This is a genomic window from Pseudomonas sp. PA-1-6B, from assembly GCF_021609545.1.
Taxonomy (GTDB): domain Bacteria; phylum Pseudomonadota; class Gammaproteobacteria; order Pseudomonadales; family Pseudomonadaceae; genus Aquipseudomonas; species Aquipseudomonas fluorescens_BV.
This window is the reverse complement of record NZ_WJZM01000019.1, coordinates 1-57671: the sequence shown is the minus strand read 5'-3', so window position 1 is coordinate 57671 and position 57671 is coordinate 1. Positions and strand designations below refer to the sequence as shown.

Here is a 57671-nt window from a genome sequence, read left to right as displayed (position 1 = left end):
AAAGTCGCCCAGTGTACCGCACCCATTGGTCAAGACGTGCCCCGAACGGCATTTTGCACGCCCTCCCACTGGCCATATGCCTTTTTTTCACGGTTTAGAGCGATAAAGCTGACCAAATGGGTATGTTGAGGCGGATATTTCCCCGTCTCTGTGCTAGTTTTGCCCCGTCTTACGCCAAGTCTCGGCGTTAAGCGTGCATTCAGCATTTGTCAGGTCGAACCAATCCCCGTTTCAAGCATCTATAACCCCGATCTCCGTGGTTATGGCCGGGGATGCCAGGCCATGACGGTCGGGCTCGACGGCTGACACTGCACTCTGCAATCCATATGAATTTGATAGGGAAGGAACACCACAATGGCTATTACTAAAGACCAACTGATCGCTGACCTGGCTGAAGCAGTAGACGCACCGAAAACTACCGTGCGCGCTCTGCTGGACCAACTGAGCCAAGTTGTTGCTGATCAGCTGGAAAATGGCGGCGAAATCACTCTGCCAGGCGTTGGCAAACTGAAAGTGACCGAGCGTCCTGCCCGTACTGGCCGTAACCCTTCGACTGGCGCTGCCATCGAAATCGCTGCCAAGAAAGTTATCAAGCTGGTTGTGGCTAAAGGCCTGACCGACGCTGTTAACAAGTAAGACGCAGCAAAAAAAAACCGTGCTTCGGAGTGATCCGGGCACGGTTTTTTATTGCCTGCGATTTGAGTGTAGAGCGCGGTTATTGTGGCGAGGGAGCTTGCTCCCGCTGGAGTGCGCAGCGCTCCCAGGATTTTAGGGCCGCTGCGCTGCCCAGTGGGAGCAAGCTCCCTCGCCACAATGATTCTTATCGAACCCAGCGCTGGCGCCAGATCTGCTGCTCGTTCTTGGTCTGGAATGTCCAGGCCACAAAGCGGCTCTGCTTCTGCCCCTGGGACATCTCCACCACCTGGCTTTCCAGCACGCCGGCTTTTTTCAGCGCGGTTTCGATCGCCGGCAGGTTGGACGCTTTGGACACCAGGGTGCTGAACCACAGCACTTTATGGGCAAAATGCGCGCTCTCGGCGATCAGTTGCGTCACAAATCGCGCTTCGCCACCTTCACACCACAGTTCGGCCGATTGACCACCGAAGTTAAGCACCGGCAACTTGCGTTTCGGGTCGGCCTTGCCCAAGGCGCGCCATTTACGCTCGCTGCCTTTGGTGGCTTCGTCCATGGATGCATGGAACGGCGGGTTGCACATCGTAAGGTCAAAGCGCTCACCCGGCTCCAGCAGGCCCAACAGGATCTGCTTGGGGTTGGGTTGCTGGCGCAGCTGGATGACCTTGCTCAGGTCGTTGGACTGCACGATGGCCTTGGCGGCGGACACGGCGATCGGGTCGACCTCCGAGCCCAGGAAGTTCCAGCGATACTCCATATAGCCAATCAGCGGGTACACGCAGTTGGCGCCCATACCGATGTCCAGCACCTTGACGATCGAGCCCCGCGGGATCTTGCCGTCGTTGACGCTGGCCAGCAGGTCGGCGAGGAAGTGCACGTAGTCGGCACGCCCCGGCACCGGTGGGCACAGGTAGTCGGCAGGGATGTCCCAATGCTGGATGCCGTAGAAAGACTTCAACAGTGCCCGGTTGAACACCCGCACCGCATCCGGGCTGGCGAAGTCGATGCTCTCTTTGCCGTAGGGGTTGATGATCACGAACTGCGCCAGTTCCGGCGTGGTCTTGATCAGCGCCGGGAAGTCGTAACGGCCCGTGTGGCGGTTGCGCGGGTGCAGTGTGGCCTCTTTGCGCGGCGCGACGGGTTTGGCCGTGGCGGCGGTTTTAGGCTTCTTGCGCGGTGGTTTGGGCGTAGTGGGGGCGGTCATGATGATTCTGGTGTTGGCTCAATGTGGTGGGCATTGTCACACATTCCTGAACACAACTCGGTCAAATGTGGGAGCTGGCTTGCCTGCGATAGCATCACCTCGGTCTGCCTGATACACCGAGTCGTCAGTCTCGCAGGCAAGCCAGCTCCTACAGGGATAGGGTTTTAATTGGGAAATGGTGTGGTTTTCCTGGACAAAAAAAAGAGGCCCGAAGGCCTCTTTCTCTACACGGTTTCCCCTTACAGGCTGGAAATTCGCGCATGTTGCTCCGCCAGCTTGCCCAAGGCCTGTTCAGCCTCGGCCAACTTGGCGCGTTCTTTCTCGATCACTTCAGCTGGCGCCTTGTCAACGAACGCCGCGTTGGACAGCTTGCCGCCCACTCGCTGCACTTCGCCTTGCAGGCGCGCAATTTCCTTGTCGAGGCGGGCCAGTTCCGCGCCCTTGTCGATCAGGCCGGCCATCGGCACCAGCACTTCCATATCACCCACCAACGCGGTGGCAGACAACGGTGCTTCGGCATCGGCAGCCAATACGGTGATCGACTCCAGCTTGGCCAGTTTCTTGAGCAGCGCATCGTTCTCGCTGAGGCGACGCTGGTCTTCGGCACTGGCGTTCTTCACGAACACGGCCAGCGGCTTGCCCGGCCCGATGTTCATCTCGGCGCGGATGTTGCGTGTGCCGAGCATCAGGGTCTTGAGCCATTCGATGTCGCTTTCGGCGGCCTCATCGATGCGCGCTTCGTTGGCCACCGGCCAAGGTTGCAGCATGATGGTCTTGCCTTCGATACCGGCCAGCGGCGCCAGGCGCTGCCAGATTTCTTCGGTGATGAACGGCATGAACGGGTGCGCCAGGCGCAACGCCACTTCCAGCACGCGCACCAGGGTGCGACGGGTGCCGCGCTGGCGTTCGACCGGCGCGTTTTCGTCCCACAGTACCGGCTTGGACAGTTCCAGGTACCAGTCGCAATACTGGTTCCAGATGAACTCGTACAGGGCCTGTGCGGCCAGGTCGAAACGGAACTGGTCGAGCTGGCGGGTCACTTCGGCTTCGGTGCGCTGCAACTGCGAGATGATCCAGCGATCCGCCAGGCTCAGCTCATAGGCTTCGCCGTTCTGGCCGCAGTCTTCGCCTTTGTCCAGCACGTAGCGCGCCGCGTTCCAGATCTTGTTGCAGAAGTTGCGATAGCCTTCGACGCGGCCCATGTCGAACTTGATGTCGCGACCGGTGGAGGCCAGCGAGCAGAAGGTGAAGCGCAGGGCGTCGGTGCCGTAGCTGGCGATGCCGTCGGCGAATTCGTCGCGGGTCTGCTTCTCGATCTTTTTCGCCAGTTTCGGCTGCATCAGGCCCGAGGTGCGTTTCTGCACCAGGGTTTCCAGGTCGATGCCGTCGATGATGTCCAGCGGATCCAGGACGTTGCCCTTGGACTTGGACATCTTCTGGCCCTGGCCGTCGCGTACCAGGCCGTGTACGTACACGGTCTTGAACGGTACCTGCGGGGTGCCGTCTTCGTTCTTCACCAGGTGCATGGTGAGCATGATCATCCGGGCAACCCAGAAGAAAATGATGTCGAAGCCGGTGACCAGCACGTCGGTGGAGTGGAATTTCTTCAGGAACTCGGTCTGCTGCGGCCAGCCCAGGGTCGAGAAGGTCCACAGGCCCGAACTGAACCAGGTGTCCAGTACGTCGTTGTCCTGTTGCAGCGCGATGTCCGCGCCGAGGTTGTGCTTGGCACGCACTTCGGCCTCGTCGCGGCCTACATAGACCTTGCCCGATTCGTCGTACCACGCCGGAATACGATGGCCCCACCACAGCTGACGGCTGATGCACCAGTCCTGGATGTCGCGCATCCACGAGAAGTACATGTTCTCGTACTGTTTGGGCACGAACTGGATGCGGCCATCTTCCACGGCGGCAATCGCAGGTTCTGCCAGCGGCTTGGTGGACACGTACCACTGGTCGGTCAGCCACGGCTCGATCACGGTGCCGGAGCGGTCGCCCTTCGGCACTTTCAGGCCGTGGTCGTCAACGCTGACCAGCAAACCGGCAGCGTCGAAGGCAGCTACGATCTGCTTGCGCGCTTCAAAACGGTCGAGGCCTGCGTATTCGGCCGGGATCTTGCCGTCGATGCTGTCGTTGAGCGTGCCGTCCAGGTTGAACACCTGGCAGGCTGGCAATACGGCGGCATTTTTGTCGAAGATGTTCAGCAGCGGCAGGTTATGGCGCTTGCCGACTTCGTAGTCGTTGAAATCGTGGGCCGGGGTGATTTTCACGCAGCCGGTGCCGAACTCAGGGTCGCAATAGTCATCCGCGATGATCGGGATACGGCGGCCAACCAGTGGAAGTTCGACGAATTTGCCGATCAGCGCCTGGTAGCGCTCGTCGTTCGGGTTAACGGCGACGGCGGCATCGCCGAGCATGGTTTCCGGACGCGTGGTGGCGACGATCAGGTAATCATTGCCTTCAGCGGTCTTGGCGCCGTCGGCCAGCGGGTACTTGAGGTTCCACAGGAAGCCTTTTTCGTCGTGGTTTTCCACTTCAAGGTCGGAAATGGCCGTGTGCAACTTGGTGTCCCAGTTGACCAGGCGCTTGCCGCGGTAGATCAGGCCGTCTTCATGCAAGCGCACGAAGGCTTCCTTAACGGCTTCGGACAGGCCGTCGTCCATGGTGAAGCGCTCGCGGCTCCAGTCTACGGACGAACCCAGGCGACGGATCTGACGGCTGATATTGCCGCCGGACTGGTCTTTCCATTCCCAGACTTTCTCCAGGAATTTCTCGCGACCCAGGTCGTGACGGTTCTGGCCGGTGGCTTCCAGTTGGCGTTCCACCAGCATCTGGGTGGCGATACCGGCGTGGTCGGTGCCCGGTTGCCACAGGGTGTCGCGACCCTGCATGCGGCGGAAGCGGATCAACGCATCCATGATCGCATTGTTGAAGCCATGGCCCATGTGCAGGCTGCCAGTGACGTTCGGTGGCGGAATCATGATGGTGTACGAGTCGCCCGCACCTTGTGGGGCGAAATAGTTCTCGGACTCCCAGGTGTTGTACCAGGAAGTTTCGATAGCGTGGGGCTGGTAGGTCTTATCCATGCGCGGCGGGACCCTAGTTGGCATTTATTCAGGAAAGCCGGCAAGTATAACGGGGGATAGGGGCGAGGGCGAGGCGAAGACGGTTAAGACCGATGCAGAATTAATGTGGGAGCTGGCTTGCCTGCGATGGCGGTGTCTCAGTCAGCATCTTCGGCGACTGATGCGCCGCCATCGCAGGCAAGCCAGCTCCCACAAGGATGGGGGGCACTTTCAGTTCTGGTATTGGCTGAGCAACCGCTCCATCCGCGCATCCATCCGACGCTTGATCTCGGCCTCGATATGCGGCGCAAAGTCATCGATCACATCCTGCATGATCAATTGCGCAGCGGCGCGCAGTTCGTTGTCCAGGTGCAGCAGCAGGGCGTCGGGGGCTTTTTCGGCGGCTGGAGCGGGTTCTGCAATCGCAGGTGCCGGCGCGGCAGGCTTGCCGCCGACCATGTCGAACAACAGCGGAATCTGAACCTCACCCTCGACCGTCTCGGTCAGCAGCGGCGGTTGCAGGTTGTCATCACCCAGCAACTGACGGATCGACTCCAGGTCATCCAGCAGGTGGTCGTCTTTTTTCAGCGGGTTGGGAGTGTCCATCATGTACTCAAAGTCGTTGTAGCCGGTGATCTTGCAGAGGATAGCCCTGTTCACGGTAGAAACGGAAACTCTCCCGCGCAGCCTGACGAATAGCCGGGTCTTCCACCACCACTTCCGCCACACGGGCGAATGCCTTGGCAAAGGCCGGTACTTTCAGGTCAAGGTTGACCAGCAGGTCATGGTGATCGCCGCAATTGTTTCCCAAACCCAGGACTACCAGGCTTTCGGGTTCGGATTCGGCGGGGCCGTGGGGCACGAAACTTTCACCCTTGAAGCGCCACAGGCGTGCATCCAGCTCATCGCGTTGGGCGGCATCGCTGCAATGCAGGTAGATGCGGTGGCCCATGCGCCAGGCTTTTTCGGTGAGTTTGCAGGCAAAATCCAGGCGCGCGAGAGGATCGGCGCTGGGCAATATATAGAAGTCGACTTGGGTCATTGCGGTTCCTGAGACCGGGGCGGCGGGATGGCCGCCCCGGCATCTTCAGTTTCAGGCCTTGGCGCGATCCAGCAGGTATTGGGTCAGCAGGGGTACCGGACGGCCAGTGGCGCCCTTGTCCTTGCCGCCGCTGGTCCAGGCCGTGCCGGCGATGTCCAGGTGAGCCCAGTTGAAGTTCTTGGCAAAGCGTGACAGGAAGCAGGCCGCTGTGATAGTGCCGGCTTTCGGGCCGCCAATGTTGGCGATGTCGGCGAACGGGCTGTCCAGTTGTTCCTGGTATTCATCGAACAGCGGCAGTTGCCAGGCGCGGTCGTCGGCGGCCTTGCCGGCGCTGAGCAGTTGCTCGATCAGTTCGTCGTTATTGCCCAGCAGGCCCGAGGTGTGGGAGCCCAGGGCAACGATGCACGCGCCGGTCAGGGTAGCGATGTCGATCACCGCCTGGGGCTTGAAGCGCTCGGCGTAGGTCAGCGCGTCGCACAGCACCAGGCGACCTTCGGCGTCGGTGTTGAGGATCTCCACAGTCTGGCCGCTCATGGTGGTGACGATATCGCCTGGGCGAGCCGCGCCGCCGCTCGGCATGTTCTCGGCACAGGCCAAAATACACACCAGGTTGATCGGCAGCTTGAGTTCCAGCACGGCACGCAGGGTGCCGAACACGCTGGCGGCGCCGCCCATGTCGTACTTCATCTCGTCCATGCCCGCACCGGGCTTGAGGCTGATGCCGCCGGTATCGAAGGTAATGCCTTTACCTACCAGGGCGTAAGGCTTCTCGGACTTCTTGCCGCCGTTGTATTGCATCACGATCAGGCGTGGCGGCTGGTCGCTGCCCTGGCCCACGGCATAGAACGAGCCCATGCCGAGGTCCTTGATCTTCTTCTCGTCCAGCACTTCAACCTTCAGGCCCTTGAACTCTTTGCCCAATGCCTTGGCCTGTTCGCCCAGGAATGTCGGGTGGCAGATGTTCGGCGGCAGGTTGCCCAGGTCGCGAGTGAACGACATACCGTTGGCGATGGCCTGGGCGTGGGTGACGGCGCGCTGGACTTCAGCCTGGGCAGCCTTGATGGTCAGTAGGGTGATTTTCTTCAGGGCGCGAGGTTCGGCTTTCTGGCTCTTGAACTGGTCGAAAATATAGCCGCCGTCCACCAGCGACTCGGCCAGCAGGCGGGTCTTGCCGTAGCTGTCGCGGCCCTTGACCACGATTTCATCGAGCGCCAGCACCGCATCGCTGCCGCCCAGGCCCTTGAGGGTGGTGAGGATACCGCTGACGATCTTGCGAAACGGACGGTCGCCCAGTTCGGCATCCTTGCCCACGCCCACCAGCAAAACGCGCTCGGCTTTAAGGTTTGGCAGGCTCTGCAGCAACAGGCTCTGACCGACCTTGCCGGCCAGGTCGCCGCGCTTGAGCACTGCGCTGATAGCGCCGCCGCTCAGTTCGTCCAGTTGCTTGGCGGCGACGCCGAGTGTGCGGCCTTCGCCGACAGCGACCACGAGGGTGGCGGTTTTCAACGTTTCGGGGCTAACGCTTTTTACAACCAATTCCATTTTCGGGTCCCTTATCAAGGTCTGTGAGCCGGGAGCTTGTACTCCGGCTTTAAAGCTCGGCAGCGTTGTAAACCGCCAGCGACAAAGGCCGCAGTTTGAACCTCGCCAGCGGAGCCTGACAACCCTTGGCGCATGCTTTGTGCGTGCGCATGAGTAAGCTCCGTGACAGGCGCGGTCAATCACAGGATAATGCGCCATCTTTTTAGCCGGCCCGTGGTAAACGGGTCGACTCGGTATGCTTGCTTGTTTGGCCGCCTTAGCCTGACAACCCTGGAGTGTCTGGTTTGATTGTCTTCCGTTATCTGTCCCGCGAAGTCCTGTTGACCCTGAGTGCCGTGAGTGCGGTGTTGCTGGTCATCATCATGAGTGGTCGTTTCGTCAAGTTCCTGGCCCAAGCCGCCGCTGGCGCCCTGGACCCGGGCTCACTGTTCCTGATCATGGGCTACCGGATGCCCGGCATGCTCCAGTTGATCCTGCCGCTTGGCCTGTTTCTCGGCATATTGCTGGCCTATGGCCGGCTGTACCTGGAAAGCGAGATGACCGTGCTGTCGGCCACCGGCATGAGCCAGCAGCGCCTGCTGGCCATGACCATGGTGCCTGCCGCCGGTGTTGCCCTGGTGGTGGCCTGGTTGAGCATGAGCCTGGCGCCCCAGGGGGCCATGCAGTTCCAGCTGCTGCTGAACAAGCAGGATGCGATGACTGAGTTCGACACCCTCGAGCCCGGTCGCTTCCAGTCGCTCAGCGACGGTTCGCGGGTGACCTACACCGAAACCATGACCGACGACCGCTCCAACCTTGGCGGCGTGTTCATCTCCCAGAAGAACCTCGGTCAGAACCAGAAGGATCGGGGTATTTCGATCCTGGTGGCCGACAGCGGTCGCCAGGAAATCCGTCCCGATGGCAATCGCTACCTGATCCTGGAAAACGGCTACCGCTACGACGGCAGCCCTGGCCTGGCGGATTATCGGGCGATCAAGTACGACACCTATGGCGTCATGCTGCCCAAGGCCGAGATCAGTGACGAGGTCACCGACCGCGACGCACTGCCCACCTCATCGCTGTTCGGCAGCCCGGAGTTGCGCTCCATCGCCGAGTTGCAATGGCGCCTGTCCCTGCCGCTGCTGGTGTTTATCGTGACCCTGATGGCCGTGCCGCTGTCGCGCGTCAACCCGCGCCAAGGGCGTTTCCTCAAGTTGCTGCCAGCGATCCTGCTGTACATGGCCTACCTGACCATCCTGATTTCTGCCCGTGGTTCCCTGGAGAAGGGCAAGTTGCCACCGGCCTTGGGCCTGTGGTGGGTGCACGGGGTTTTCCTGATGATCGGCCTGGGGCTGCTCTACTGGGAACCTATCCGTTTGAAAATGAAGAGCCGTCGTGGCCTGAAGGAGTTGGCCCGTGGCTAAGCTTGATCGCTACATCGGCATTAGCGTACTGATCGCCATCCTGGCCGTACTGGGCATCATTCTCGGCCTGGCCTTGCTGTTCGCCTTCATTGATGAAGTGGGCAATGTTACTGACACTTACACAGTCACGGACGTGCTGAGCTACGTCGCACTGACCGCGCCGCGCCGCCTCTACGACATGATGCCAATGGCCGCGCTGATTGGCTGTCTGATCGGCCTGGGTACCCTGGCCAGCAACAGCGAGCTGACCATCATGCGCGCCGCCGGGGTTTCCATCGGCCGTATCGTCTGGGCGGTGATGAAGCCGATGCTGCTGCTGATGGCCTGCAGCGTGCTGATCGGTGAATACGTTGCGCCACCGTCCGAAGCTACCGCCCAGGCCAATCGCGCCCTGGCCCAGGGTTCGGGCGATGCGCAAAGCGCCAAGCACGGCCTGTGGCACCGCCAGGGTGACGAGTTCATCCACATCAACGCCGTGCAGCCGGGTGGCCTGTTGATCGGGGTGACCCGCTACACCTTCGACAAAGAACGGCACATGTTGTCGTCCAGCTTCGCCAAGCGCGCGCAGTACAGTGGCGAGCAATGGCAACTGAGCGACGTCACCACCACGCACTTCCGTAACGTGGGCCAGGGCACCCAGTCCAGCACCGAAGTGGTCAATGTGCCGACCGAGCAGTGGGATATCGCCCTCAAGCCGGAATTGCTCAACACCGTGGTCATGGTGCCGGAAGCCCTGCCGATCTCCGGTTTGTGGAGCTATATCCACTACCTCAAGGAGCAGGGTTTGAACAATGGCCGCTACTGGCTGGCGTTCTGGGTGAAAGTCTTGCAACCGGTGGTTACCGCGGCCTTGGTGTTGATGGCGATCTCCTTCATTTTCGGGCCGTTGCGCTCCGTGACCCTGGGCCAGCGGGTATTCACCGGTGTGCTGGTGGGCTTCACCTTCCGCATCGCCCAGGACTTGCTTGGGCCGTCGAGCCTGGTATTCGGCTTCTCGCCACTGTTTGCGGTGCTGGTGCCAACAGCTATTTGTGCCGTGGCCGGGTTCTGGCTGCTGCGCCGGGCGGGTTGAAGTCGCGCTTATGCACAAAAAATGCCCCGCTCCCGTGAGTGGGGCATTTTTGTTCTGGTCAGCAAAGATGACGTCTGGCCTGAGCATCAGGTACAATTCCCGGCTATTTTTCAGCGGGCAATCTGCCTGCAGCCTTTTTGAGTGTTGATCCGTGAGTGATTTGAGTCATATCCGCAATTTCTCCATCATCGCCCACATTGACCATGGCAAGTCGACGCTGGCCGATCGATTTATCCAGATGTGCGGCGGCCTTGCCGAGCGTGAAATGGAAGCCCAGGTACTGGATTCCATGGACCTCGAACGCGAGCGCGGGATCACCATCAAGGCCCACAGCGTCACGCTGTACTACAAGGCCAAAGACGGCATTACTTACCAACTGAACTTCATTGACACCCCAGGCCACGTTGACTTCACCTACGAAGTCAGCCGTTCGCTGGCGGCCTGTGAAGGTGCGTTGCTGGTGGTCGATGCCGGCCAGGGCGTCGAGGCGCAGTCGGTTGCCAACTGCTACACCGCGATCGAGCAGGGCCTGGAAGTCATGCCCGTGCTCAACAAGATCGACCTGCCCCAGGCCGAGCCTGAGCGCGTCAAGGAAGAGATCGAGAAGATCATCGGCATCGACGCCACCGACGCCGTCACCTGCAGCGCCAAGACCGGCCTGGGTGTCGACGAAGTGCTCGAACGCCTGGTGCACACCATTCCCGCGCCGACCGGCAACTACGAAGATCCGCTGCAAGCGTTGATCATCGACTCCTGGTTCGACAACTACCTGGGCGTTGTTTCCCTGGTACGCGTGCGCCATGGCCGTGTGAAGAAGGGCGACAAGATCCTGGTCAAGTCCACCGGCAAGATCCACCTGGTGGACAGCGTCGGTGTATTCAACCCGAAACACACCGCGACCACTGATCTGAAAGCCGGTGAAGTAGGCTTCATCATCGCTGGCATCAAGGATATTCACGGTGCACCAGTGGGTGACACCCTGACCCTGAGCTCCACGCCAGACGTCGACGTGCTGCCCGGCTTCAAGCGCATCCAGCCACAGGTCTACGCCGGCCTGTTCCCGGTCAGCTCCGATGACTTCGAAGATTTCCGCGAAGCCCTGCAAAAACTGACCCTCAACGACTCGTCGTTGCAGTACACCCCGGAAAGCTCCGACGCCCTGGGCTTCGGCTTCCGTTGCGGGTTCCTGGGCATGCTGCACATGGAGATCATCCAGGAGCGCCTCGAGCGCGAATACGACCTGGACCTGATCACCACCGCGCCAACCGTTATTTTCGAGTTGCTGCTCAAAACTGGTGAAACGATTTACGTCGACAACCCCTCCAAGCTTCCGGACCTGTCGGCCATCGAAGACATGCGCGAGCCGATCGTGCGGGCCAATATCCTGGTACCGCAGGAACACTTGGGCAACGTCATTACCCTGTGCATCGAAAAACGTGGCGTGCAGCGCGACATGCTGTTCCTCGGTACCCAGGTACAAGTGACCTACGATATGCCGATGAACGAAGTGGTCCTGGACTTCTTCGACCGTCTCAAGTCCACCAGTCGCGGCTATGCTTCGCTGGACTACCATTTCGATCGTTACCAATCGGCTAATCTGGTGAAACTGGATGTGCTGATCAACGGCGACAAGGTAGATGCCTTGGCACTGATCGTGCACAAGGACAACGCGCACTACAAAGGTCGCCAACTGACCGAGAAGATGAAAGAACTGATTCCGCGCCAGATGTTCGACGTCGCGATCCAGGCCGCCATCGGCGGGCAGATCATTGCACGGACTTCCGTCAAGGCTCTCAGAAAGAACGTACTGGCCAAATGCTACGGCGGTGACGTAAGCCGTAAGCGCAAGCTGCTTGAGAAGCAAAAGGCTGGTAAAAAACGCATGAAGCAAGTAGGCAACGTGGAAGTTCCACAAGAAGCCTTCCTTGCGGTGCTCAGGTTGGATAGTTAGGTCCTATGTCACTAAATTTCCCGCTGTTGCTGGTCATTGCCGTTGCCGTCTGTGGTCTCCTGGCGTTGCTCGATCTGGTGTTCTTCGCCCCGCGTCGTCGGGCGGCCATCGCTTCCTATCAGGGCAGCGTCAGCCAGCCCGATGCGGTGGTGGTCGAGAAGCTGAACAAAGAGCCCTTGCTGGTTGAGTACGGCAAGTCGTTCTTCCCGGTGTTGTTCATCGTGCTGGTGTTGCGCTCGTTTTTGGTAGAGCCGTTCCAGATCCCTTCGGGGTCGATGAAACCCACCCTGGACGTGGGCGACTTCATCCTGGTGAACAAGTTTTCCTACGGCATTCGCCTGCCGGTGATCGACAAGAAAGTCATCCCGGTGGGTGACCCGCAGCGCGGCGATGTGATGGTGTTCCGCTACCCAAGCGACCCGAACGTCAACTACATCAAGCGAGTCGTCGGCCTGCCGGGCGACGTGGTGCGCTACACCAGCGACAAGCGCCTGTTCATCAATGGTGAGTCGGTGGCCGAGAAGCTGTTGGGCGCCGAGCCGAATACCTTGGGTAGCGCCGAGTTGTACCAGGAAAAACTCGGTGCGGTGGAGCACCAAATCCGCAAGGAAATGAGCCGCTACCGTGCGATGCCGGATGGCCAGTGGAAAGTGCCTGCCGGGCACTACTTCATGATGGGCGACAACCGCGACAACTCCAACGACAGCCGCTACTGGGATGACCCCAACATTCCCAAGGACCTGCTGGGCATGGTGCCCGACGAGAACATTGTCGGCAAAGCCTTCGCGGTCTGGATGAGTTGGCCGGAGCCCAAGCTCAGCCACCTGCCGAACTTCTCGCGGGTCGGGCTGATCAAGTAATACAAGCGGCGCTGTGAACACAGCGCCGAATGCTTTTCTGGGGCTTGGACATTTTCCGATGCCCGGTACCCATCAGGATTTGAATTTGAACACTGCGTCAATCGTCGATGGCCGCCGGTGCCATCAACTAGATATGGATAAACCGTGACCGTTTCTCTAAGTCGTCTCGAGCGTCAGCTCGGCTACACCTTCAAGGACCAGGAATTGATGGTCCTTGCCCTCACACACCGCAGCTTTGCAGGGCGCAATAACGAGCGCCTGGAATTCCTCGGTGACGCTATCCTCAATTTCGCCGCCGGCGAGGCGCTGTTCGAGCGCTTCCCCCAAGCGCGAGAAGGCCAGCTGTCGCGCCTGCGCGCACGCCTTGTGAAAGGCGAGACCCTGGCCGTGCTGGCCCGAGGCTTTGGCCTGGGCGAGTACCTGCGGCTGGGTTCCGGTGAGTTGAAAAGCGGCGGTTTCCGTCGCGAGTCAATCCTGGCTGATGCGCTGGAAGCCTTGATCGGTGCGATCTACCTCGATGCAGGCATGGAGACGGCCAAGGAGCGCGTTGTCGCCTGGCTGGCCTCGGAAATCGAAAGCCTGACGCTGGTAGATACCAACAAGGATCCCAAGACTCGCCTGCAAGAGTACCTGCAGTCCCGCGGTTGCGAACTGCCACGCTACGAAGTGGTGGATATCCAGGGCGAACCCCATTGCCGGGTGTTCTTCGTGGAATGTGAAATCACCTTATTGAACGAAAAAAGCCGAGGTCAGGGTGTGAGCCGTCGTATTGCCGAACAGGTAGCGGCCGCTGCAGCACTGATTGCCCTGGGCGTGGAGAATGGCCATGACTGATTCAACCGCAACACGCTGTGGCTATGTTGCCATCGTCGGCCGCCCGAACGTGGGCAAGTCCACGTTGCTCAACCACATCCTCGGCCAGAAGCTCGCGATCACCTCGCGCAAGCCCCAGACCACCCGCCACAACATGCTGGGCATCAAGACCGAAGGCAACGTGCAAGCGGTGTATGTCGATACCCCTGGCATGCACAAAGGTGGCGAGAAAGCCCTGAACCGCTACATGAACAAGACCGCCTCGGCCGCGTTGAAAGACGTCGACGTGGTGATCTTCGTGGTCGACCGCACCAAGTGGACCGACGAAGACCAGATGGTGCTAGAGCGTGTGCAATACGTGACCGGCCCGTTGATCGTCGCGCTGAACAAGACCGACCGTATCGAAGACAAAGCCGAGCTGATGCCGCACCTGACCTGGTTGCAGGAACAACTGCCGAACGCCCAGATCATGCCGATCTCGGCCCAGCACGGCCACAACCTCGAAGCCCTGGAGCGCGTGATCGCCGGTTATCTGCCGGAAAACGAGCACTTCTTCCCGGAAGACCAGATCACCGACCGCAGCAGCCGCTTCCTTGCCGCCGAACTGGTCCGCGAGAAAATCATGCGCCAGATGGGCGCCGAGCTGCCGTACCAGATCACCGTCGAAATCGAAGAGTTCAAGCAGCAGGGCAAGACCTTGCACATTCATGCGCTGATCCTCGTCGAACGCGACGGCCAGAAGAAAATCATCATTGGCGACAAGGGCGAGCGTATCAAGCGCATCGGCACCGAAGCGCGCAAGGACATGGAGCTGCTGTTCGACTCCAAGATCATGCTCAACCTGTGGGTGAAGGTTAAGGGTGGCTGGTCCGATGATGAGCGTGCGTTGCGCTCTCTGGGCTATGGCGACCTGTAACGGGTTGCACAGTGACTGGCGGGCTTGCTGTGGCGAGGGAGCTTGCTCCCGCTGGGCCGCGGAGCGGCCCCAACAAGGTCGACGAGGTTTTTCAGGTATAACTCGGTGGCTGCTAGAGGGGCTGCTTCGCAGCCCAGCGGGAGCAAGCTCCCTCGCCACACAAGCGCTCTCCTTCTTTAGAGATTCCCCGTCTCATGTCGCAATCCCCACCCCCCAGCCAACCCGCCTACGTCCTGCACAGCCGCGCCTACCGCGAAACCAGTGCGTTGGTGGACTTCCTCACGCCCCAAGGCCGACTGCGTGCAGTCTTGCGCAGCGCACGGGGCAAGGCGGGCACCTTGGCGCGGCCGTTCGTGGCGCTGGACGTGGAGTTTCGCGGCAAGGGCGAGCTGAAAAACGTCGGCCGCCTGGAAAGCGTTGGCACCTCGGCCTGGCTGAATGGCGATGCGCTGTTCAGCGGCCTTTACCTCAACGAACTGCTGATTCGCCTGTTGCCCGCCGAAGACCCGCACCCGGCGGTCTTCGATCACTACGCTGCCACCTTGCTGGCCCTCGCTGAAGGCCGTCCGCTGGAACCGCTGCTGCGCGCTTTCGAATGGCGTTTGCTCGACGACCTTGGCTACGGCTTCGAACTGGCCAACGACTTGCACGGCGAGCCCATCGCCGCCGATGGCATGTATCGCCTGCAAGTCGACGCGGGGCTTGAGCGCGTGTACCTGCTGCAGCCCGGCCTGTTTCAGGGCACCGAACTGCTGGCCATGAGCGAAGCCGACTGGCACGCTCCCGGTGCGCTGTCCGCCGCCAAGCGCCTGATGCGCCAGGCCCTGGCCGTGCACCTGGGCGGGCGGCCGCTGGTCAGTCGCGAGTTGTTTCGAAAGCCCTGACATCCCCGTGTATGCTGTGCACCGATTCTTTCCCTTTTCAGGAGCGCTTCCGTGACCACCAGCAATCGCATTCTTCTTGGCGTCAACATCGACCACGTCGCCACCCTGCGCCAGGCCCGGGGCACCCGTTACCCTGACCCGGTCAAGGCCGCGCTGGACGCCGAAGAAGCGGGCGCCGACGGCATCACCGTGCACCTGCGCGAAGACCGCCGCCACATCCAGGAGCGCGATGTACTGCTGCTCAAGGACGTGCTGCAAACCCGCATGAACTTCGAAATGGGCGTGACCGAAGAAATGATGACGTTCGCCGAGCGCATCCGCCCGGCGCATATCTGCCTGGTACCGGAAACCCGCCAGGAGTTGACCACCGAAGGCGGTCTCGACGTCGCCGGCCAGGAAGCGCGGATCAAGGCCGCGGTGGAGCGCCTGTCGCGGATCGGCAGCGAAGTCTCGCTGTTTATCGATGCCGACGAACGCCAGATCGAAGCCTCACGCCGTGTCGGCGCCCCGGCGATCGAGTTGCACACTGGTCGTTATGCCGATGCCACCACGCCGACCGAAGTGGCCGACGAGCTGCAACGCATCATCGACGGCGTGAACTGCGGGCTCAACGAAGGCTTGATCGTCAATGCCGGCCATGGCTTGCATTACCACAACGTCGAAGCCGTGGCTGCGATCAAGGGCATCAACGAACTGAACATCGGCCACGCCCTGGTGGCGCACGCGTTGTTCGTCGGTTTCAAAGGCGCAGTGGCCGAGATGAAAGCCCTGATTCTGGCCGCTGCCAAGCACTGATAAACAATGAAGATCAATGTGGGAGCTGGCTTGCCTGCGATAGCGGAGCGTCAGTTTACGTATTCGTAGCTGGCCCACTGCAATCGCAGGCAAGCCAGCTCCCACACGATGAGTCTTCGGTGTTTTCAATGTGCGGCAATGCGAAGCCTTACTGTTTAGCCGACGCAGGTGTATCGTATCAGCCCTTTGCGGGCCCTTGGCCTGCGGCAGATACGCGAGGTTGTTGTGTCCCGATCCTTTTCCCGTCGACAAATCCTGGGTGGTCTTGCTGGCCTGGCCGTAGTAGGCGTCGGTGCCGGCGGTGGCTACCGCTACTGGCTGGGGAAAGTCGCTGAGTCCGAGGCGGGGCACGATTACGAGCTGATCGCCGCGCCCCTGGACGTAGAGTTGGTGCCAGGGCACAAGACCCAGGCCTGGGCGTTCGGCCCATCGGCGCCGGGCACCGAGTTGCGGGTGCGCCAAGGCGAATGGCTGAGGGTGCGCTTTATCAACCATCTGCCAGTCGCCACTACCATCCACTGGCACGGCATCCGCCTGCCGCTGGAGATGGACGGCGTGCCCTACGTCTCGCAATTGCCGGTGCTGCCTGGCGAATACTTCGACTACAAATTCCGCGTGCCCGATGCTGGCAGCTACTGGTATCACCCTCACGTGAGCAGCAGCGAAGAACTCGGCCGTGGCCTCGTCGGCCCGTTGATCGTGGAAGAGCGCGAACCCACCGGTTTCCAGTACGAACGCACCTTGAGCCTGAAGAACTGGCACATCGACGAAGAGGGCGCATTTGTCGAGTTCAGCATCCCCCGTGAAGCGGCGCGTGGCGGCACGGCCGGGCGGCTCTCGACTATCAATGGCGTGCCCCAGGCAGTCATCGAGCTACCTGCCGGGCAAATCACTCGCGTGCGCCTGCTCAACCTCGACAACACCCTGACTTATCGCCTCAATATTCCTGGCGTCGAAGCGCAGATCTATGCCCTGGACGGTAACCCCATCGAGCCGCGCCCGTTGGGCAAGGAATATTGGCTGGGCCCGGGCATGCGCATTTGCCTGGCGATCAAGGCGCCACCGGCGGGCGAAGAACTGTCGCTGCGCAACGGCCCGGTGCGCCTTGGCACCTTCCGCTCTGTCGCCAATACCGACGCGCCTACCGCATGGCCACCGGCACTGCCGGCCAACCCGGTTGCCGAGCCAGACCTGGCCAATGCCGAGAAACTCAACTTCAATTTCGAATGGGTCGGCTCGGTGTCGGTCAATGTCGAAAACGGCAAGCCGCCCAGCCTGTGGCAGATCAACGGCCAGGCCTGGGATATCACCGACAAGACCTGCGCCGACCGCCCGATTGCCAAGCTGGAGAAGGGCAAGAGCTACATTTTCGAATTGAAGAACATGACCCAGTACCAGCACCCGATCCATCTGCACGGCATGAGCTTCAAGGTGCTTGCGTCCAACCGCCACAAGGTGATCCCGTATTTCACCGACACCTACCTGCTGGGCAAGAACGAACGCGCCCGCGTGGCTTTGGTGGCGGATAACCCAGGGGTGTGGATGTTCCATTGCCATGTGATCGACCACATGGAAACCGGCCTGATGGCCGCCATCGAGGTGGCGTGATGCGCCAGATTCGCCCCGCCGCGATTATCGACCGCAGCCGCGACCAGGACTTTATGCGCGAAGCCCTGGCGCTCGCCGCCCAAGGCGCTGCATTGGGCGAAGTGCCGGTGGGTGCGGTGCTGGTGCAGGACGGTGAAATCATCGGCCGCGGCTTCAACTGCCCCATCAGTGGCAACGACCCCAGCGCCCATGCCGAAATGGTCGCGATCCGCGCCGCTGCACAAGCGATCAGCAACTATCGGCTGGTGGGCAGCACGCTGTATGTGACGCTGGAACCGTGCAGCATGTGCGCGGGTTTGATCGTGCATTCGCGGGTTGCGCGGGTGGTGTATGGCGCGCTGGAGCCGAAGGCGGGCATCGTGCAAAGCCAGGGGCAGTTTTTTACCCAGGGTTTTCTTAACCATCGGGTGTTGTTTGAAGGCGGGGTATTGGCCGAGGAGTGTGGGGCTGTCCTGAGCGAGTTCTTCAAAGCCCGACGAGCCAAGCCACCACTCTAAAGAACACTGAAATATCAATGTGGGAGCTGGCTTGCCTGCGATAGCAATCTGTCAGTCAGCCCAATATTGACTGACCCGCCGCTATCGCAGGCAAGCCAGCTCCCACCTTTGATCTCCATTTTTTCAGGACGAGAGTGGGGTCATTTACGAGCGATGATCACCGCCCGCATCGGCGCCGGCAGCCCTTCAATGGTCTTGCTGTGATCCTCAGGGTCCAGGAAATCACTCAGCGACTGATACTTCATCCACTGCGTCCCACGCTGCTCCTCAACCGTGGTCACGCTCACATCCACGCACCGCACATCACTGAACCCGGCACGGCGCAGCCATAGCATCAACGCCGGCACCGACGGCAGGAACCACACGTTGCGCATCTGGGCGTAACGGTCTTCCGGCACCAGCACTTGTTGTTCGTCGCCTTCCACCACCAATGTTTCCAACACCAACTCGCCGCCCTTGACCAGGGTGTCCTTCAACGCCAGCAAATGCTCGATGGGCGAGCGGCGGTGGTAGAACACACCCATGGAAAATACCGTGTCAAAGCCTTCCAGGTTCGCCGGCAAGTCTTCGAACGGGAACGGCAAATGCCAGGCCTTGGGCTCGGACAAGTAGCGCTGCACGGCCTGGAACTGGCAGAAGAACAGCCAGTTGGGGTCCACGCCAATCACGCTGTCGGCTCCGGCGCCGAGCATGCGCCACATGTAGTAGCCGTTGCCGCAGCCCACATCGAGGATGCGCTTGCCTTTGAGGTCCAGGTGCGGCGCGACCCGCGACCACTTCCAGTCCGAACGCCATTCGGTGTCCACATGCACACCGAACAGGTGGAACGGGCCTTTGCGCCAGGGGCTTAGCCCCATCAGCGCCGTGTACATCTGTGCGCGTGTGGCGTCGTCGCAATCGGTGTCCAGCGCCAGGCCGTTGAGCAAATCTACGCTGTTGGGCTGGATCTTCGGCAGTGCATCCAAGGCGCTCTGCCAGCGCTCCAGGTCGCCATGGCCTTTTTCCATCTTGCTATCGAGCTGCGCTTGCAGGCCCTGGGCCCACACGGCCAGGGGAGTGCCGACCAGGTGGCGGGCGAGGGGGGACAAATCAATCATGGCAAGGCAATCAACGAGGCAAAGTTAAGACACTGGAACCACGGCACGACTTTCGAGAACCCGGCCGCCAGCAGGCGTTCGCGGTGTTCTTCGAGGCTGTCGGGCTTCATGACGTTTTCGATGGCGCTGCGCTTCTGGGCGATTTCCAGCTCGCTGTAGCCGTTGGCGCGCTTGAAGGCGATATGCAGGTCGGTCAGCAGCGCGTGTTCTTCAACATCGTTGAAGCGCAGCTTTTCCGAGAGGATCAATGCCCCGCCCGGCAGCAGCGCCTGGCGAATGCGGCCAAGCAACGCCAGGCGCTCCTGGGGGGCGATAAATTGCAGGGTGAAGTTCAGGGCCACCACCGAGGCGGGTTTGAATTGCAGGGCGAGAATATCGCCCTCGATCACCTCCACGGGCAGCAACTCCTGGAACATCGAGTCCTGGCCATTGAGGTATTCGCGACAGCGCTCGACCATCGCGGCGGAGTTATCCACGGCGATCACCCGGCAACCCTCGGTGCGTACATGGCGGCGCAGGGCTTGGGTCACGGCACCCAGGGAAGAGCCCAGGTCATACAGCACGCTACCCGGTTGGGCAAATTGCGCGGCCAGCACGCCGAGGTTCTCGACGATGGTGGGGTAACCCGGCACCGAGCGCTTGATCATGTCCGGGAACACCCGCACCACATCCTCGTTAAAGGCGAAGTCCGGCACCTGGGGCAGGGGCTGGGCGAATAGGCGATCGGGTTCTTTGCTCACGGCTGTTCCGGCGACGGTGGGGGAAAGGCCGGCATTTTAGCCAAGTTGGCCCTCGGATGCGCGGGTTGTCTGATGGAAAGCCGAGGCGGTGATGCCCCACTGCCCGAGCCAGTAGGTGGCGATCAGCAAATACGGCGCTGCCTCGAACGCCAGCACAAACCGGTTGATGCCGATCAGTGCGTCGGAAACCACAAACGACACCGCACCCGCCGCCGCCAGCCACGCTGAACGCTTGGGCCCCTCGCTGCCCAGTCGCGCCAGCGCGCGCCAGAGCATGGCACTGATCACCAGTGCGTAAACCACCACCGGTATCAGCAATTCACCGAGGCCGTGGGAGATCAGGATGCTCAGCAAGATTGCGCCTACGCCGAGGGCCAGCACCAGCGGCAGCAGCGCCAAGCGCCGACAGTCACTGAAATAAGCTTTGAGATAGGCCAGGTGCGCGAACAGAAACGCGCCCAGGCCAAAGATAAACAAGTCGCCTGGCCAGGCGAGCAACACGTCGCCCACCAGGGAAAAAATCAACCCCAGGCTGATCCAGCGTCGATACTCGGTGGGCGGCGCGTCATGCAGCCAACCCAGCAGTGCCAGCACCGGCAGTGGCTTGACCAGCAGGCACAGCAGCGTCGCATGGGTCGCCAGGCCATAGACAAAGGTGCCGGCGCCCATCAAGGCAAGGATCAGCCATGGCATATCAGTTCACCGTAATGGCGCAGTCAAAGGTTTCGGCAGGTTCGGCCTCCGGCTCCCAAGGTTGCTGGGATGTCAGGCGCAAACGCCCTTGCCCTGCGGCAAACGCCTGGAAGCGCCAGGTGGACTGGCCGCCACCGCCGATCACGCCGGACTCGGTGCTGCTGTAGACCTCGGGGCTCAAGGCGCGCAACACGCCGCCCGCGGAGTCCTGGATGGCCCAGCGGTAACCGGTGGTGGGGTTGCTGGGCAGGGTGAGGATCAGGTTTTGCCCGTTTTTAAGCTGGAGCGGGCAGGCGCTCTGGTTGTCCACGCTGACGTTTTGCTTGGGGGCACTGGCGCATGCGGCCAGCAAGACAAGGCTCAAGGGAAGAAGCAGGCGGGCAGCGGTCATGAAGGCTCCGTTAATACACGACGAAGGGGGAGCATAACCGAAGATGAGACAAGGTGTGACAAGAGGCGGGCGGTATGGCGGCTGGCGCCATCGCGGGCAAGCCCGCTCCCACACTTGACCGCGTTGTCATTAACAACACTGATCCCTGTGGGAGCCGGGCTTGCCCGCGATAGGGCCAGTCCAGGCGCTGGAGATCTATCAGAAGAGCACCTTCGCCACATCCGCAAACCGCTTGGCAAAGTGCACCGTCATCCCTTCCTTCAAATAGTCCGGCAACTCTTCAAAGCTGCCACGGTTGGGCTCCGGCAAAATCAACTCGTGAATCTTCTGGCGCCGCGCCGCAATCACCTTCTCGCGCACCCCGCCAATCGGCAGTACATGCCCGGTCAAGGTCAGTTCGCCGGTCATCGCCACGCCTTTTTTCGGCGGTTGGTTGCGGGCCAGGGACAGCAACGCACTGGCCATGGTCACGCCGGCACTCGGGCCGTCTTTGGGGGTGGCGCCTTCTGGCACGTGCAAGTGCACGAAGGCTTCGTCGAAGAACTTCGCATCGCCGCCAAACGACTTCAGGTTGGAACTGATGTAGCTGTAGGCGATTTCGGCGGACTCTTTCATCACTTCACCCAACTGCCCGGTGAGCTTGAAGCCGCGGTTGAGCGTGTGGATGCGCGTCGCTTCGATCGGCAAGGTGGCGCCGCCCATGCTGGTCCACGCCAGGCCGGTAATCACGCCGGTGCCGGACAGCACTTGCTCATTACGGAATACCGGCATGCCCAGGGAACTTTCCAGGTCCTTGTTGCCGATCTTGATCACTGAGTCCGGCTCATCCAGCAGTTTTACCACCGCCTTGCGCACCAGCTTGCCCAGCTGTTTCTCCAACTGACGCACGCCGGCCTCTCGCGCATAACCGTCGATCAAGGCGCGCAAGGCACCGTCGGTGATGGTCAGGCTGTTTTTGGCCACGCCGGCTTTTTCCAACTGCTTGGGCCACAAGTGACGCTTGGCGATGGCGACTTTTTCTTCGGTGATATAGCCCGACAGGCGAATCACTTCCATGCGGTCCAACAACGGGCCCGGGATCGAGTCCAGGGTGTTGGCGGTGCACACGAACAGCACTTTGGACAGGTCCAGGCGCAGGTCCAGGTAATGGTCGAGGAATTCGACGTTCTGTTCCGGGTCCAGGGTTTCCAGCAGCGCCGACGCCGGGTCGCCCTGGAAGCTCTGACCCATCTTGTCGATCTCGTCGAGCATGATCACCGGGTTCATCACTTCCACGTCTTTCAACGCCTGCACCAGCTTGCCGGGCAGGGCGCCGATGTAGGTGCGCCGGTGGCCCTTGATCTCGGCCTCGTCGCGCATGCCGCCAACACTGAAGCGATAGAACGGCCGCCCCAGGGATTCGGCGATGGACTTGCCCACACTCGTCTTGCCCACGCCCGGCGGGCCTACCAGCAATACGATGGAACCGGCGACTTCGCCCTTGTAGGCGCCCACGGCGAGGAATTCGAGGATGCGGCTCTTGATGTCATCCAGGCCCGCATGGTGCTTGTCGAGCACTTTGCGCGCGTGCTTGAGGTCGAGTTTGTCTTCCCCGTACACGCCCCACGGCACGGAAGTGGCCCAGTCCAGGTAGTTGCGCGTGACGGCGTATTCCGGCGAACCGGTTTCCAGGATCGACAGTTTGTTCAGTTCTTCATCAATGCGTTTTTTCGCTTGCGCCGGCAACACCTTGCCTTGCAGGCGCTGTTCGAACTGTTCGACGTCGGCGCTGCGATCGTCCTTGGTCAGACCCAGCTCCTGCTGGATGACCTTGAGTTGTTCCTTGAGGAAGAACTCCCGCTGGTGCTCGCCGATCTTGCGGTTCACTTCGGCGGAGAGTTCTTTTTGCAGACGCGCGACTTCTACCTCTTTGCGCAGCATCGGCAGCACTTTTTCCATGCGCTTGAGCATGGGCACGCAGTCCAGCACTTCCTGCAGCTCATTACCTGTCGCCGAGGTGAGAGCGGCGGCAAAGTCGGTGAGCGGCGACGGGTCGTTGGGGCTGAAGCGGTTGAGGTAGTTCTTCAACTCTTCGCTGTACAGCGGGTTGAGGGGCAGCAGTTCCTTGATCGCATTGATCAGCGCCATGCCGTAGGCCTTGACCTCATCGGTCGGCTCGCTGGGCTGGTGCGGGTATTCGACTTCCACCAGGTAAGGTGGGCGGTGGTGCTTGAGCCAGGTCTTGATGCGCACGCGGGTCAGGCCCTGGGCGACGAACTGCAGCTTGCCGTTCTCGCGGCTGGCGTGGTGCACCTTCACCAGGGTGCCGTACAGCGGCAGGGCGGAGGTGTCGAAGTGCCGTGGGTCTTCGGGCGGCGTGTCCATGAAAAACAGCGCAAGGGAATGGTGGTCGGATTTGCTCACCAGCTCCAGGGTTTCGGCCCAGGGTTCTTCATTGACGATCACCGGCAACACTTGTGCCGGGAAAAACGGCCGGTTGTGGATCGGGATGATGTAGACCTTGTCCGGCAGGTTTTGCCCAGGCAGGGCCAGGCCAGTATTGGACGAGGGGGCTTCAGCGTTTTCGGGGTCGGCGTAATCGTTGAGGTCGTAATCTGGAAATTCTTGCTGGTCGCTCATGGGGCACCTGCATCAGTAAGTATGCAGGTTAGATGGGGCGGGGTTGCGGTGGTTTCAATGGGGGGGCGTCGTTAGCAACAATTTGCATGAAATAACGGGAGAGTTGCGGTCAACGTACTTTACCCCTGAGCTTTTCGAACTGATCGTCAATAATGTGACGGCTAGACCCAGCTTTTATTGGGTTTACTTATCCCCAGTCCCAGCTAACCTGCTTTAATAAAATTCCCCATAAAAAAGGATGTTTTTTTGACGCCGGTTAGCAGTCGGCAGGGACGCGTATGACACAAGGAAAGCACGGCCAAGAGCGACGAGCGCGGCCCGAGGGCGCGGCCATGCACTGGCGCCACACGTTTCAGACCCGCATAGCCGGGGTGCTGGCGCTGTTGTTGCTGGTGGTCGTGGCCGCCACCTATTTTGCCGTGCACACTGCCACCACCCGTGCGGTGGAGAACCAGGCCGACGTACAGTTGAACACCGGGCGGCAGGTGTTCGAGCGCCTGCTGGACCTGCGCGGGCGGCGCTTGCAGTACGGGTTGGACTGGCTCACCGCCGATGGGCCGTTCAAGCAGGCGGTGGCCGGCGGCCGGACGGTGCCGATCCTGGAGGCCTTGGGCACCCATGGCACCGGGGTCAGTTCCAGCGAGGTGGTGGTGCTGGGCCTGGATGACAGGGTCATGGTCAGTACCCTGCTGGTGCAGACGCGGGGCCAGTTGTTCCCGTATGCCGATGCCTTGCGCAAGGCGCGGCGCAGCGGCCAGCAAATGTTGATCGTCGCCATGGCCGGGCGCCCCTATTTGCTGGTGCAAAAAGATGTGCTCGGGCCTGTGCCGATCGCACGCGTGGTCATGGGCTTTCCCATGGACACGCAATTCGCCCATGAACTGCGCTCCATGAGCAACCTGGAGGTGTCGTTCCTCAGTGTGCAAGACGGCCATCTCGGTCAGTTGTTCACCACCCACCCTGGCAATTGGCGCCCAAGCATTATCAACCTCTTGCATGGCACGCAGGTCGATCCTGAGGCGAAGATCCAGCTGTTCCATGGCCAGCGTGTGCTCAGCCAGGTGTTGCCCCTGGCCAACAGCGGCGAAGGCGATGAAGTGCGCGTGTTGCTGCAAAGCCCGCTGGACCATGCGCTGGAATCCTTCGCGCCGCTGGACCGGCAGTTCATGGGGATTGCCCTGGCGGTGCTGCTGGTCTCGCTGGCGGTGGCATTATTCCTGGCGCGGCGCGTGTCACGCCCGCTCAATGCGCTGGTGCAAGCCGCTGAACGGATCGGGGCCGGTGACTACCGCACCCCGGTGCGGGTGCGCAGCCACGACGAGTTCGGCCTGCTGGCGCGTGCGTTCAATGCCATGCAAAGCGGCATCGCCCTGCGCGAACGGCAACTGGCCCACAATGCCTTGCATGACCCGCTCACCGGATTGCCCAACCGTGCCCTGGCCATGGAGCGCCTGGGCAGTGCGATCAGCGCACGGCGGTCGGTGGTGTTGCTGTACGTGGGGATCGAAAACTACCGGATCATCAGCGAAGGGTTTGGCCCCGAAGGTGTCGAGCACATGTTGTGCGAGGCCAGCCGCTGCTTGTCCAGTAGCCTGTTGGCCAGCGACACCGCGGCGCGCATTGCCGGCAGTGAGTTTCTGTTGTTGCTGGAAAACACCGAGATCGACTGCGCCGTGGCCCGCGCCGACCAGTTGCATGGGGCGTTGACCGAACCCCTGCGCATCGGCAATGACGAAGTGCGCCATGAGGTGAGCATCGGCATCGCCGCGTACCCTGCCGATGGGCAGCAGGTGGAAGAGTTGATCAACCGCGCGGCCATCGCCCGGCACGACGCGGCCAACCTGCCGGGGCATTTGCAGATCTACCAACCGGACCGCGACCTCGCTCACCAACGCCAGATCACCCTGATTCGCGACTTGCGCCGCGCCGTGATCGAAGGCGAGTTGTTCCTGTGCTACCAGCCCAAGCTCGACCTGCGGCACGGGCACGTGAGCCAGGCCGAAGCCTTGCTGCGCTGGCAACACCCGACGCTGGGGCAAGTGTCTCCCGGGGAGTTCATTCCTTTGGCCGAACGCACTGGCAGCATGGGTGCCCTGACCCTGTGGGTGATCGAGGAAGCCATCCGCCAGATTGCCGAATGGGCACAGCGTGGGCTGGTTATCCAGCTGTCGGTGAACATCTCCGTGAACGACTTGGCGGATGATGACTTGGCGATTCGCGTCACTGCGCTATTGGCTCAATACCATGTGGGCGCCGAGCATTTGATTTTTGAAATCACCGAGAGCGCCATCATGCACAACCCGCAGCAGGCCCTCAGCGTGCTGGAGCAGCTGCGCAATTGCGGGATCAGCCTGTCGGTGGATGATTTCGGCACCGGTTACTCCTCCCTCGCACAGTTGCAGCGCCTGCCGGTACAAGAGCTGAAGATCGACCAGTCCTTTGTGCGCAACCTCGACAGCACCAGCGGCGACGGGGTGATCGTGCGCTCCACCATCGAGATGAGCCATAGCCTGGGGCTCAAGGTGGTGGCCGAGGGCGTGGAGTTCGAACACAGCCTCACCTTGCTCAAACGCTGGAGCTGCGACACGGCCCAGGGCTACCTGATCAGCCGGCCGCTCAATGCCACGGCGTTCGAGCGGTGGATGCGGCGTGAGCGGGTGCCAACCTAGACAGTTTAACTGTGGCGAGGGAGCTTGCTCCCGCTGGAGTGCGAAGCGCTCCCAGGATTTTGGGGCCGCTGCGCAGCCCAGCGGGAGCAAGCTCCCTCGCCACAGGGGGGCTACTTTGGCAGCGTTCAAGCGACCAGGGCTTGCAATCGCACCCACAACCTTTGGACATGCTGACGCTCGGTGCCCAGCGCGCCGATGGACACCCGCACCATCCAGCGCTCATCGAGGATGGCGGGTGTGACGTAGGCATCGCCTGACTGGTTGAGTTTTTCTGCCCAGGCTCGCGTGTGATGATCCAGTGCCTGGCCTTCCAAACCCGGCGGCTCATGGCGAATGCACAGGGTTTGCAAGGCGGGCGTGGCCACCAGCGTCCAGTGTTCGCTGGCTTCGATCTGCTCTGCCAGCCAGCGCGCATTGACCAGGTCTCGACGCAACCGTGCTTGCAGGCCGCTGACGCCTTGCTCGCGTATCAGGAACCACAACTTCAAGGCGCGGAAACGGCTGCCCAGGGAGATCCGCCAGTCACGGTAGTTTCTGACTTGGCCGTCTGCGCTGGACTGCAGGTAACTCGGGTTGGTGGTCATGATGCGAATCAAATGCTCGGGGTCGCGCACGAAGTACACCGAGCAATCGAAGGCCGCGCCCAGCCATTTGTGCGGGTTGAGCACTAGCGAGTCAGCCTTTTCGATGCCATCCCACAAGGCCCGGCATTCCGGCAGGATCATTGCGGCGCCGGCCATGGCCGAGTCCACATGCAGCCACAGGCCGTAGCGTTGGGTGAGGTCGCCAATGGCCGCCAGAGGGTCGATCGCCATGGCAGCCGTGGTGCCGGTGGTGGCAATCACCACGCAGGGCGTGTTGCCGGCGGCCAGGTCCTGTTCGATGGCGTGCGCCAGTGCCTGGGGCGACATCGCATTGTGTGCGTCGGTGGCGATGGTGCGGATATGGTTCTGGCCGAACCCGGCCAGGATCGCCGCTTTGTTGACCGAGCTGTGGGCATGGGCTGAGGTGTAGACGATCAGGGGCGCGCCACTGTTTTGCAGGCCGTTGTGCATCAGCGCGTAATCGGAGCTGCGTTCCCGGGCGCTGATAAGCGCCACCAGCGTGGAGGTGGACGCAGAGTCCTGGATCACACCGCTCCACGTGTTGCCCAGGCCGAGCATGTCGCGCAGCCAGTCAGTGGTGACTTCCTCTATTTCGGTGAGGGCCGGGCTGGATTGCCAGGACAACCCAATCACACCCAGGCCGGTGCTCAGGCAATCGCCCAGCACTGAGGACAGTTCCACATTGGAAGGGAAGAACCCGAAGAAACTGGGATGCTGCCAATGCAGCAAGCCGGGCATGATCAGTTTTTCGACGTCGCCCATGATCTGTTCGAACGGTTCGGCGGTTTCAGGCGGGCTGACCGGCAGGGCGGCTTTGATCTCGCCAGGTTGGGTGGTGGGCTGCACGCCGCGTTGTTCGATGTTCTGTCGGTAGTCTGCAATCAGGTCGATCATGGCATAGCCATGTTGGCGGAATTCTTCGGGGGTCATAGGTAAACGTCCATGTGCACGAGCAATAAAAGTATTAGCACCAGAAGTAAAACGGTTCACCGGGGGTATAGCCGATAAACGACTGCATGCTGACGCGTTTTCCCGAATCGAACCCGCAGATGGCGTGGGGGCGGCGGGTATTGATGAGCACCAGTTCGTTCTTGCGTGGGCGGATGCGCAGCGGTTTTTGTAAACACTCTTCGGGCAGTTGGGCACCTTCGAAGCGCTTGACCTCATCATAGCTAAAGGCTTGGGTATCCCAGATGATCAACTCGCCCCCCGAAGGCGGTGTTTGCAGGTAGATATTGGCGCTGAATTGATGCTGCAGTTCAGCGATTGTGCGGGGCAGGCAATCCACATGGGGCACCGTTTCCGAGAGGTGCGCCGTCTCCGGGAACATGACGCGGATGATCCCGCAAAACATCGGTCGGCCCTGGAACGAAGCGGCTGTTGCACCTTGCGGCCAGAGCGCCTGGAACTGTTCCATCAGCTGTTGAATGGGCGGTTTTTGCGGCGCACAGAGGCTGTCGATAAGGCCGCGCATACGGGCCGCGTCTGCATAATATTTTTCTTGGGCATCACCGCCGGCGGCCTTACCGTACGTGGAATTGAACGGGGTGCCCCAGCGATGCACGCCATAGAAGTGCTGAACGACGCGGCCCGCTTCGTAGGTTTCATGGCCGTAGTGTTCCAGCGTGGCGGTATCGTCGATGGCCTGAATCAACCGTGCGCTGGTGGTTGCGTTGGCAAATTCAGGTACCCGAATGGCAAGCACTTGGCCACTGATGAGTTTTTTCAAACTGGCAGTATTGAGGTGTTCAAGCTCCAGGATTTTTGTGGGGGTGGAAAGAATCGGTTTTGTAGCGACATGGTCCGTCATGCAGTGAAGCTCCCTTTAAAGTTTTATCCGTACGCTTTTGTATTACGCAGGGCGTATGCACTAAATTAGTTTTAAAGGGTTGAGGGGAAACCACGGGGGCATTTTCAGCAGGCAAAAAAAAGCGGCTGCCCATCCGGGCAGCCGCTTTTTTGTACCGCCAGCGTTGCTTAATCTGGCAGTTTGAACGCCATTACATAGTCACCCTGCTTGGTCCCCAGGGAGCCGTGACCGCCCGCCATGACCAGCACGTATTGCTTGCCGTCCTTGCCGGTGTAGGTCATCGGGGTGGTTTGCGCGCCTGCAGGCAGGCGGCCTTCCCACAATTGCTTGCCGTTTTTCACGTCATAGGCACGCAGGTACTGGTCCAGGGTACCGCTGAGGAACGCGACGCCACCGGCGGTGGTGAACGTACCACCCAGGCTAGGCACGCCCATGGTCAGTGGGATTGGAACCGGCGAGCTGTCACGCACGGTGCCGTTCTTGTGCATCCAGATGGTCTGGTGGGTGGTCAGGTCGACCGCCGCCACGTAGCCCCAGGCCGGTGCCTGGCACGGCAGGCCCATCGGCGACAGCAGTGCTTCAAGGATCACACCATACGGGGCGCCTTTGTTCGGCTGCACGCCTTCGGTTTCGCTGACGCGTGGGCCTTGCTTGGCAATGTCGGCAGCCGGGATCAGCTTCGATTTGAACGCCATGTAGCTTGGGTTCACGAAGGCGATCTGGCGTACCGGGTCAACCGAGATACCGCCCCAGTCGAACACGCCGAAGTTGCCTGGGTACACGATCGAACCTTGCAGGGACGGCGGCGTGAACGGGCCGTCGTAGCGCATGGATTTGAAGTCGATCCGGCACAGCATCTGGTCGAACGGTGTCACGCCCCACATGTCGCGCTCTTTCAACGGCGGCGGCATGAAGTTCAGGTCGGACTTGGGTTGGGTCGGGGAGGTGCGGTCGCCCGCCACTGCGCCCTGTGGCACCGGGATTTCATTGACCGGCACCACTGGCTGGCCCGTGGCGCGGTCCAGCACGTAGATGCTGCCTTGCTTGGTCGACGCCATCACTGCCTGCTTCACGCCCGCAGCGGTCTTGATGTCGATCAGCGAAGGCTGGCCGCCCACGTCCATGTCCCACAGGTCGTGGTGGGTGAACTGGAAGGTCCACTTCACGTGGCCGGTGTCGATGTCCAGGGCGGTCAGGCCCGCGGCATATTTCTCGGACTCATCGGTACGGTCGCCGCCGTACTGGTCGGGCATCTGGTTGCCCATCGGCAGGTAGAGCATGCCGAGTTTTTCATCCACGGCGAACATGGACCACATGTTCGGCGAGTTGCGGGTGTAGGTCTTGCCCTCGGCCAACGGGGTGGTGTCGTCCGGGTTGCCGCTGTCCCAGTTCCACACCAGCTTGCCGGTGTGCACGTCGAACGCGCGGATCACGCCGCTTGGCTCGTCGATGGAAACGTTGTCGGTCACGTGACCGCCGATCACGACCAGGTTCTTGGTCACGGCCGGTGGCGACGTGGAGTAGTAACCGCCTGGGGCGAAGCTGCCGATGTTGGCGCGCAGGTCGACCTGGCCTTTGTCACCGAAGTCTTCGCACATCTTGCCGGTGTCGGCGTTCAGGGCGATCAGACGGGTGTCGGCAGTCGGCACGAAGATACGTTTCGGGCAGGCATTCGGTGCGGCGGCCGGGCTGGCGCTGCCAGTCGGGCTCTGCTCGGAAGCGTAGGCAACGTCATCGTGGTACGACACGCCGCGGCAGGTCATGTGCGCCCAACCTTTGAAGCTCTCAGCACCCTGGGTGGTGATCTTCGGGTCGAAACGCCAGATTTCCTTGCCGGTATCCGGGTCCAGGGCAATCACTTGGCTGTGCGGTGTGCACACGTAGAGCATGCCATTGACTTTCAGCGGGGTATTTTCCGCGGTGGTTTCACCGGGATCGCCTGGGCCAGGGATGTCGCCCGTGCGATAAGTCCACGCCGGCACCAGCTTATGGGCGTTCTCCGGGGTGATCTGTGCCAGTGGCGAATAACGATCACCAAAGGCCGAGCGGCCATAGGAGTTCCAGTCGCCATCGGCCTGGGTTGGCGCAGCACTGGCCATGCCCGGCACCGCGTCGCGGTCCAGTTGGCCGGTCTTGACCATTTCACCTGGGTTGGTGAATTGGCTGGCCAGGGCAGTAGCGCCCGCCAGCACCACGGCAACGCTCAGCGCGCCAGTGCCCAGCGGTGCGGCTTGGCCACGCAGCAACGGACGACGAAACCACGGCAACAGCATGACGATGCCCAAGGCGAACAGCAGGGCCAGGCGCGGTACCAACTGCCACCAGTCCAGGCCGACTTCCCACAGGGCCCACACGGTGCTGGCGAACAACACCAGTGCGTACAAGCCCAGCGCGGCGCGTTGGGTGGCCAGCAGCAGCACGCCGGTCAGGGTGATGCCGATACCGGCCAGCAGGTAGTACAGCGACCCGCCGAGCATGCTCAGCTTGACACCGCCAGCCAGCAAGGCCAGCCCCATGATCAGCAGCAAGACGCCTAGCAGCCTGGGCAACAGGCGGCTTGGGCTTGAGGCACCATCAGTGCTCATAGTGTGTTTCTCCGTTACGTTGGAATTATGTAACCCCGTGCTTCACTCACTGTAGATGACGATTCGGCTCGGGCTTGGTTCATCGTTATTTTTGGTTTTTTCTGTGGATAACGTGGTTATCCACAGGCGGGCAATCAATCCCCTGGCGCAGGTCGATTCAAGACAGCGCTGTCTTTGTGCAGGAAGAGATTCGGCAAAGGGAGTCGACCGGGAGGTGAAGCGTTTCAGATTGTTGCGAAGGATAATGCGGCGGGGCGTTTTGAGAAAGGGTGAATCGCAAGATGCATCATTTCAGTTTTGGTAACAGTGACAGATAGTCGCTGCAATACCGATCAGTCACGCGAACGCAATGCTCAACGCGACGACGATCAAATGTGGGAGCTGGCTTGCCTGCGAAGACGTTGGTCCAGCAAACAGTGATGTTGACTGACCCAGCGCTTTCGCGGGCAAGCCCGCTCCCACAAAGGATTTGCGGTGATGATTAGAACGTAGTGCGAACGCCGAACTGAACGCTTCTACCTGGCGCCGGCGCGATGTCGCGCAGGATCGAGCTGGCATAGCGCACGGTCTGGTTGGTCAGGTTCTCGCCATTGACGAACGCCAGCCACTGGCTGCCGCCCACATTGAAGCGATACCCCGCGCTGGCACCGAGGGTGGTGTAGCCATCGGTGCCGCTTTCGTTGTCCGGCACACGCCCTTGGCCTGCGGCATGTTCCACATCGATACGCGCCTGCCAGCGATCCAGTTCCCACAGCAAGCCGCTGTTCAAACGCAATGGCGCAATGCGCGGCAAGGCTTCGCCGGTGTCCAGGTTGGTGGCGCGGGTGTAGTCGCCCGACAGTTCCAGCGCAAACTTACCGTAGGCGCCTTCGCCGAGCTTCCAGTGATCCTGGGCTTCGAAGCCGGCGAAACGTGCGCGCACGCCAGAATATTCGTACTCGGGAATACCACTCGCGTCCTCTTCGCCTTCATCGTTCAGGGTACGACCCGTGCCCAACAAGCCGATGTAATTGGAGAAGTGGCTATAGAACACGCCGAAGCTGCCCTTGTGGGTGCCGTTGTCAAAGCGCAGGGCCAGGTCGCTGGACACGGCCTTTTCTTTCTTCAGGTTGGCATCGCCCAACTCGTAGGTACCGGTGGCAACGTGGGCGCCGTTGGCGTACAGCTCGTAAAAGGTCGGCGCGCGTTCGGTGTAGCCGAGGGTGGCGGCCAGGGACCAGATCGGCGTGAGGGTGTACACCGCACCAGAAGAGAGGCTACCGGCGGTGAATTCACTGCTCTTGTCGGCATTGGCAAAACGCTCGTTGCCTTTGGCGTTCGGGTCGACGCTGGTGTGTTCCAGGCGTGCGCCGAGGCTGAGTTTCAGGCGTTCGGTGGCTTGTATTTCTTCGAGGATAAACAGCGCGCCGGCGTTGGTGTCGGTCTGCGGCACGAAGGCTTCTTCGCCCAGGGCCGAGAACTCGTTGCGGGTCACTTGGGCGCCGACCACGCCATCGAATGGGCCAATCGGCTGGTGACGAGCTTCCACCCGCGCTTCATAGCCTTTGTTCTTGAAGGTGGTGCCGGTTTCACCGCCTTCGATTTCGCGGTGTTCGTAGTCGGTGTACCCGGCGTCGATTTTCACCGAGGTAAACGGCCCTTGCAGGTTGCGGACCTCGGAGGCAAAGGCGTAGTGGTCCTGTTTCATGCGGATGCGCACATCCTGCTCGGCAGGTGAGCCGTAGTTACTGTCGTAGTTGCTGTAGGACAGCCCGGCATAACCATCGTCCCAGGTGTAGGAACCGCCCACCGCGCCGCCGTCCTGGCGCCCATTGCTGTTACCCAGGCGCCCGTTTTTGCCGGGGCCGTTTTCGCTCTCCGGCGCGTGGCGGCTGTGGGCGTAGCCTGGGATTTTAAGGTCGTTGAACTCGCGCGCATTGGCATCCAGGTGCAAGGCGAAGGTGCCATTGCCCGCTTCCAGCTTGCCGGCGCTGCTGCGGGTGGTGTCGGCGCCGCCGTAGCGCAACTCGCCAGCGCCATGGATGCCTTCGATGGCTTCGGTGGGGATGCGATTGTCGAAGGTGTTGACCACCCCACCGATGGCGCTGCCGCCGTACAGCAGGGCGGCCGGGCCCCTTACGATTTCGATGCGGTCAACGTTGATCGGGTCCAGGGGCACCGCGTGGTCGTAGGACAGCGACGAGGCATCCAGCGCCCCCACGCCGTTGCGCAGGATGCGAATGCGGTCGCCATCCTGGCCGCGAATGATCGGGCGGCTGGCCCCCGGGCCAAAGTACGAAGACGACACGCCCGGCTGCTTGTTCAGGGTTTCACCGAGGCTGCCTTTTTGTTGCAGGGTCAGGTCATCGCCTTCCAGCACGGTGGTGGGCGAGGCGAGTTGTGTGCTGCCCAGCGGGTTGCCAGTGACCACTTGGGGTGGCAGTTCCAGGGCATGGGCCTGGGAGCCAATCAACAGGGCGGCGGCGAGGGGCGACAAGCGCCAGAGAGAAGGCAGCGACATCGGATATTCCTGGGCAAAATGACTGATAACTTAAGTTACAATATAACATCTCTTTTTTGTTAGGGAGGGGAACTTTTCCTGGCGGGCTATATTCAATGCCATGCTTCCACCTGCACGCCCCGTCGGCTAAGGTGCGCGGCTGTGTTTCCTCTTTTTGCAAAAGGCCCGGCATGACCGCGACAAGCAACGACCCGCTCCACGGTGTGACCCTGCAGCACGTGCTCACCACCCTGGTGGAACATTACGAGTGGAGCGGCTTGGCCGAGCGCATTGATGTCCGCTGCTTCAAGAGTGACCCGAGCATCAAGTCGAGCCTGACCTTCCTGCGCAAGACGCCCTGGGCGCGGGAAAAAGTCGAAGGGTTGTACGTCAAGCTGATGCGCACCAAACGCCCGCTGGACTGAGCCCATGAAGCGTTTTGTCGCAACGGCTGCACTCGCCGGTTGGGTGGGGTTGGCGATCCAGCAATATCTGATTCTGTATTCGCGCTGGGCCAGTGGCGCGAGCTTGCTGGGCGGCCTGATCAGTTTCTTAAGCTTCTTCACCGTTCTGACCAATACCCTGGTGGTCGTGGTGCTCAGCTATTCACTGGTCAAGCGCGACTCAGCCGCCAAGCGGTTCTTCCTCGCGCCTCGCATCAGTAGCGCGATTGCCGCGAGCATCGTGGTGGTGAGCCTGGCCTACAACCTGCTGCTGCGGCATCTGTGGAGCCCGCAAGGCTTTCAATTTATCGCCGATGAATTGCTGCACGACGTCATGCCGTTGTTGTTTGTGGTGTATTGGTGGCGGTGCGTGCCCAAGGGTACGTTGCGGCTCAAACACATTGCCGGCTGGGTGATCTACCCATTGGTGTACTTCGGTTATGTGCTGCTGCGGGGGCATATGCTCGGGCAGTATCAGTACCCGTTCATGGATGTGGACAGCCTCGGTTATCCACAAGTGTTTGTGAATGCCGGAGGGATTTTGGCAGGGTTTATCGTCATTGGGCTGGTGATCGTTGGCCTGGACAAGCGCCTCAAATCACCCTCGATTTAAAGTGAGCGCCATTAAGGTGGGAGCAGGCTTGCCTGCGATAGCATCACCTCGGTGTAACTGATAAACCGAGGTGCTTGCATCGCAGGCAAGCACCACCTTTATTCTTCGTCGCTACCTTCGGCACGCCAGTAGCCCACGGCCTTGAGGTATTGCTCATTGACCTTGTGCGTATCCAGCAGCACCCGCCGTACCTGGCGCGACAGCTTGGTTTCGGTGGCGACGAAGCTGTACAACGCCCCGCTGGGCAGCGTCAGGTTGCGCACCACATCGAGCAGATCATCCTGGCCGCGCATCACCCAAATAATCTCGACGTCCGCCGCGCTTTGCAGCATTTGTTGTTCCGCCGCATCCGCGATTTCAATCACCGCCAGCACCTTGCGCCCGGCCGGCAGTTCTTCCAGGCGTCGACCGATGGCGGGCAGGGCGGTTTCGTCGCCGATCAGCAGGTAGCTGTCGAAAATGTCCGGCACGATCATCGAGCCTCGTGGCCCACCGATATACAGGTGCTGACCGACCTGCGCCTGCTCGGCCCAGGTAGACGCAGGGCCATCGCCATGCAGCACGAAGTCGATATCCAGCTCGCCGATTTTCAGGTCGTAGCGTCGTGGCGTGTAGTCGCGCATGGCCGGTTGCGGGCCGTCGCCCTTGATGGCGAACGTCGGGCTTTCCAGCGCCGCTTGCTCGGCGGCGTTCTGCGGGAACAGCAGCTTGATGTGATCGTCGCTGCCCAGGCTGATAAAGCCCGCCAGCTCGGGCCCGCCCAGTGTGATGCGGCGCATGCGCGGGGTGATGTCCACCACCCGCAGCACTTCCAGGCGGCGGCGTTTGATTTCGTGAGTCACGCGATGAATGGCTTGTGTGTTCATTGGTCTGTCCCGTCGGCAATGGCTTGGGCGGTGCGATTGAGCAGCGCCGCAACACGAACGATTTCCTGCGGGCTCCAGTGCCCGTTGTGCGAATGCAAGGCATGGCGCAGGTTGTGCACCGCCTCATGAATCTCGGGTGGGCGATCGTGGCCGCGCAGCGAGCGTTTGCTCACATCGATGCGCATGCGCACGCCGTCCAGAGCAACCGCTTGCTCGCTTAAGAAGAGACGACCGGCGTCGGTGATTGTGTAGTGTTTTTTCCCGCCTTCGGCAGTGCCGCTGATCAGCTCGCTCTCTTCGAGGAAGGTCAGGGTCGGGTAGATCACGCCGGGGCTGGGGCTGTAGGCGCCGTCGAACAGGCTTTCGATGCGGCGGATCAGGTCGTAGCCGTGGCATGGCTGTTCGGCGATCAGCGCCAGCAGCAGTAATTTCAGATCACCCGGTGCGAAGACGCGAGGACCGCGACCACCACGTTTTTCGAATTCACCGCGAGATTCGTTTCTCATGCAGGCTCTCCAGACAGGTTTAGATATAACTTAAGATATATCTTAATGTGACGATAGGGCTGGGCGACCAACGGTCGTCGGCGCCTTTTCCGGCAGAGGACCTTGGAATACGTAGAATACGATTAATTTTAGAGTCATAACTTTAATTAGAGTTTAAACTCAGTTAAGTTTAGGTCCGGCAGATAGTTTGTGGTATTTTTCTGAGCGAAAGTTCTTTTGGTTGGCCCTGTTTTTTGTGTTGTAGTCTTGTTCTTACAGCCACTTTGAAAGTTTTGGCAAAGTGCCATGTTTTTCTCTCAATCCCTGATTATTAGGGCTACGCAGGTGTGAGAGGTTGCCTGCATACCTACTGTTATTTTGAGTTGATCATTGTTTGGCGTTGCAACTAACGGCAGCGCGTTCGTTGTTAAGGCGGTTACTTGGCGACGAATCACTCAATGTTGATAACTACAGGTATTGACCATGTTCAAGAAGTTCGCGATTGCTGTTCCCCTGGCTGTTATGGCGCTGTCCTCCTCGGTAACAGCTTTTGCTGCCGGTGAAGCCAGCCACACCGTCAACATGAAGGCCACCATCCCGACTACGGTGTTCCACGCCCAGCCGCGTGACCCGAACTGGGGTCGCGATGAAACCATGACCTACAACCTGGTCAGCGGTGAGCTGGCGCCGTTGAGCGCCATCTACGACATCAAGAACACCAATGGTTCGGTTCACGCCTACATCGAAGGCGGCCCGGCCGTGCTGTTCAACGGTGACCCAAGCCAGAACATCCCGCTCACCACCACCCTCAATGGTGTGACCCTGACCGGCACCCCACAGGAAGTGGTCAACGAAGCCGACTCCACCCCAGGCGTAGGTGCGGAGATGCGCATCGTCGCAGCCAAGCCTTCGGCGACTCAGCGCGGTTCGTACACCTCTGTGATGCCAGTGGTCTTCGACGCGGTACTGCCAGTAGGGCCTTGATGCCAATCAATGCCCGCTTGGCGCGGGCATGACTTTTCAGGTCGGCGAATTCCTCCTCCGTTCGCCGGCCTGGTTTTCGATTCTGGTCTCCTGGCATTCAGAGTATCCGTTCATGTTCCCGATGACGCCTATCGCGGCTGCGCTTGCGCTGCTGATATGTACGAGTGCGCTGGCGGCACCTGCTGCTTCCGGTGCAGCCACGCCCGGCAGCCTGATCACTCAGGCCCAAGGCTTGCCCGCAGGCTTTGCCGATCACTTTTTCGATGTACCCCTGGCGGTGCGCGTAGACCTGGACCACCAACTGCTTGGCGAAGCGCTGATCGTGCTGTCCCGGGACGACCGCGTCACCCTGCTCGAATTCACCGACACCGGCGACAGCAAGGTGCCGGCTGCCACCCGCGACACCTGGCAAGGCCTGCTGGAAAAAGGCGTGGCGTTGGGCGCCTGTACCCAGTCTTGCCCGCAAAAGATGATCTCTGCTTACTACAACCTGGAAAGCTCCCAGTTATCGATCCTCACGCAGGACGTTGAACTGAGCAGCGAAGCCCCGCGCTTTTACGACCAGCCCGACGGCGGCAGCCTGGGGTTGATCATCAACAACCAGCTCAACCTCAATGGCGGTCAGCAAGACAGCCTCGGCGGCCGTTATGGTTTGCAAGCCAGTTCCAGCGTGGGCAACTGGAGCCAGGTGTTCAACCTGCAACTGGCGCGCCAGAGCGGTAATGACCAACCCATGCGCCACGCGATTCATGAGCTGTACACCCAGCGTGAACTGGAGGGGCAGTTTTTTCGCCTTGGCCACTTCACCCCCAATTCCGATGGCCTGACCCGTCAACTGCGCAGCTTCGGCGCCAGCCCCGACACCGCCTTGGGCATCATGTACGGCAGTTCCGACAGCCTGGCGATCAACAACCCCAAGCCCAGCGTGTACCCGATCTACGTCACCGCCAACCGTCAGGCAGCGGTAGAGATCTATCGCAACGGCTTGCTGATCAACACCCAGGCCGTGGCCGCCGGCCTGCAAACGCTGGACACCCGGCCACTGCCCGGCGGTATCTATGAAGTGGAAGTACGCCTGGTGGAAGACGGCCTCACCACCAGCACTACCCAGGAGCTGGTGTACAAGCCCGGTAACTGGCGCAACGCCGAAGACCGCTGGCGCTACAACCTGTTCGCCGGGCGCGAAACCAAGCTGTTCAGCAACTGGGACGAGCAAGCCTCAGGTGCGGTGACGGCCGGCGCGTCGCTCAATTACCTGCTGCACCCACGGGTGATTCTTGGCCTGTCGGCCCGCCAGGTGCGCGAGCAACTGCAATATGGCAGCTCGGTGGACTGGACCGTTGCCGACAACACCAGCCTCTATGCCAATGTTTATCAAACCCGTGAACATGGCACCGGCCTTGACCTGCAAGGGCTCTACAGCTTCGGCGCGACCAACCTGGTGTTCAGTCACAACCGCAGCTGGCTCGACACCCGCGACACCTACGAAACCCTGCCCGACGGCACGCGCCTGCGGCGTAACACCTTTGTCGGCCAGGCCAGCAATTCGGCGTTGTCGGTCAACCATCGCCTTGATGCGAAAAACACCTTGAACATGCGGGTGTCCCACAGCCAAGGCAACGTCGAAGGTGCGGGGCTGGACCTGGGCTGGAGCCGTCACGACAGCTTTTTCGGCAGTGATGCCAACTGGCGTTTCTCGGTGTTCGACCGCCCCGGCAGCGCCGGCACCAATGACCAGCGCAACCGTGGCGTGGATGTGAGCCTGAGCGTGAACCTGGGCAGCGAAGGCCGGCAGATTTCCGGCAGCATCGGCACCCGCACCGCCCGTGATGGCGGCCGCGATAACAATGCGTCGATCACGTATCGCCAGAACCTCACCGACCATGTGCTGCAAAGTGTCTCGGCCACGGCGATCACTGATACCTACGGCGTCGGCCTGTCAGGCATGGCCAACTTCAGTACCGACGTGGTCAGCGGCGACGGCTTTGTGCAGCGCAGCTCCTTCAATGGCGATTTCAGTGGTGGCTTGAACCTCAACAGCACCTTCGTCGCGGGCGCCGGGAAAATGCTGCTCAGCAGCCAGTACCAGGGCAACGGCGCGGGGATGATCATCGATGTGGAAACCGACCTCGACGAGATCGCCCTGCGCGCCGACGACCTGGGCGGCGGCAGCGCGGTACTGCGTCCGGGGCGCAACTACGTGCCGGTCTCGGCCTACAAGAGCAGCAGCGTGAGCTTCGACTTCGAAGGCAACCACCCGCCGGCGGCGAACATCCAGCCCGCACGCTCCAGTTACCACCTGAACAAGGGCGGCGTGGACTACCGCAAGATCACCGTGATGAAAACCGTCACCGTACTCGGCCGCCTGCTGGATGAACGCGGCGCGCCGCTTAAAGGCCATCACGTAATCAATCACGCCAGCCGTGGGGTCAGCGAAGTGGACGGGTTCTTCTCCATGGAGATGAGCGCCAGCGCGCCGACCCTGCAGGTGCGCTACCAGAACCAGTTGCTCTGCCAGTTCCGCCTGGACCCGAGCACTGCGCCGGATGAAAACGACGTGCTGATGATCGGTGATCTGCGCTGCACACCGGACACGCTGGCCGAAGCTAACCACAAGGGCGAAACCGCCGGTTGACGGCGGTTGAAACGGGAGTTCATGACCTTGATTACCGCAATGAAAAAACGCTTGGGGCTCTGTGCATTCGCGCTGGTTTTGGGCGCTACCTACAGCTTGCCGGCCCTGGCTATCGTCGAGCAGATCACGGCGGTGTTTCGCCCCGATCCGGCCAACCCAACGAGCAATAAATTCGTCAATACCACGCCGCAAAGTGGCTTGTGTCCCTGGCACGTTCCAGCCAGGTGCGAGGCGGTCAATACCTTCAGTATCCGTAACAGTTCGTTCCGGGCCTATTCCAATGGGCCGATACCGGCGTTTCCGGAGGATCCGCGCCAGAGCGCCTATTTCAAGGTGCCCTCGGCATTTCGCGATCTGCAAGTCACTCATACCGTCACCGGTCGTGCGGAGACGGTACAGATGCGCATTGCAGGTATTGGGGGACGGTGGAATGTCTCTTATCCACCGGGTGTGTCCGGCTGGGCCACGCCAGGTGTGGGCTGGAACACTTATTGGCGAGGGGCGCCGGCACCGTGCTTGCCGATCAATTACATGGCGGCGGGACAAGCGTATGCGCTTTTTTTCTGGATCGTTCCAGAGAACGCCGGAGCCTGCAGCGTTACAAATGGTATGGAAATCGGGCGGATGAGCTACAGCACGCTTGAGTACGGCTACGAACTCAAGACACCAAACCCTCTGGGTATGGACGCTGGTACTTATGAGGGTTCCATCACTTACACCATGGGCCCGGGCGGCGATATGGATTTCGGCACCACCATGATCCCCGACGAAAACACCCTGACCTTCAACTTCATCTTGTCGGTGGAGCACGTGCTCAAGATTGACCTGCCGGCGGGCGGCAATCGCATCGAGCTGTTACCCGAAGGCGGCTGGCAAGCCTGGCTCAACCAGGGGCGGCGCCCGTCGCGGCTATGGCGTGACCAGACCTTCGCAATCTCCGCCAGCTCACGTTTCAAGATGACCCTTGAATGCGGGCTGGTGATCGGCAACACCTGCGGCCTGCGCAACAACGACGGTGACGAAGTGCCGCTTCAAGTCGCCGTGAGCCTGCCCTATGGCTTGCGTGATCAGCACGACCAGGGCGTGAACAAACTGCCCCTGCGCCTCGACGGCGTCGGCACCGAACTGTTCCAGCCGTTGCAGTACGTGAACAACCGCGAGGGCAAGTTGCATTTCGAGGTGGGCAAGGATGACGTCGCCGACATGCTCAAGAAACCCGGCAGCACCTATTCCGGCGTGGCCACGGTGATCTGGGATTCGGAAGTCTAGGCGAGCCCGGCTCGCATATCGGCTCCCTGTGGTGGGCCGCGTTCAATCAATAAGGCGTAATCAAACATGAAACATGCAGTGTTAGGGGCTGGGCTGTTGCTGATGTCATTGGCGGCGCAGGCCGGGCCGGCGATCAATGTCGGCGTGGTGTATGACTACCTGGAGGGCGACCGCAGTTCTTACCTCAAGCGGGTGTTCAACGGCGGCACCAGCACCGCCTTTATCAAGGTCAATGTGCTGGAAATTGTCTATAACGCCGACGGCACGTCCAGGGAAATCCCGGTGGCCTCCCTGACGGATGACAAGGGGGCCGCCACCAGCCGCGACGGCCTGATGGCCAGCCCGGCGCGGTTGATTGTTCCGGCGGGCGGGCGCCAGGGCACTCGCTTGCTGTACATGGGCGAGCGCGACAAGGAGCGTTACTTCCGGGTGCGCTTCATCCCGGTGGTGCCGGAGAAGGAAGACGACTTCGCCGTGACCGACGCCGAGCGCGACGAGTACAAAAAAGATCTCGCCGCCGGCGTCAACGTCATGGCCGGTTACGGCACGGTGTTTTTCGTGCGGCCCAAGGACACCCGCTTCGATACGAAGGTCGTCGAGACCGCCGACCAGTACACCCTGCGCAACGCCGGCAACAGCGTGGTGGTGCTCGATGAGTTCCGGGACTGCTCAGCGGCGAAAAAAACCGACTGCGAAGCCACCACCAAGCACCACATCCTGCCGGGACGCCAATGGCAGCTCGAGAAAAAGCCTGGGCGTGAATACCGCTTCCAGATGATCGAAGGCCGCGACAAAACACCGATGACGGTCAACAGCAACGGGTGATGACAATGTTCAAGCAACTGACGGTATGGGCGGGGCTGGTCGCAACGTTATTCATCGGCGCGCCGGTACAGGCCTTTCAGGAGCGCCAGAGTTTTGATGTGTCGGTCACCATTCCGATCCACGAAGCCTATGTGCTGCCCTCCGAACCCGACTGGATGGCGCAGGACCAACTGCTGGCATGGGACCTGGCGACCTCCAGGCTCGGGCGCCTGCGCAAGAACTTCGACGTGAAAAACCTCAATGGCGGCGTAGCCGCGCGGCTGGGGGACGTGCCCTATCTGTTGAGCGGCCGCGATCGTATTGATTTGCGCGTGCTGTTCAACCGGGTGCCCCTTACCCTGGACTCGACCCAGGTACTCAGCGCTGACGAGGCGGGCATGGGCCGGCGCGTCGAGCTGGAGATTACTCCGATCGAGCCGCAGGGTGGATACCAGGGCGGGTCCTACTACGGCACGGTGCACCTGATGTTTGATTTTCTGGCGCCTTGACCGCTCGGGCCCATTACCCTCGGTTCTTGCGTGTCCCGGCCCGGTTCAGCGCCGCATGAGTCAGGTCTCGCAGCCACTGGTTGTGACGGTACCCCAGCTCGTTCAGTGTGGCATCGTACTGGGCGGCACTCATGGGGTTGCCGGACAACACGCTGTCTTCGTCCAACTCCAGGGCCTGCGCAAGGTCGCGCAGTTTTAGTCGCAGCGCTTGCCGATCGGTTTGCGGCAGGTCCTGCGCCTGAGCGTATTGCGCTTGCAGCGCCTGTAATTCATCGAGCTGCTGGTACTTCAGGTCGAAGGTGTTGTCATTGTTCCATTTGGCGGTGGGGTTCTGCTGCTCAAGGTAACGTTCCCAACCTTTGTCCAAAAGCATCTGATTCACCAGCCCATCACCTTCTTCCAACCGGGCTACCGCGGCGGCCACCTTTTCGATCTGCGCCGGGGTTACGTCAGCGAGTGTGCGGTAAGTCATATGGGTGGACAGCCACGGTAGATCCAGCCGGTCTGCCAGCGTACTGCGATAGGCCAGATGAATACCGGCCTCGTCGACTTCCCCATGCTCGCCGTCGATGACCTGCGACCATAGCCGTTGTCCCAGCCCGCCCTGATCCTTGGGTTTGAGGCGGTGGGCGATGTCTTCGCCAATGGCTTTGCCCATGTAAGCATCGCGCGCGGCGCCACGGGCCAGCACCGCCAGGCGGGCCTCAAGTTCCTCGGGTGATGTGCTGGTCCTATGGGCTTCGCTGGCGAGCACTTCGACGCCCAGTTTCTGAAAAATAAGCGCGCCGGCGTCGGGGCATAATCCGGGGTAGCGGGTGTCCTTGAATACGCGTTCGCGCAGGTCGCTGTCGGCTTCGACCGCCCGCAGCAGGCGCCATACCCGCCGGCTCAGCTCAGGGTGATTGCTCTGGTAGGCCAGGCGATCTTCGTCAGCTTGAAACTCATCCGGCTCCTCCAGGGATTTGATCACTTCAAACAGGCCCTGGGAGCCGGGTTCCTTTTCAACTTCATCCCACAGTTGTCGATAGCGCTCGCGCTTTTCTGGCTTGAGGTAGGTCAGCCAGGGTTCGCTCTCGCCTTTAGGGGCATAGGCGCGTAGCGGGTCCAACCCCACCGATTCGCGATATTCGGCGAGCAGGTCCTGAAAATCCGATGTGAGCCGGTGCTGGTCCAGCCGCGTGCGGGCGATGAGGTCGGCGTCATCCGAGCCAGGAGTGACGTGGGGCAACTGGGTGATCGCATTCTCGCTCACGTCCAGCTGGAATCCGCGCGCACGGGACTGGCCCACCAGCCCGGCAGGCCACTCCTTGATTTGTGTATTGCGCAGGTTCAGCCAGGTCAAGGCCGGCATTTGGCTGATATCCGGTGCGCGCCCCAGCGGGTTACCGGCCATTTCAAGCTGTTTGAGGCGCTTGAGCCGTCCAAGTGTTGCTATGGCCGCATCGTCCAGTACCAGGGCATTGCCTTCCAGATGCAAGCGTCGCAAGCGTTTGAGCTTGCCGAGGTTCGCCGGCAACTGGGTGAGCTGGTTATGACTCAAGTCCAGGTCGCGCAGATGCGGGAAGTTGTCGAGAAAGGCGGCGTGGCGATCCAAAAATTCGCAACCGCGCAAGTCCAGGTCACTGATGTGGTTAAGGGGCACATTAAGGGTGGGCAGTTCGTCGGGCATGGCGGTGTTGAACAAATCGAGAGCGATACCACCCCGATGTTCGAAGCTTTCGTCCAAGTGAACCGTCAGGCCATTGCTCCAGCCGTCGTAGAGGCGGCTGGCGACTATCCCACGGCGTTTGCGTACTTCCGGTTCCAGCAGGGTGGTTTCCCAGCGTGTCGGGCCTTTGATGTAGGCATCGAGCTGTTGGAACAGTTGCTGCTTTTGCGACTCCATCTGCGCCAGTGTCTGCTCGCCTTCGGCTGTACCCAGCGTGATCGATAAGCGTCGAACGGCTTCGCTGCTCATGGCGGGCAGCAACTGCTTGATGCGCTCTTCAATGGTTTTGGGCTGCATATCGTAGCTGTCCGTGTGAGACATCTTGCAGGATGCGCCGCCGCCCAGGAGTACTTCGGTCTCAGGGTCAGGCCGCATCCGCACCGGCGATTCGGCCAAGGCCAGGCGTCGCTCGGCCGGTGCCTGATTGTGTTCGATTACCCATTGGCGCAGTTGCTCACCTTCGCCAACCGCGTAGGGCGGCGTGCGTTGCGGGTCTTGCGTCAGGGTCCCGAGCAGGCACTCGTACAGCGTGGTGGCAGGGTTCAACGGCTTGGCATCGGCGTCGAACACTGCATAGTTTCCGTCTGCGTTGCGCACCAGGGTGTGGGTCTGGAGCGCGTCGGCTTCGCCCACACTGCAGCGCAAAGGACCGGTGGGGCTGTTGTCCCGTATGTCGATTTTCAGCCCGCTGAAGACGTCGCTGTGCAGACGTAAGGTGTTCAGCACCAACCGCTCGCTTTGCGCCGAGGGTTGCCGGGGCGGGTAAAGCCCTTCGACGGCACGGCAGGCCTGGCTGTCGAAGTCAAACTCCCGAGCCAGACTTCTGAGGCGCAGGGGCAGGCGCTGTTCCTCTGTCATCACCCTGGTTTCTTCAGGCCAGGCCTGCTTGAGCAACGCGTTGGCATTGCTCAGCGCCAGCTCGGGAAAGCTCTGGCGTAACAGGGCTACATGCGGGTCGCTGCTGACTTGGCCTAGCTGGTAGTAACTTTTGGCCAGGTGCCCACCAAAGCCGTCGACGTAGTCCGCCAGTTTATTGCGCAACGCCTGGGCCTGTTCGGCCTGCGGCAGGGTTTCGCCCAGCAGCGTATTGACCTGCTGCTCGTCGAGAAAACCCAGCACGCGCTCCGGCAGTTTGGCAGCCATTACGTCGGCCAGGCTGATACGCAGGGTGTCGGCGGGTGCTGCGGCGCCATCGCCGTATTTACGCGACTCGCCGCTCAGGTCGCTGTTGTAAAACACCTCCAGCGCTTTGCTTGACGGCCAGCCGGGCAGGTCGGTGACGGCCTGTTCGAACCAGTAGGAATAGGGTTCGAGTGTCTGGCCTGTGCGTATCTTGTCGGCCGATTCTTCGGCAAACCGTCCGGCGCGAAAGCGTTCGAGGCTGTCGGCCAGCAGTGGCGGGGTCGGTTGGTTGCGCACGTACATGTGGCGTAGATGATCGGGCTCGCTGCCACTGGTGACACGGACCTGTTCGAGCTGCTCGGCAGTGAGCGAACGGGCCGCGGGGCTGATGCGGCGCATCAGCGTGTGATCATTCCAACTGCGCGGTTGTTCACCTTCATGCACCCAGGCACCGGTGCCGTTGACGTGCACTTTGGGTTGATAAGCATCTGGCCGGCTGGGGTGCACGATGCGATGGAGGGGCAGATGGGGGTCAGGTTTGACATGCAGGTGTTCGCCCCCATGGGCCAGCCAGTGTTTCTGTGAGTGCTGATACAAGCCCTGTGCGTCGGCGGTGATGTCTTGGGGCAGGCTGATGTTCTGCTGATAGGGCGAAAGGTCGGGGTTCCACAAGCGATGTTCACCGCCCGCCAGTGTCACCGGGTGCAGGCCCTCGACGAAGGGCGACAGCTTGAGGGTGATGGCCTGGCCGATGTTGCCGGCCCCCGCCCAAATGCCTGCTTGCACTAGCGCCTCCACCACATCCATGGCATGCCCGATGGCCTCCAGCCCTTGGCCTTGCGCCCAGTCAACGATCCCTTCGAAGACATCGCTGGCCACCTGGTAGGCGGTGTAGGCGAGCATCAACTCTCCCAGGAACGGCACGAACGGGGTGACCACCAGCAACGCGGCATTGAAGATATCCGAAAGGATCTTGCCCAGGTTGTCCCACCAGGCCCAGCGTGCCATCAGGTCGGCGTAGGCGGTGCTGATGGCCAGCTCACGGCTGTCGTTGACGACTTTATTGACCTTGACCCGGTACAGGTAATGCCACAGCGTATCGGGTTCGGAATGGCCGGTGGGCGGGCGGTTGTGATGGTCGTCGAAGATGTTTTGCACGCTGAAGTGTAACTGCGGCGTGTCGACCGCGATGGTTCGCCAAGTGGGTCCGCTGTCGGTGCGATTCTTTTGATGCCATTGCACCTTGAACAGACGATTTTGCAGCTCGGCAAAAAAATGCCCACGTTGTTTATGGTCGATGAATTGACTGAAAAACTGCCGGTAAGAGGGTTGAGCGGTTGCCTCGCCGGTTGAGGTGCTGTCGCGCAGCTGGCGTGTCAGTTCGTTCATGAGTTCGATCGGCGAAGCGTACTCCTTCAACGGGTGCTCGGGGTCTTCGGGCACGTAGGCGATCAGGCGTTCGATGTGCTTGTCGTGGCCTTGTGGCGCGGCAATCAGCACAATACCGCTGAGGCGGGCATTGAGCAGGCTCAGGTTGTAATACGCCACCGCGATGCCATCCAGCGTCGGCTTGGGCTTGCCCTCAACGATATCCAGAATCAGGCGTCGGGCATCCGCTTGGAGGTGCTGTTGCGACCAGGCGATGCAGGCGGCGTTCTTCAGTGAAGCCTTGTCGCAGGCAATAACCTTGAGCCGTAACTTATCGGCCTGTACCTGATTGTCGAAACCCAGGATTTTCAATAAGCGCGTCTGATACTGCCGGCCGATATCGAGGGTGCGACACAGGCTTTTGAAACCTTGCGCGGTCAGGGGCTGGCCACTGCTGCTGGAGGTGAACGTCAGGATGTTCTGCTGCCCGAGGGCGTCGGCTTTGGCCAGGAATGCATAGTCGGCGAACTGCTCGTTGGCGCTAAAGTTATGCAGTGCGGCATCCAGTAACGACACGGTGCGGCTGGTCACGCCTTTGTTTGCCTCGATGACCCACCAGCTGTTTTTGGCGGGCGCATAAAGCCGGATAAACGTATTTTTTACATCAATGTTGCCGTATTCACGCAGGGCATTTTTTAGTAGGGGCTCGGCGAATGCGTACACGTCCTTCAGGTATTTGAAATGGTCATCCAGATCATTCCTGGCGATCCATTGCTTGGCCAGGGCGTCCTTGGACACCGTGTCTGCAAGAGGAGCGGTCGACTTGAGCCGGGTATAGACGAAAGGGCTGGCGGCCTGCAATGCGCGTACGCGGGTGAGTGTGCTGGTGCTGAGCCATTCGGGAACTGAACGCTGGATCAAATCAAAATGCATACCCTTTTCTGCGTGGCTGGCAGCGTGCGGGTAGGGGGGCTCGAATAACATGGTTGGGTTGCCTGTAAGTCAGATGACCTGACCTACCCTAATCACGCCCATGAAAGGCCAGGCATACATAACCACTACATCGCACTTTGCGTTGCACGCTTATTTACCGGTGCTGCTCACGCAGGCGTTCTGCTCGTTGCCTTGCAGGTATGGCATCAACAGGGGCGCCATGCCTTTGAGCACCTGCACCGGCAGCGCCGAGGTGAAGGTGAAACCCTGCGCTGAACTGCCGGGCACGAAGGCGGTGAGCGTGCCGAAGTGGCGCTCGCCGATATAAAACACAAAGGTGGCGGTGCGGTTGATCGCTTTGGAGCTGAGAATGCGCCCGCCGGCACCGATGGCTTGGATACGGTTATCGCCAGTGCCGGTCTTGCCGCCCATGGCCAACGGTGTGCCGTCGGCGTGTTTGAAACTGCCGGCGACGCGTTTGGCGGTGCCGGCATCGACCACCTGGGAGAGCGCGCCGCGCAGGGCCGTCGCCACCTCGGAAGGCATTACTCGGCGGGCGCGGTCGGGGGCGTTGATCAGGCGGGTGTCATAGGGCGTACCGGCGGCAAAGTGCAGGCTGTCGATGCGCAGCACCGGAATGCGTACGCCGTCATTGAGGATGATGCCCATCAACTCGGCCAGCGCTGCCGGGCGGTCGCCGGAGCTGCCGATGGCGGTCGCCAACGATGGCACCAGATGATCAAACGGATAGCCCACCGCCTTCCAGCGCTGATGAATCTCCAGAAACGCTTCGATCTCCAGCATGGTGCGGATACGCCCGTCGCGGGCGCTCTGATGGCGGCTTTTGAATAACCAGCTGTAAACCTCCTGGCGCTCGAACTGACTGGCTTTGACGATCTCGCTGAACGTCGCGTCCGGATGGTTGAGCAGGTAGCCCATCAGCCACAGGTCCAGCGGGTGCACCTTGGCGATATAGCCCTGGTCAGGCAAGTCATAGGCGCCTGGGCCGTAGCTGTCGTACAGCGTGTCGAGGCGTTTGTCGGTGAGTGTCTGCTGGCCTTTGGTTCCCGCCAGGCGCGCACGCAGGAAGCTGTTGAAACTCTCGCGGCTGGCGTCGGGCAGCAGGTATCGGTGCACGGCCGCCAGGCGGATCGGTGTGGGGTGCAGACTGTCGAGGAAGGTTTCCAGGCGCGCCTGGGTGTCTTTTTTCTGGTACTTCTTCCAGAACTTTAGCAAGAAGGCGGTGCCTTCGCGGTCGGCGAATTGCGCCAGGTATTCCTGGCGGCGGGGCTCGCTGTCGTCCTTGAGCAACTGCGCGCTGTTGTTGGCGCTGGTGTAGGTGACGTAGCGCACCAGGTCGCGCATCAGGCGGATGAACGGCAGGTTGATCGACTCGCGCAGGGCATCGCGCAGGCTCGGGTTGCGGCCGTTGTCCTGGTTGCGAAAGTTATGGAAGCGGTGCAGGCCGCCACCGGTGAAAAAGCGCTCGCCGGGGCTGGCCGAATAGGTGCGGTCCAAGGCCGCTTCGAGCATGTCTGTCAGGGATTTGCCGGGATTTTGCAGCAGGTAGTCCACGGCCCAACGGCTGAGGCGGTCCTGCTCGGCGACCTCGACTTTTTTCAACGCTGCTGGCGCCAATGCGCCGTAGCGCTCATGTAGCTCGGCGATGATTTGCAGGTAGGTGGTCAGCACGCGCAACTTGGCGGTAGAACCCAATTCAAGCTTGCTGCCCTCGTTGATGTCGAACGGCTGGTCGGTGTTGTCGGTCTGCACCCGCACGCGCGCGCTGTCGGCGGTGCGCTCGAACAAGGTAAAGCTGTAGCGCACCTGCGGCGTGCTGGCGGGGGTGAGCAAGCGCTCGCCCAGCAGCCCGATCTCTTTGGCATAGGCCGGGTCGGCCAGTTGCTTGAGGTAGGCGGTAATCTGCTCCTGCAGTTGGCCTTGCAAGGTGCTGGTGGCGGACAGGTCCAGGCGGTCGAGGTCGTACAGCGGGCGATCGAGCAGCGCGGCCAGGCGGCTGCGGGCCACGCTGATGCCTTTGTTGGCCTCGATCTTCTGGGTGGTCGGTTGTTGCTGCCAGTCGCGGTAGGTGACCTGGCTGGCCAGCGCTGCCTTCAATAATCCCGGCGAGATCACGCCCTGTTGCGCCAGCAGTCGCAGGTGACTGTCGGTCAACTGCGCCAGCTCATCGCGGCCCTTGGTCAGGTAGTGGGACGGGCGGCGCTGGGCGATCATCAGCGACAACACTTGGCGCAACGCCAGGCCACGGGCCGCCAGGCTGGGCGCGGTGTTCGTGGTGTCGGCCAGGGCGCGGTTGACCTGGTTGAAGTCGGCGCCGTACCACACCCGCAGGCCTTCGGCCATGCCGTGCACTTCGCCGTGGCCGGGCACTGCCGAAAGCGGCACGCTGTTGAGGTAGTCGCGCACCACGTTCCGCCGAGCGACGAGGGTGTCGGGACCGTGCTGATAGGCGCGCACACTGGCCGAGAGCATCTGGCGCAGTTTTTCGCTGCCCGACAGGGTCAGGCCGTCCGGCGAATGGCGGTACTTTTCCAACTGCGTGGCCAGGGTGCTGCCGCCCGCCGTTTGCCCCGGCAGGTGCAACTGGCGCGCAACCTGTGACCACGCGGCCTTGGCAAAGCGCGGCCAGTCCACCGCCGGGTTGGCCTGGGCCGGCTGCGGGTCGAGCAGCTCACGGTTTTCGATAAACAGCAGGCTATGCACCATCAACGCTGGCACGTCGCTGAACTGCGCATACAACTGTGTCGGGTAGTTGAACTGATACAACGGCGCGGCGCGGCAATCGGTGATGCTCAGCCCGGCCTGGTTTTTTTCTGCGTAGGGGATAAACAGGCCGTGGCGGCTGTAGTTCATCAGCGCCGCGGAGAAGCGTGCCTGGGACTCGATCACGTAATTACGCTTGAGAAGGCGCGGCAGGAAGTCGCCCAGGGCGCTGTAGCCCAGGCGCTGATCGAAGGGCCCGGCGCCGGGGTACAGGATCGCATCGCTGGCTCCGGGTTCGACGCGGTAGGTCAACTGCGCGGCCCATTGGCTGAGGGTGCGAGCTTGCCAGCGAGCGCTGTGCATCTCGCGCAACACGGCAAAACCCAGGGCGAGCAGCACCAGCAGCAGGATCAGCCAGAACAGCCGGCGCCATGGCCGGGGCGGTCTGAATTTTTTCGGCAATGGGGCGGGTGACGGGCTGTCGGCTTCAGCCTGGTGCGAGTCGGTTTGCCACAGTGCGCCCATAGTCGATTGATCCATTCATACAGATTGATCGGACTTGTCTGAAGCGTAGACGCGAATTGCCTTGCCTACGAAGTTTGTCGACGGGGCAGCACACAGCGCGTCATGGCAGGCGTTAATTGTCTAGGCCAGCGGGTCGCTCGGCGGCGGTTAGCGTTTGATTTTAACTGCCCTCAGAGTATCAACATGACCGCTTCCACCCCTCCAGCCGACTCACAGCACCTCATCACGAGCGAGCAAATCGAAACGTTGTTTCGCGAGCCGCCGTCATTGCTGGCGGTAGCGCAAGAAAGCGCCCAGGCCTACCTTGACCAGCATTTTGCTGAACACAAATGGCAGGCCGGTCTGATTTATATCGCTGCGCCCGCCGACACTGACGGTAGCCTCGTTTACCAGGCCTTGTCCGAGTGGTTGCTGCAACGCCTGGCCCTCGCCGGCCCGGTGTTGTTGGTGGCGGACTATCACGTGGTCGCCCAACGGGTGCGCGAGGTGTTTGTGGAAGGTGGCCCGAGCCTGGTTGAACTGGAACGGCTGATCAACCGTTGCGGCGCGCTGCTGTGGAGGACCTATGTGCAACGCCTGCAAGCCTGGTGGTCTGAAGAGCTGCCGGTGAACATGACGCGCTGGGGCTACCTGTCGGATGACCTGCTGACACTGCTATATGGCTCACCCAAGCCGCCGGGATACAGCGAGGAGCAATTCGCCACACTGTTCCCCAAAACCCTGCTGCATCCGATTCGCCCGGATAACGAGTGGAGCGCCCACGGCGATGCATTGCGTGTGCAGGCGGTTTACCTGGCGGGGCCGCCCGTCGAGATGCTGCCGGTGCTGGTCCTTATTCACGGGCAACAGCGTTTGCTGTTCAGTCCGGCCAGTGGCCTGCACCCGCTGCGCGACGAGGACGAAATCGCTGCGTGGTTGCCGGCTTTTGCTGAGGGCGCGCGCGTAGAGCAATGGTTTGCCAAGGACGTTGACAGCGATCCGTTCGACGCCCTGGCCGCGAGCTACCTGGCACGTCAACTGCGCGATATCGACCGGATTGACCGCAGCCTGGCACTTGCACCGGGGCAGCATCAGGCGTTGCTCGACTACATCACCGATCCGCGACGCTGGTTCGTCGCCAGCCTGGGCGCACGTCAGCAAGCGCTGCGCAGCGCCATGCCGCTGTGGCTGGCCCACGCCGACGAGCAAGACAGCATCGTCTATGCGCGCCTGCTCCAGGCCCTGGTGCTGGCCCGCGAGCAAAATGGCGGAAAACAGTATCTCGACGGTATCGACCCGATCCGTCAGTTTGCCGATGACGCGCTCAAAACTTGCCTGCACGCTCAACCCGCGGCGCGCAAAGTGCTGCCTGCCGATGTCCAGTTGACCTTTAAACGCGTGATTGCCGCCGCAGTGCCGGTGCCGGGAGGTTTCATAGCGGGCGAAGTCGACCTGATCACCGTAAGCCTGACCGAACTGGCGCTGGAAAACCTGGCCGGGTTCCCTCACACCGTCACCAGCATCACGTTGAACGACGCCCCGGCGCCCGGTTGGTTGACTTACGACCTGCTGAGCGGGTGTGTGCAAACGGCTGACGTCGGCCAGGCTTACCCGGCTTTGTTGAAAAGAAAGCTGTTGGATGATCCAACCGAAAACGCTCGGCGCTTGCAGTTGTTCAAGCGCCAATTACGCGTGCAGTTGCCGATGCTGGCGTTGGAACTGAAGATCAAGGACGAGCACGGCCTGACGCTGGATGGCTTCAGGCGCGTGCAGGCTGCGCTGCAATCGCGTCTGGGCGATCGTACGGTACAGGGCCAGGCAATGGCGCTGTGGCCGCTGGCGTTCAAGGCTTCGGCGGCTGCTGACGCCGATGAGGTCACCGCGCACTTCATCATTGGCCCAAGGGCCGGGCAGGCGGGCGCGCACCTGCTGTACCGGCCATTGCTCGAACCGATGTTGCAGGAGTACGCGTCGATCCAAGCGTTGTTCGAGGCCATCAAGGCGCCAGGCCCATTACAGGACAGCGTGTTGACCTGGATCGCTCCGGCACGCCAGGCGGTCTACGCCAACGGCGGCTTTAATGAACCGCATATCCGTCGCTTTTTGCCTGGCGATGAGTTCGGCGTGTATGACAAACCGCCGGCGGCGCAACTGCACAAACAGTTGGGCACGCAAGGCCCCTGCACCCTGGTGTTCAACGGCACGGCAAAGGCTCTGGTTGCCCTGGCTGACCGGCAATCGGTATCGAACGCCGAACAACGCTGGGCCCATATGAAACAGGTGGGTTGGCTGTTGTTTGCCAGTGTCCTGCCGTTGACCAGCGGGCCGTTGCAATTGGGCGGATGGCTGGTGCAATTGGTCGACAGCCTGCAGCAGGATATTCAGGACCTGGCCAGCGACGATGAACAGGTCAGGAACAAAGCCGTTACGGATGTACTGAGCAACCTGATGGCAATTCTTGCGCACCAGGCCACGCCCCACGCCCCCCATCAGGCGTTGCAACTGGAGCACCCCGTCTTTGCGCCGTTGGCACACGCCGAGCCCGCCGCGTCGGTGCCCGTTCGTGTCCCCGTGCCTGCAATGTTCCACACCCCGATCCGTTGGAGTAATGCGCGTAAAGACCTGACCACCGCGCAGAATGCTCGGGCACGCCGCCTGAGCCTCAGGGTTTTCTCCGGAGAATGGAGCAAGGCCGAGCAAAGCGGTCCGCGCCAGGGTTTGGTCTATGACACTTCCTTTTCACCACCGCAATGGCATGCCTTGGTACGCGGGCACGTGTACCGGGTGGTGGACGAGGCCAATGCGGTGCGGGTCGTCAGCGCCGATGGCCGCGAGAAAGGTCCCTGGTTGAAATCCGTGGGTGACGGGTATTGGGATTTTGATGCGCGATTGCACTTGCCAGGGGGCAATGCAGATTCCGCGCTCGAAGCCGAGCTGCAGGCACTTGAAGTGTCCGAGCCGAGCCTTGAACAGCAATATCGTGATGCTGGGCGCGCACGTGACAGGGCCGGTGCAGCCATGATCTTGGCGCGTAAGCTGGCGCGTGAATCAAAGGGCAAGGTTACCCAGGCACAGTTGGCGCAACTTGAGGAACGCTACCGCAAGGAAATGCAGAATAAGGTGACGTCCTCGCAACAAGAGCTGCAATTGCTGATGCGTTTGCGTGCGATCAAGCCACGGCCTCGGTATGAAGAAGAGCTTTGTGAAGTGCTGGAATCGCTGATTCTGGGCCTGCAATTACTGGATGCCGACACGCGTGAGCAGATGCTTCAGATCAATGCGCGCATCCGCCCTCTGCTCGATGTCCTGCAAGATGAGAGTGAGGACGAAGCCGGCTCCGATCTTAATCGCCAGGCCCATGCTGACCTGGACCGCAACATGCGTGAGCAAGTGGCAGCCGAGGAGGCGGCGATTCGCTGGCGAACGCTGGAAAAAACCTATATTGACCAACTCAAGGCGGTGCCGCGCTTTGGGCGCAACAAGGCCCGCGAGCTGCAAAATGACTTGGCTGCACGGCCTTCGATCCTGGATTTGCAAGCGTTGCAAGTGACCACACTGTGGGGCATCACCATTGATATCGAAGGCCCACCGCTGGAGGCGGAGTTTTTTGACAGCTTGAACCAGGTGATCAATCGTGCCCGCTGGGCCAGCCGCTCCCTGGCGGACCTGGAGCATCTTTCCATCGCGCGGGAAGAACGTGTAGAAGTGCTCAAAAGCCTGGGGCGCATCTATGCGCTCACCGACGACCATATTCAGTTCTGGCGCGCCATGGCGCCGGACACCTTTGACTTGGCCAATCTGCAAAAACTCCAGACGTTGCTGTCTGGCCTGCACCGCCAGGTTGAGGAGCAACTGGCTGACCTGCTGGACACCGCCCCTGGTGTGGTATCGGTCAAGGCAGACGCGGCAGGCTCGCGGCAAAAAAAGATCATCCGCACGCGCAACCGCGATGTGTATGTGGCCCGGGTCAAAGGCCCGACCGGCACCGCAGAGTTGGTGGACGACAAGGGCAGTGTGATCGCCACCTTCACCGAGGCCGACGACGGCGTATGGGAAGCGGTAGAACCGCCGGCCAAACCCCGTACGGCCAACCCGCAACTGGGAGCGCTGGTGAACAAGGGCCTGCGGCTGTTGGCAGGCGTCGACAACGCGATTGCGAAGGTGCAAGGCATGTCTGACAGGTGTGAGCCCGAATCCCTGCAAGCCCTGTTGGCGGCGCAAGCCAACAGTCGGCGCATGGTGGCGGCGGATATCGACAGAAAATTACGCAGCCTGGACGTCTCACGGCTGGCCGCCACCCAGCAGGCCAACGCCAGGGTGCGGGCCAGCGACTTGCGGGCCGCGGCGACGCGCCTGGAGGCGGCGGGTGTTGAGGCCCGCGTCCGGGCCAGCAAACTCAAGCTGACGCGGGCCGAAGATGTCGATTTCCTGCACGCGCTCAATGAGGTGCGCATTCAGCGACAAGGTGCCCGCGTGCGCCTCAAGGGCAAAACCGTGGATTTTCTGCAAGTCTATGTTGTGCAGGATGCGCAAACGGCGCAGCCGCTGTGTTACGCGCACTTTCACTATGGAACCCGCCTGGGCCCGGACGATCACTACACCGCCGCCCACATCAAAAGCCCCGAGCAGCAGCGCCTGGGGCGCCAGGCCCAGGCCGAAGCTGAAGCCCAGGCGTTCGCCCGAATACGCAGCGGCCAGACCGGGCGCGTGCAGCAAACCCTGGACATCGACCGTGCGAGCATTTCCCGGCTGCTGGCCAGACGTTTGTTTTTCAGTGTGGACTGAACGGCACGCCGGTTCCCACATTTGAACGGCCTCGGGGTGCAGAACCGCGCCTTCATGTGCTTGCCCCCAGGTGTCCCGATCCTGACCGGTTATGCAATACTCTGCGCCGTTTTGCGCCGGGAAGGCCGATCTAGACGCTTGGTGCTTGCACCGCCCAAGCGGTTTTTCTCGGGGCTTATCGCCAAATTTCCCTGTTTATTGAGTGAAAAGACCTGACGTTAGCTTTTTATACTGCACGCCCGCTGACCTGTGCGCGTGAGTCGCACCAGGCGGATTTGCCCATGAGGCGAGTCCGGCCCTGCCGGTGTATCAGCCCATCCGCGGATACGCCCAGGCTCGGTGGCTAAATCCAATAACAAAATGAGGTTGTATTCCTATGCCTGTCGGCAAACCACTGCCCCCTGGCGAGACCGCTCAAGGCGGCCCGCTCAAACGCGAACTCGGCGAACGGCATATCCGCCTGATGGCGCTCGGCGCGTGTATCGGTGTGGGGCTGTTCCTGGGGTCGGCCAAGGCCATCGAAATGGCCGGCCCGGCGATCATGCTCTCCTACATCATTGGCGGTCTGGCGATCCTGGTGATCATGCGCGCCCTCGGAGAGATGGCCGTGCACAACCCGGTGGCCGGTTCGTTCAGCCGCTATGCGCAGGATTACCTCGGTCCATTGGCAGGCTTTCTCACCGGTTGGAACTACTGGTTCCTGTGGCTGGTGACCTGCGTCGCAGAAATTACCGCGGTGGCGGTGTACATGGGGGTCTGGTTCCCCGACACGCCACGCTGGATCTGGGCACTGGCGGCGCTGATCAGCATGGGCACCATCAACCTGATCGCGGTCAAGGCGTTCGGTGAGTTCGAGTTCTGGTTCGCGCTGATCAAGATCGTCACCATCATTGCCATGGTGATCGGCGGCGTCGGTATCATCGCCTTCGGTTTCGGCAATGACGGCGTGGCGTTGGGCATTTCCAACCTGTGGACCCATGGCGGCTTCATGCCCAATGGTGTGCAGGGCGTGTTGATGTCCCTGCAAATGGTGATGTTCGCCTACCTGGGCGTCGAGATGATCGGCCTTACCGCCGGTGAAGCGCGTAACCCGCAGAAGACCATTCCCAGCGCCATCGGCTCGGTGTTCTGGCGCATCCTGCTGTTCTACGTGGGCGCGCTGTTCGTGATCCTGTCGATCTACCCGTGGAATGAAATCGGCACCCAGGGCAGCCCGTTCGTGATGACCTTCGAACGTCTGGGCATCAAGACCGCCGCGGGCATCATCAACTTCGTGGTGATCACCGCCGCGCTGTCGTCCTGCAACGGCGGCATCTTCAGCACCGGGCGTATGCTCTACAGCCTGGCGCAGAACGGCCAGGCGCCGGCGACGTTCGGCACGACATCGAGCAATGGCGTGCCGCGTAAAGCGCTGCTGCTGTCGATCTTTGCCTTACTGCTGGGCGTGTTGCTCAACTACCTGGTGCCGGACCAGGTGTTCGTATGGGTGACCTCCATCGCCACCTTCGGCGCGATCTGGACCTGGCTGATGATCCTGCTGGCCCAGCTCAAATTCCGCAAAGGCTTGAGCCCGGCGGAGCAGGCGGCCCTCAAGTACCGCATGTGGCTGTACCCGGTCAGCTCCTACCTGGCTCTGGCGTTCCTGGTGCTGGTGGTGGGCCTGATGGCGTACTTCCCGGAGACCCGTGTGGCGCTGTATGTCGGGCCTGCGTTCCTGGTGCTGTTGACCATGTTGTACTACGTATTCAAGTTGCAGCCCGCCGTCGCCAATAGCAGCGCGACCCGCTCCGTTTAAATGTGCGGGCTTGCCTGCGATAGCCATAGGTATCTACATAACTCTGTTAGCTCAACGGTAACCACGATGCGAAGCGAGCCGCTCTTGATCTGCTTTTGATCTTAGGCGCCCCGTTAAACCACGCTGGCCGGAATTCGACAGGGATTTGGGG

At 61.1% G+C, this 57671-nt stretch carries 39 protein-coding genes; 21 read left to right on the top strand and 18 right to left on the bottom strand.

Translation table 11 applies throughout. From position 1 onward, the window contains the following. Positions 1 to 354: 354 nt before the first annotated feature. Positions 355 to 636 (top strand): HU family DNA-binding protein, encoded by a 282-nt coding sequence (locus GIV35_RS11670; protein ID WP_003188840.1) that lies wholly within the window; start codon positions 355 to 357, stop codon positions 634 to 636. A gap of 184 nt (positions 637 to 820) precedes the next feature. On the opposite strand, the gene rlmF is transcribed toward GIV35_RS11670, so the two are convergent. The 5 genes from rlmF to GIV35_RS11645 form a co-directional block, all read right to left on the bottom strand. Further along, entirely contained in the window at positions 821 to 1837 is a 1017-nt protein-coding gene (gene rlmF / locus GIV35_RS11665) for a 23S rRNA (adenine(1618)-N(6))-methyltransferase RlmF (RefSeq protein ID WP_034128662.1), read from the bottom strand. 239 nt (positions 1838 to 2076) lie between these two features. Continuing rightward, complete coding sequence (locus GIV35_RS11660) at positions 2077 to 4923, bottom strand: valine--tRNA ligase (protein ID WP_054897749.1); 2847 nt, start codon at positions 4921 to 4923, stop codon at positions 2077 to 2079. Between the two features lie 210 nt (positions 4924 to 5133). Next, complete coding sequence (locus tag GIV35_RS11655) at positions 5134 to 5508, bottom strand: DNA polymerase III subunit chi (protein ID WP_198714873.1); 375 nt, start codon at positions 5506 to 5508, stop codon at positions 5134 to 5136. Between the two features lie 7 nt (positions 5509 to 5515). Continuing rightward, complete coding sequence (locus tag GIV35_RS11650; RefSeq protein WP_223023278.1) at positions 5516 to 5944, bottom strand: DNA polymerase III subunit chi; 429 nt, start codon at positions 5942 to 5944, stop codon at positions 5516 to 5518. Positions 5945 to 5995: 51 nt separating this feature from the next. Beyond that, a complete protein-coding gene (locus tag GIV35_RS11645; RefSeq protein WP_034128658.1) occupies positions 5996 to 7486 on the bottom strand; it encodes a leucyl aminopeptidase in 1491 nt (496 codons plus the stop codon). Positions 7487 to 7770: 284 nt separating this feature from the next. Here GIV35_RS11645 and lptF point away from each other — a divergent pair, with 284 nt between their 5' ends. The 10 genes from lptF (at position 7771) to tadA (ending at position 18285) form a co-directional block, all read left to right on the top strand. Then, positions 7771 to 8889 carry an LPS export ABC transporter permease LptF gene (gene lptF / locus GIV35_RS11640; protein WP_034128657.1) on the top strand — a complete coding sequence of 373 codons (1119 nt, stop codon included), beginning with the start codon at positions 7771 to 7773 and terminating at the stop codon, positions 8887 to 8889. Then, the gene (gene lptG / locus GIV35_RS11635; protein ID WP_105225871.1) at positions 8882 to 9961 is read left to right on the top strand and encodes an LPS export ABC transporter permease LptG; all 1080 of its coding nucleotides are present in this window, start codon (positions 8882 to 8884) and stop codon (positions 9959 to 9961) included. The genes lptF and lptG overlap by 8 nt, the downstream gene beginning before the upstream one ends. A gap of 151 nt (positions 9962 to 10112) precedes the next feature. Next, complete coding sequence (gene lepA, locus GIV35_RS11630) at positions 10113 to 11912, top strand: translation elongation factor 4 (protein WP_032877619.1); 1800 nt, start codon at positions 10113 to 10115, stop codon at positions 11910 to 11912. A 5-nt stretch (positions 11913 to 11917) separates the two neighbouring features. Beyond that, on the top strand, positions 11918 to 12772 hold the full coding sequence (gene lepB, locus GIV35_RS11625; protein WP_003188855.1) for a signal peptidase I: 855 nt from the start codon (positions 11918 to 11920) through the stop codon (positions 12770 to 12772). Between the two features lie 144 nt (positions 12773 to 12916). Next, on the top strand, positions 12917 to 13606 hold the full coding sequence (gene rnc / locus GIV35_RS11620; protein ID WP_003188856.1) for a ribonuclease III: 690 nt from the start codon (positions 12917 to 12919) through the stop codon (positions 13604 to 13606). Further along, positions 13599 to 14501: a GTPase Era gene (gene era / locus GIV35_RS11615; protein ID WP_005785147.1), complete on the top strand. Its 903-nt coding sequence runs from the start codon at positions 13599 to 13601 to the stop codon at positions 14499 to 14501. The genes rnc and era overlap by 8 nt, the downstream gene beginning before the upstream one ends. Positions 14502 to 14695: 194 nt before the next feature. Continuing rightward, positions 14696 to 15385, top strand: coding sequence for a DNA repair protein RecO (gene recO / locus GIV35_RS11610; protein WP_034128656.1), 690 nt, complete (start codon positions 14696 to 14698; stop codon positions 15383 to 15385). Between the two features lie 51 nt (positions 15386 to 15436). After that, positions 15437 to 16180, top strand: coding sequence for a pyridoxine 5'-phosphate synthase (gene pdxJ / locus GIV35_RS11605; RefSeq protein ID WP_054921124.1), 744 nt, complete (start codon positions 15437 to 15439; stop codon positions 16178 to 16180). A gap of 225 nt (positions 16181 to 16405) precedes the next feature. Next, positions 16406 to 17788 carry a multicopper oxidase family protein gene (locus tag GIV35_RS11600; protein WP_089041325.1) on the top strand — a complete coding sequence of 461 codons (1383 nt, stop codon included), beginning with the start codon at positions 16406 to 16408 and terminating at the stop codon, positions 17786 to 17788. Beyond that, positions 17788 to 18285 carry a tRNA adenosine(34) deaminase TadA gene (tadA, locus tag GIV35_RS11595; RefSeq protein ID WP_069558076.1) on the top strand — a complete coding sequence of 166 codons (498 nt, stop codon included), beginning with the start codon at positions 17788 to 17790 and terminating at the stop codon, positions 18283 to 18285. Before GIV35_RS11600 ends, tadA begins: the two co-directional genes overlap by 1 nt. A gap of 140 nt (positions 18286 to 18425) precedes the next feature. On the opposite strand, the gene cmoB is transcribed toward tadA, so the two are convergent. From cmoB to lon, 5 genes are all read right to left on the bottom strand, one after another. Continuing rightward, positions 18426 to 19382, bottom strand: coding sequence for a tRNA 5-methoxyuridine(34)/uridine 5-oxyacetic acid(34) synthase CmoB (gene cmoB / locus GIV35_RS11590; protein ID WP_236264805.1), 957 nt, complete (start codon positions 19380 to 19382; stop codon positions 18426 to 18428). Continuing rightward, the gene (cmoA, locus tag GIV35_RS11585) at positions 19379 to 20122 is read right to left on the bottom strand and encodes a carboxy-S-adenosyl-L-methionine synthase CmoA (protein ID WP_014717080.1); all 744 of its coding nucleotides are present in this window, start codon (positions 20120 to 20122) and stop codon (positions 19379 to 19381) included. The genes cmoB and cmoA overlap by 4 nt, the downstream gene beginning before the upstream one ends. A gap of 36 nt (positions 20123 to 20158) precedes the next feature. After that, complete coding sequence (locus GIV35_RS11580) at positions 20159 to 20815, bottom strand: lysoplasmalogenase (RefSeq protein ID WP_105225872.1); 657 nt, start codon at positions 20813 to 20815, stop codon at positions 20159 to 20161. Between the two features lies 1 nt (position 20816). Then, positions 20817 to 21206, bottom strand: coding sequence for a protease inhibitor I42 family protein (locus tag GIV35_RS11575; protein ID WP_057976107.1), 390 nt, complete (start codon positions 21204 to 21206; stop codon positions 20817 to 20819). Between the two features lie 198 nt (positions 21207 to 21404). Further along, positions 21405 to 23825, bottom strand: a complete 2421-nt coding sequence (gene lon, locus GIV35_RS11570; protein ID WP_105225874.1) for an endopeptidase La — start codon at positions 23823 to 23825, stop codon at positions 21405 to 21407. A 332-nt stretch (positions 23826 to 24157) separates the two neighbouring features. Here lon and GIV35_RS11565 point away from each other — a divergent pair, with 332 nt between their 5' ends. Beyond that, a complete protein-coding gene (locus tag GIV35_RS11565) occupies positions 24158 to 26494 on the top strand; it encodes a putative bifunctional diguanylate cyclase/phosphodiesterase (protein ID WP_236264806.1) in 2337 nt (778 codons plus the stop codon). Between the two features lie 125 nt (positions 26495 to 26619). On the opposite strand, the gene GIV35_RS11560 is transcribed toward GIV35_RS11565, so the two are convergent. The 4 genes from GIV35_RS11560 to GIV35_RS11545 all read right to left on the bottom strand — a co-directional run bounded on the left by GIV35_RS11560 (position 26620) and on the right by GIV35_RS11545 (position 33994). Continuing rightward, on the bottom strand, positions 26620 to 28029 hold the full coding sequence (locus GIV35_RS11560; RefSeq protein WP_236264807.1) for a pyridoxal phosphate-dependent decarboxylase family protein: 1410 nt from the start codon (positions 28027 to 28029) through the stop codon (positions 26620 to 26622). 34 nt (positions 28030 to 28063) lie between these two features. Continuing rightward, positions 28064 to 28909, bottom strand: a complete 846-nt coding sequence (locus GIV35_RS11555; protein WP_105225877.1) for a 2OG-Fe(II) oxygenase — start codon at positions 28907 to 28909, stop codon at positions 28064 to 28066. Positions 28910 to 29076: 167 nt separating this feature from the next. Next, positions 29077 to 31494, bottom strand: a complete 2418-nt coding sequence (locus GIV35_RS11550; protein ID WP_236264808.1) for a glucose/quinate/shikimate family membrane-bound PQQ-dependent dehydrogenase — start codon at positions 31492 to 31494, stop codon at positions 29077 to 29079. A 481-nt stretch (positions 31495 to 31975) separates the two neighbouring features. After that, on the bottom strand, positions 31976 to 33994 hold the full coding sequence (locus GIV35_RS11545) for a TonB-dependent receptor (RefSeq protein WP_236264809.1): 2019 nt from the start codon (positions 33992 to 33994) through the stop codon (positions 31976 to 31978). Positions 33995 to 34164: 170 nt separating this feature from the next. On the opposite strand from GIV35_RS11545, the gene GIV35_RS11540 reads away from it, so the two are divergent. Together GIV35_RS11540 and GIV35_RS11535 are read left to right on the top strand one after the other, a co-directional pair. Further along, a complete protein-coding gene (locus GIV35_RS11540) occupies positions 34165 to 34398 on the top strand; it encodes a VF530 family DNA-binding protein (protein WP_010212838.1) in 234 nt (77 codons plus the stop codon). A 4-nt stretch (positions 34399 to 34402) separates the two neighbouring features. Next, positions 34403 to 35029, top strand: coding sequence for a Pr6Pr family membrane protein (locus GIV35_RS11535; RefSeq protein WP_213153263.1), 627 nt, complete (start codon positions 34403 to 34405; stop codon positions 35027 to 35029). A 98-nt stretch (positions 35030 to 35127) separates the two neighbouring features. On the opposite strand, the gene GIV35_RS11530 is transcribed toward GIV35_RS11535, so the two are convergent. Both GIV35_RS11530 and GIV35_RS11525 read right to left on the bottom strand, forming a co-directional pair. Further along, positions 35128 to 35895: a siderophore-interacting protein gene (locus GIV35_RS11530; protein WP_223023273.1), complete on the bottom strand. Its 768-nt coding sequence runs from the start codon at positions 35893 to 35895 to the stop codon at positions 35128 to 35130. Next, on the bottom strand, positions 35892 to 36401 hold the full coding sequence (locus GIV35_RS11525; protein WP_200648531.1) for a PadR family transcriptional regulator: 510 nt from the start codon (positions 36399 to 36401) through the stop codon (positions 35892 to 35894). The genes GIV35_RS11530 and GIV35_RS11525 overlap by 4 nt, the downstream gene beginning before the upstream one ends. 462 nt (positions 36402 to 36863) lie before the next feature. Between GIV35_RS11525 and GIV35_RS11520 the strand changes: the two genes are divergently transcribed. The 5 genes from GIV35_RS11520 (at position 36864) to GIV35_RS11500 (ending at position 42581) form a co-directional block, all read left to right on the top strand. After that, complete coding sequence (locus GIV35_RS11520) at positions 36864 to 37364, top strand: CS1 type fimbrial major subunit (protein ID WP_057701438.1); 501 nt, start codon at positions 36864 to 36866, stop codon at positions 37362 to 37364. A 112-nt stretch (positions 37365 to 37476) separates the two neighbouring features. Further along, on the top strand, positions 37477 to 39999 hold the full coding sequence (locus tag GIV35_RS11515; protein WP_200649396.1) for a CS1-pili formation C-terminal domain-containing protein: 2523 nt from the start codon (positions 37477 to 37479) through the stop codon (positions 39997 to 39999). A gap of 21 nt (positions 40000 to 40020) precedes the next feature. Next, entirely contained in the window at positions 40021 to 41268 is a 1248-nt protein-coding gene (locus tag GIV35_RS11510) for a hypothetical protein (RefSeq protein WP_105225881.1), read from the top strand. A gap of 66 nt (positions 41269 to 41334) precedes the next feature. Next, complete coding sequence (locus tag GIV35_RS11505) at positions 41335 to 42093, top strand: hypothetical protein (protein ID WP_054922506.1); 759 nt, start codon at positions 41335 to 41337, stop codon at positions 42091 to 42093. Positions 42094 to 42098: 5 nt separating this feature from the next. Beyond that, a complete protein-coding gene (locus GIV35_RS11500; protein WP_223023304.1) occupies positions 42099 to 42581 on the top strand; it encodes a CS1 type fimbrial major subunit in 483 nt (160 codons plus the stop codon). A gap of 13 nt (positions 42582 to 42594) precedes the next feature. Here the strand turns inward: GIV35_RS11500 and GIV35_RS11495 are convergent, their stop codons facing one another. Together GIV35_RS11495 and GIV35_RS11490 are read right to left on the bottom strand one after the other, a co-directional pair. After that, the gene (locus GIV35_RS11495; protein ID WP_236304341.1) at positions 42595 to 47712 is read right to left on the bottom strand and encodes a dermonecrotic toxin domain-containing protein; all 5118 of its coding nucleotides are present in this window, start codon (positions 47710 to 47712) and stop codon (positions 42595 to 42597) included. A 150-nt stretch (positions 47713 to 47862) separates the two neighbouring features. Next, positions 47863 to 50961: a transglycosylase domain-containing protein gene (locus tag GIV35_RS11490; RefSeq protein WP_236265519.1), complete on the bottom strand. Its 3099-nt coding sequence runs from the start codon at positions 50959 to 50961 to the stop codon at positions 47863 to 47865. Positions 50962 to 51144: 183 nt separating this feature from the next. Here GIV35_RS11490 and GIV35_RS11485 point away from each other — a divergent pair, with 183 nt between their 5' ends. Next, complete coding sequence (locus GIV35_RS11485; RefSeq protein ID WP_236265518.1) at positions 51145 to 55725, top strand: hypothetical protein; 4581 nt, start codon at positions 51145 to 51147, stop codon at positions 55723 to 55725. 376 nt (positions 55726 to 56101) lie between these two features. Continuing rightward, the gene (locus GIV35_RS11480; protein WP_236265517.1) at positions 56102 to 57520 is read left to right on the top strand and encodes an amino acid permease; all 1419 of its coding nucleotides are present in this window, start codon (positions 56102 to 56104) and stop codon (positions 57518 to 57520) included. Positions 57521 to 57671 lie beyond the last annotated feature (151 nt).

What these genes read in the sequence shown, in the direction of transcription:
- GIV35_RS11670 (WP_003188840.1), top strand. Translation starts at nt 355, where the DNA reads ATGGCTATTACTAAAGACCAACTGATCGCTGACCTGGCTGAAGCAGTA.
- rlmF (WP_034128662.1), bottom strand. Translation starts at nt 1,837, where the DNA reads ATGACCGCCCCCACTACGCCCAAACCACCGCGCAAGAAGCCTAAAACC.
- GIV35_RS11660 (WP_054897749.1), bottom strand. Translation starts at nt 4,923, where the DNA reads ATGGATAAGACCTACCAGCCCCACGCTATCGAAACTTCCTGGTACAAC.
- GIV35_RS11655 (WP_198714873.1), bottom strand. Translation starts at nt 5,508, where the DNA reads ATGGACACTCCCAACCCGCTGAAAAAAGACGACCACCTGCTGGATGAC.
- GIV35_RS11650 (WP_223023278.1), bottom strand. Translation starts at nt 5,944, where the DNA reads ATGACCCAAGTCGACTTCTATATATTGCCCAGCGCCGATCCTCTCGCG.
- GIV35_RS11645 (WP_034128658.1), bottom strand. Translation starts at nt 7,486, where the DNA reads ATGGAATTGGTTGTAAAAAGCGTTAGCCCCGAAACGTTGAAAACCGCC.
- lepB (WP_003188855.1), top strand. Translation starts at nt 11,918, where the DNA reads ATGTCACTAAATTTCCCGCTGTTGCTGGTCATTGCCGTTGCCGTCTGT.
- era (WP_005785147.1), top strand. Translation starts at nt 13,599, where the DNA reads ATGACTGATTCAACCGCAACACGCTGTGGCTATGTTGCCATCGTCGGC.
- recO (WP_034128656.1), top strand. Translation starts at nt 14,696, where the DNA reads ATGTCGCAATCCCCACCCCCCAGCCAACCCGCCTACGTCCTGCACAGC.
- tadA (WP_069558076.1), top strand. Translation starts at nt 17,788, where the DNA reads ATGCGCCAGATTCGCCCCGCCGCGATTATCGACCGCAGCCGCGACCAG.
- cmoB (WP_236264805.1), bottom strand. Translation starts at nt 19,382, where the DNA reads ATGATTGATTTGTCCCCCCTCGCCCGCCACCTGGTCGGCACTCCCCTG.
- GIV35_RS11580 (WP_105225872.1), bottom strand. Translation starts at nt 20,815, where the DNA reads ATGCCATGGCTGATCCTTGCCTTGATGGGCGCCGGCACCTTTGTCTAT.
- GIV35_RS11575 (WP_057976107.1), bottom strand. Translation starts at nt 21,206, where the DNA reads ATGACCGCTGCCCGCCTGCTTCTTCCCTTGAGCCTTGTCTTGCTGGCC.
- lon (WP_105225874.1), bottom strand. Translation starts at nt 23,825, where the DNA reads ATGAGCGACCAGCAAGAATTTCCAGATTACGACCTCAACGATTACGCC.
- GIV35_RS11565 (WP_236264806.1), top strand. Translation starts at nt 24,158, where the DNA reads ATGCACTGGCGCCACACGTTTCAGACCCGCATAGCCGGGGTGCTGGCG.
- GIV35_RS11560 (WP_236264807.1), bottom strand. Translation starts at nt 28,029, where the DNA reads ATGACCCCCGAAGAATTCCGCCAACATGGCTATGCCATGATCGACCTG.
- GIV35_RS11555 (WP_105225877.1), bottom strand. Translation starts at nt 28,909, where the DNA reads ATGACGGACCATGTCGCTACAAAACCGATTCTTTCCACCCCCACAAAA.
- GIV35_RS11550 (WP_236264808.1), bottom strand. Translation starts at nt 31,494, where the DNA reads ATGAGCACTGATGGTGCCTCAAGCCCAAGCCGCCTGTTGCCCAGGCTG.
- GIV35_RS11545 (WP_236264809.1), bottom strand. Translation starts at nt 33,994, where the DNA reads ATGTCGCTGCCTTCTCTCTGGCGCTTGTCGCCCCTCGCCGCCGCCCTG.
- GIV35_RS11540 (WP_010212838.1), top strand. Translation starts at nt 34,165, where the DNA reads ATGACCGCGACAAGCAACGACCCGCTCCACGGTGTGACCCTGCAGCAC.
- GIV35_RS11535 (WP_213153263.1), top strand. Translation starts at nt 34,403, where the DNA reads ATGAAGCGTTTTGTCGCAACGGCTGCACTCGCCGGTTGGGTGGGGTTG.
- GIV35_RS11530 (WP_223023273.1), bottom strand. Translation starts at nt 35,895, where the DNA reads ATGAACACACAAGCCATTCATCGCGTGACTCACGAAATCAAACGCCGC.
- GIV35_RS11525 (WP_200648531.1), bottom strand. Translation starts at nt 36,401, where the DNA reads ATGAGAAACGAATCTCGCGGTGAATTCGAAAAACGTGGTGGTCGCGGT.
- GIV35_RS11520 (WP_057701438.1), top strand. Translation starts at nt 36,864, where the DNA reads ATGTTCAAGAAGTTCGCGATTGCTGTTCCCCTGGCTGTTATGGCGCTG.
- GIV35_RS11515 (WP_200649396.1), top strand. Translation starts at nt 37,477, where the DNA reads ATGTTCCCGATGACGCCTATCGCGGCTGCGCTTGCGCTGCTGATATGT.
- GIV35_RS11510 (WP_105225881.1), top strand. Translation starts at nt 40,021, where the DNA reads ATGACCTTGATTACCGCAATGAAAAAACGCTTGGGGCTCTGTGCATTC.
- GIV35_RS11505 (WP_054922506.1), top strand. Translation starts at nt 41,335, where the DNA reads ATGAAACATGCAGTGTTAGGGGCTGGGCTGTTGCTGATGTCATTGGCG.
- GIV35_RS11500 (WP_223023304.1), top strand. Translation starts at nt 42,099, where the DNA reads ATGTTCAAGCAACTGACGGTATGGGCGGGGCTGGTCGCAACGTTATTC.
- GIV35_RS11495 (WP_236304341.1), bottom strand. Translation starts at nt 47,712, where the DNA reads ATGCATTTTGATTTGATCCAGCGTTCAGTTCCCGAATGGCTCAGCACC.
- GIV35_RS11490 (WP_236265519.1), bottom strand. Translation starts at nt 50,961, where the DNA reads ATGGGCGCACTGTGGCAAACCGACTCGCACCAGGCTGAAGCCGACAGC.
- GIV35_RS11485 (WP_236265518.1), top strand. Translation starts at nt 51,145, where the DNA reads ATGACCGCTTCCACCCCTCCAGCCGACTCACAGCACCTCATCACGAGC.
- GIV35_RS11480 (WP_236265517.1), top strand. Translation starts at nt 56,102, where the DNA reads ATGCCTGTCGGCAAACCACTGCCCCCTGGCGAGACCGCTCAAGGCGGC.